The organism is Streptomyces glaucosporus (assembly GCF_039533345.1).
In the GTDB taxonomy this organism is placed as follows: domain Bacteria; phylum Actinomycetota; class Actinomycetes; order Streptomycetales; family Streptomycetaceae; genus Streptomyces; species Streptomyces glaucosporus.
In genome coordinates this window covers 1-55949 of the sequence record NZ_BAAATJ010000031.1, presented here as the reverse complement: position 1 = coordinate 55949, position 55949 = coordinate 1, and the positions used below count along the sequence as shown (strand labels likewise).

The 55949-nt window shown below is 74.1% G+C and carries 48 protein-coding genes (1 of these 48 running past the window's edge); 20 read left to right on the top strand and 28 right to left on the bottom strand.

The window, feature by feature from the left end; all coding sequences use genetic code 11:
• From ABD358_RS24890 to ABD358_RS24840, 11 genes are all read right to left on the bottom strand, one after another.
• Positions 1–637 carry the 5' portion of a type II toxin-antitoxin system HipA family toxin gene (locus tag ABD358_RS24890; protein ID WP_344633382.1) on the bottom strand. It extends 632 nt beyond the left edge of the window, so 637 of the gene's 1269 nt are visible here — the first part of the coding sequence; its start codon is at positions 635–637; the stop codon falls past the left edge of the window.
• 39 nt (positions 638–676) lie between these two features.
• The gene (locus ABD358_RS24885) at positions 677–2392 is read right to left on the bottom strand and encodes a DUF262 domain-containing protein (RefSeq protein WP_344633381.1); all 1716 of its coding nucleotides are present in this window, start codon (positions 2390–2392) and stop codon (positions 677–679) included.
• A gap of 164 nt (positions 2393–2556) precedes the next feature.
• On the bottom strand, positions 2557–3510 hold the full coding sequence (locus ABD358_RS24880; RefSeq protein ID WP_344633380.1) for an ABC transporter substrate-binding protein: 954 nt from the start codon (positions 3508–3510) through the stop codon (positions 2557–2559).
• A 71-nt stretch (positions 3511–3581) separates the two neighbouring features.
• Positions 3582–5687 carry an ABC transporter permease subunit gene (locus ABD358_RS24875; protein WP_344633379.1) on the bottom strand — a complete coding sequence of 702 codons (2106 nt, stop codon included), beginning with the start codon at positions 5685–5687 and terminating at the stop codon, positions 3582–3584.
• The gene (locus tag ABD358_RS24870; protein ID WP_344633378.1) at positions 5684–6808 is read right to left on the bottom strand and encodes a quaternary amine ABC transporter ATP-binding protein; all 1125 of its coding nucleotides are present in this window, start codon (positions 6806–6808) and stop codon (positions 5684–5686) included. The genes ABD358_RS24875 and ABD358_RS24870 overlap by 4 nt, the downstream gene beginning before the upstream one ends.
• Entirely contained in the window at positions 6805–8409 is a 1605-nt protein-coding gene (locus ABD358_RS24865) for a GMC family oxidoreductase (protein ID WP_344633377.1), read from the bottom strand. The genes ABD358_RS24870 and ABD358_RS24865 overlap by 4 nt, the downstream gene beginning before the upstream one ends.
• Before the next feature lie 130 nt (positions 8410–8539).
• A complete protein-coding gene (locus tag ABD358_RS24860) occupies positions 8540–10024 on the bottom strand; it encodes an aldehyde dehydrogenase family protein (protein ID WP_425576413.1) in 1485 nt (494 codons plus the stop codon).
• A 360-nt stretch (positions 10025–10384) separates the two neighbouring features.
• Positions 10385–11374, bottom strand: coding sequence for a malate dehydrogenase (locus ABD358_RS24855; RefSeq protein WP_344633375.1), 990 nt, complete (start codon positions 11372–11374; stop codon positions 10385–10387).
• Between the two features lie 263 nt (positions 11375–11637).
• Positions 11638–12024 carry a hypothetical protein gene (locus tag ABD358_RS24850; RefSeq protein WP_344633374.1) on the bottom strand — a complete coding sequence of 129 codons (387 nt, stop codon included), beginning with the start codon at positions 12022–12024 and terminating at the stop codon, positions 11638–11640.
• A gap of 354 nt (positions 12025–12378) precedes the next feature.
• Entirely contained in the window at positions 12379–12816 is a 438-nt protein-coding gene (locus tag ABD358_RS24845; RefSeq protein ID WP_344633373.1) for a DUF3017 domain-containing protein, read from the bottom strand.
• Complete coding sequence (locus tag ABD358_RS24840; RefSeq protein ID WP_344633372.1) at positions 12806–13675, bottom strand: bifunctional methylenetetrahydrofolate dehydrogenase/methenyltetrahydrofolate cyclohydrolase; 870 nt, start codon at positions 13673–13675, stop codon at positions 12806–12808. Before ABD358_RS24840 ends, ABD358_RS24845 begins: the two co-directional genes overlap by 11 nt.
• Positions 13676–14088: 413 nt before the next feature.
• Between ABD358_RS24840 and ABD358_RS24835 the strand changes: the two genes are divergently transcribed.
• A complete protein-coding gene (locus tag ABD358_RS24835) occupies positions 14089–14847 on the top strand; it encodes an RDD family protein (RefSeq protein ID WP_344633371.1) in 759 nt (252 codons plus the stop codon).
• Positions 14848–14963: 116 nt separating this feature from the next.
• Positions 14964–15539 carry a hypothetical protein gene (locus ABD358_RS24830; protein WP_344633370.1) on the top strand — a complete coding sequence of 192 codons (576 nt, stop codon included), beginning with the start codon at positions 14964–14966 and terminating at the stop codon, positions 15537–15539.
• A 177-nt stretch (positions 15540–15716) separates the two neighbouring features.
• On the opposite strand, the gene purH is transcribed toward ABD358_RS24830, so the two are convergent.
• Positions 15717–17285: a bifunctional phosphoribosylaminoimidazolecarboxamide formyltransferase/IMP cyclohydrolase gene (purH, locus tag ABD358_RS24825; protein ID WP_344633369.1), complete on the bottom strand. Its 1569-nt coding sequence runs from the start codon at positions 17283–17285 to the stop codon at positions 15717–15719.
• Positions 17278–17931: a phosphoribosylglycinamide formyltransferase gene (gene purN, locus ABD358_RS24820; RefSeq protein WP_425576411.1), complete on the bottom strand. Its 654-nt coding sequence runs from the start codon at positions 17929–17931 to the stop codon at positions 17278–17280. Before purN ends, purH begins: the two co-directional genes overlap by 8 nt.
• Positions 17932–18194: 263 nt before the next feature.
• Between purN and ABD358_RS24815 the strand changes: the two genes are divergently transcribed.
• Positions 18195–19112 (top strand): hypothetical protein, encoded by a 918-nt coding sequence (locus ABD358_RS24815; RefSeq protein ID WP_344633367.1) that lies wholly within the window; start codon positions 18195–18197, stop codon positions 19110–19112.
• 114 nt (positions 19113–19226) lie between these two features.
• Here ABD358_RS24815 and ABD358_RS24810 read toward each other — a convergent pair whose 3' ends face one another.
• Positions 19227–20540, bottom strand: a complete 1314-nt coding sequence (locus ABD358_RS24810) for a cell division protein PerM (protein ID WP_344633366.1) — start codon at positions 20538–20540, stop codon at positions 19227–19229.
• 163 nt (positions 20541–20703) lie between these two features.
• On the opposite strand from ABD358_RS24810, the gene ABD358_RS24805 reads away from it, so the two are divergent.
• Positions 20704–21630, top strand: coding sequence for an RNA polymerase sigma factor (locus tag ABD358_RS24805; protein WP_344633365.1), 927 nt, complete (start codon positions 20704–20706; stop codon positions 21628–21630).
• 70 nt (positions 21631–21700) lie between these two features.
• On the opposite strand, the gene sucD is transcribed toward ABD358_RS24805, so the two are convergent.
• The 5 genes from sucD to ABD358_RS24780 form a co-directional block, all read right to left on the bottom strand.
• Positions 21701–22585, bottom strand: a complete 885-nt coding sequence (gene sucD, locus ABD358_RS24800) for a succinate--CoA ligase subunit alpha (protein ID WP_344633364.1) — start codon at positions 22583–22585, stop codon at positions 21701–21703.
• Positions 22586–22611: 26 nt separating this feature from the next.
• Positions 22612–23784, bottom strand: coding sequence for an ADP-forming succinate--CoA ligase subunit beta (sucC, locus tag ABD358_RS24795; protein ID WP_344633363.1), 1173 nt, complete (start codon positions 23782–23784; stop codon positions 22612–22614).
• Positions 23785–24153: 369 nt separating this feature from the next.
• On the bottom strand, positions 24154–25368 hold the full coding sequence (locus ABD358_RS24790; protein ID WP_344633362.1) for a VWA domain-containing protein: 1215 nt from the start codon (positions 25366–25368) through the stop codon (positions 24154–24156).
• Entirely contained in the window at positions 25365–27800 is a 2436-nt protein-coding gene (locus ABD358_RS24785; RefSeq protein ID WP_344633361.1) for a DUF5682 family protein, read from the bottom strand. Before ABD358_RS24785 ends, ABD358_RS24790 begins: the two co-directional genes overlap by 4 nt.
• On the bottom strand, positions 27797–28897 hold the full coding sequence (locus ABD358_RS24780) for an ATP-binding protein (RefSeq protein ID WP_344633360.1): 1101 nt from the start codon (positions 28895–28897) through the stop codon (positions 27797–27799). The genes ABD358_RS24785 and ABD358_RS24780 overlap by 4 nt, the downstream gene beginning before the upstream one ends.
• 233 nt (positions 28898–29130) lie before the next feature.
• Between ABD358_RS24780 and ABD358_RS24775 the strand changes: the two genes are divergently transcribed.
• Entirely contained in the window at positions 29131–30525 is a 1395-nt protein-coding gene (locus ABD358_RS24775; RefSeq protein ID WP_344633359.1) for an SWIM zinc finger family protein, read from the top strand.
• Entirely contained in the window at positions 30522–32156 is a 1635-nt protein-coding gene (locus ABD358_RS24770; RefSeq protein WP_344633358.1) for a DUF5691 domain-containing protein, read from the top strand. Before ABD358_RS24775 ends, ABD358_RS24770 begins: the two co-directional genes overlap by 4 nt.
• Here ABD358_RS24770 and icmB read toward each other — a convergent pair.
• On the bottom strand, positions 32126–32542 hold the full coding sequence (gene icmB, locus ABD358_RS24765; RefSeq protein ID WP_344633357.1) for a coenzyme B12-dependent isobutyryl CoA mutase small subunit: 417 nt from the start codon (positions 32540–32542) through the stop codon (positions 32126–32128). The genes ABD358_RS24770 and icmB overlap by 31 nt on opposite strands.
• Positions 32543–32967: 425 nt before the next feature.
• Between icmB and ABD358_RS24760 the strand changes: the two genes are divergently transcribed.
• Both ABD358_RS24760 and ABD358_RS24755 read left to right on the top strand, forming a co-directional pair.
• Complete coding sequence (locus ABD358_RS24760; RefSeq protein ID WP_344633356.1) at positions 32968–33870, top strand: esterase/lipase family protein; 903 nt, start codon at positions 32968–32970, stop codon at positions 33868–33870.
• A gap of 285 nt (positions 33871–34155) precedes the next feature.
• Entirely contained in the window at positions 34156–35565 is a 1410-nt protein-coding gene (locus ABD358_RS24755) for a M23 family metallopeptidase (protein ID WP_344633355.1), read from the top strand.
• A gap of 128 nt (positions 35566–35693) precedes the next feature.
• Here the strand turns inward: ABD358_RS24755 and pcrA are convergent, their stop codons facing one another.
• The gene (gene pcrA, locus ABD358_RS24750) at positions 35694–38174 is read right to left on the bottom strand and encodes a DNA helicase PcrA (protein ID WP_344633354.1); all 2481 of its coding nucleotides are present in this window, start codon (positions 38172–38174) and stop codon (positions 35694–35696) included.
• A 61-nt stretch (positions 38175–38235) separates the two neighbouring features.
• Between pcrA and ABD358_RS24745 the strand changes: the two genes are divergently transcribed.
• The gene (locus tag ABD358_RS24745) at positions 38236–38832 is read left to right on the top strand and encodes a DUF1707 SHOCT-like domain-containing protein (RefSeq protein WP_344633353.1); all 597 of its coding nucleotides are present in this window, start codon (positions 38236–38238) and stop codon (positions 38830–38832) included.
• Between the two features lie 386 nt (positions 38833–39218).
• Here ABD358_RS24745 and ABD358_RS24740 read toward each other — a convergent pair whose 3' ends face one another.
• Positions 39219–39572 carry a hypothetical protein gene (locus tag ABD358_RS24740; protein WP_344633352.1) on the bottom strand — a complete coding sequence of 118 codons (354 nt, stop codon included), beginning with the start codon at positions 39570–39572 and terminating at the stop codon, positions 39219–39221.
• Positions 39573–39686: 114 nt separating this feature from the next.
• Between ABD358_RS24740 and ABD358_RS24735 the strand changes: the two genes are divergently transcribed.
• The 3 genes from ABD358_RS24735 (at position 39687) to ABD358_RS24725 (ending at position 41998) form a co-directional block, all read left to right on the top strand.
• The gene (locus ABD358_RS24735; protein WP_344633351.1) at positions 39687–39935 is read left to right on the top strand and encodes a helix-turn-helix transcriptional regulator; all 249 of its coding nucleotides are present in this window, start codon (positions 39687–39689) and stop codon (positions 39933–39935) included.
• Complete coding sequence (locus ABD358_RS24730; RefSeq protein ID WP_344633350.1) at positions 39932–40435, top strand: hypothetical protein; 504 nt, start codon at positions 39932–39934, stop codon at positions 40433–40435. Before ABD358_RS24735 ends, ABD358_RS24730 begins: the two co-directional genes overlap by 4 nt.
• A 204-nt stretch (positions 40436–40639) precedes the next feature.
• The gene (locus ABD358_RS24725; RefSeq protein WP_344633349.1) at positions 40640–41998 is read left to right on the top strand and encodes a hypothetical protein; all 1359 of its coding nucleotides are present in this window, start codon (positions 40640–40642) and stop codon (positions 41996–41998) included.
• A gap of 139 nt (positions 41999–42137) precedes the next feature.
• Here ABD358_RS24725 and ABD358_RS24720 read toward each other — a convergent pair whose 3' ends face one another.
• Entirely contained in the window at positions 42138–42968 is an 831-nt protein-coding gene (locus ABD358_RS24720; RefSeq protein ID WP_344633348.1) for a pectate lyase, read from the bottom strand.
• Positions 42969–43213: 245 nt separating this feature from the next.
• Between ABD358_RS24720 and ABD358_RS24715 the strand changes: the two genes are divergently transcribed.
• Positions 43214–43738: a SigE family RNA polymerase sigma factor gene (locus ABD358_RS24715; protein WP_344633401.1), complete on the top strand. Its 525-nt coding sequence runs from the start codon at positions 43214–43216 to the stop codon at positions 43736–43738.
• Positions 43738–44475, top strand: a complete 738-nt coding sequence (locus ABD358_RS24710; RefSeq protein WP_344633347.1) for a hypothetical protein — start codon at positions 43738–43740, stop codon at positions 44473–44475. Before ABD358_RS24715 ends, ABD358_RS24710 begins: the two co-directional genes overlap by 1 nt.
• A gap of 88 nt (positions 44476–44563) precedes the next feature.
• Here ABD358_RS24710 and ABD358_RS24705 read toward each other — a convergent pair whose 3' ends face one another.
• Positions 44564–45928 carry a PspC domain-containing protein gene (locus tag ABD358_RS24705; protein WP_344633346.1) on the bottom strand — a complete coding sequence of 455 codons (1365 nt, stop codon included), beginning with the start codon at positions 45926–45928 and terminating at the stop codon, positions 44564–44566.
• Positions 45929–46059: 131 nt separating this feature from the next.
• Between ABD358_RS24705 and ABD358_RS24700 the strand changes: the two genes are divergently transcribed.
• From ABD358_RS24700 to ABD358_RS24690, 3 genes are all read left to right on the top strand, one after another.
• Positions 46060–47316 (top strand): ATP-binding protein, encoded by a 1257-nt coding sequence (locus ABD358_RS24700; protein ID WP_344633345.1) that lies wholly within the window; start codon positions 46060–46062, stop codon positions 47314–47316.
• Positions 47313–47987, top strand: a complete 675-nt coding sequence (locus tag ABD358_RS24695; protein ID WP_344633344.1) for a LuxR C-terminal-related transcriptional regulator — start codon at positions 47313–47315, stop codon at positions 47985–47987. The genes ABD358_RS24700 and ABD358_RS24695 overlap by 4 nt, the downstream gene beginning before the upstream one ends.
• 119 nt (positions 47988–48106) lie before the next feature.
• A complete protein-coding gene (locus ABD358_RS24690) occupies positions 48107–49141 on the top strand; it encodes a zinc-binding alcohol dehydrogenase family protein (RefSeq protein ID WP_344633343.1) in 1035 nt (344 codons plus the stop codon).
• 61 nt (positions 49142–49202) lie between these two features.
• Here the strand turns inward: ABD358_RS24690 and ABD358_RS24685 are convergent, their stop codons facing one another.
• A complete protein-coding gene (locus ABD358_RS24685; protein ID WP_344633342.1) occupies positions 49203–49811 on the bottom strand; it encodes a Uma2 family endonuclease in 609 nt (202 codons plus the stop codon).
• Between the two features lie 156 nt (positions 49812–49967).
• On the opposite strand from ABD358_RS24685, the gene ABD358_RS24680 reads away from it, so the two are divergent.
• Together ABD358_RS24680 and ABD358_RS24675 are read left to right on the top strand one after the other, a co-directional pair.
• Positions 49968–51020, top strand: coding sequence for an RNA polymerase subunit sigma-70 (locus tag ABD358_RS24680; RefSeq protein ID WP_344633341.1), 1053 nt, complete (start codon positions 49968–49970; stop codon positions 51018–51020).
• A gap of 108 nt (positions 51021–51128) precedes the next feature.
• The gene (locus ABD358_RS24675) at positions 51129–51632 is read left to right on the top strand and encodes a hypothetical protein (RefSeq protein WP_344633340.1); all 504 of its coding nucleotides are present in this window, start codon (positions 51129–51131) and stop codon (positions 51630–51632) included.
• Between the two features lie 15 nt (positions 51633–51647).
• Here ABD358_RS24675 and ABD358_RS24670 read toward each other — a convergent pair whose 3' ends face one another.
• Both ABD358_RS24670 and guaA read right to left on the bottom strand, forming a co-directional pair.
• On the bottom strand, positions 51648–52247 hold the full coding sequence (locus ABD358_RS24670; RefSeq protein ID WP_344633339.1) for a Uma2 family endonuclease: 600 nt from the start codon (positions 52245–52247) through the stop codon (positions 51648–51650).
• A 126-nt stretch (positions 52248–52373) separates the two neighbouring features.
• On the bottom strand, positions 52374–53978 hold the full coding sequence (gene guaA / locus ABD358_RS24665) for a glutamine-hydrolyzing GMP synthase (RefSeq protein ID WP_344633338.1): 1605 nt from the start codon (positions 53976–53978) through the stop codon (positions 52374–52376).
• A 316-nt stretch (positions 53979–54294) separates the two neighbouring features.
• Here guaA and ABD358_RS24660 point away from each other — a divergent pair, with 316 nt between their 5' ends.
• A complete protein-coding gene (locus tag ABD358_RS24660) occupies positions 54295–54573 on the top strand; it encodes a chorismate mutase (RefSeq protein ID WP_344633337.1) in 279 nt (92 codons plus the stop codon).
• Between the two features lie 296 nt (positions 54574–54869).
• Here ABD358_RS24660 and ABD358_RS24655 read toward each other — a convergent pair.
• On the bottom strand, positions 54870–55949 hold a 1080-nt coding region (locus ABD358_RS24655; RefSeq protein ID WP_344633336.1), incomplete at its 5' end, for a GMC oxidoreductase.

Genomic DNA, 55949 nt, shown 5'->3' with positions numbered 1-55949 from the left:
CGTCGCGGTGCAGCAGTCGCACGTCGGGTACGTCCAGGCCCACATCCCCGGCCAAGGACATCATGGTGAACTCGTTGCGGGGCACGTCCGGATGCCGGTAGTCGGGGAACTTCACCAGCCAGTCGCCGTACTCGCCTGCCGCGGGTACGGTGAGCCGGTCGCCGCGGGCCAGCATCGAGAACTTCAGGGCGACGCCGGCCAGGGAGAAGCGCCACGGCGAATCGGAGGGGAATCCGTGGGATCCCCCCGGCCGCATGCCCGACTCCAGGCCTTCAGGCCATTCCCAGCCGTCGTCCGGTCCTTCGGCGGGCAACACCTGAACGGCCCCCGGCAGGTCGTGCCCGACCTGCGCGAGGAGTTCCATCTCCCGGTCCAGCGAGACTCCCCGGTCGTCGGCGATCCATTCGCGCAGCGGGCCTTCCGGCAGGAGGTTGGAGAACCATCGGGGAAGGCGCAGAGCCGATGCGTACGGGGCGCGCAGATTCTCTTCGAACCGAAGACCGAGAACAGGCCGTGAGGGGTCCTCCAGGCATGAGTCGTTCATGACGAAACGGGTGTGGTCGCCCCTCTGGCAGAGCGTTCCGATCCGGCGTCCGTGCAGGAGAACGGCGTAGTACTTCTCCTTGAGGGCGTTCATCCCCGGTGTTTCCCTGTTCTGTGTGAGCGGTGTGCCGGATCAGAGCGAGTGGTCGTCACCGCCCTCCAGCTCGTCGAGGTTGTCGAAGTCGAGCGTCTCCAGCGACGGTGTGTCCTCGTAGTCCCATTCCGCCATGCGATCGAGGAAGTCCGACAGTTGCCCCGCGATCAGCTCCTGCCTGATGTGCAGGAAGCCCTCGCGATCGCCGTCGGCCAGGAGCCCGGTCGCCTCGCGGTTCATGACGTGCGAGGCGAGGACGGCGTCCCAGGTCCGGTCGTCGAGGTCGATGGGCTGGCGCATCAGCATCACCGGGATCTCCGACACCGGATCGGTGGCCGTGGGAAGGAAGATCCGGTTGCCCGCGTACAGCTGCTGCTGAGCGGTCAGCCCCCGCGGAAAGATCACGTGTGCCGCCGTGGCCGCCGTCTTCTGGTCTCCGAGCAGTGTCGAGAGGTCCTGGGCGTCGTACGGCTCGCCCGTCATGAGGGAACGCGGGCGCAGCGACCACCACGCGCTGAGGATTATCTTCGCCGCCGCCTCGTTGGTGCGGAACCGCTCGACGGTCGGGAGGGAGCGGGGAGCCTCGGCCATGGTGTCCATCAGGCCCCTGACCGAACCGTGCTCGTCCCCCTTGCGGATCCGGGCACACAGCACTCGGCTGACCTGCGTGAAACTCCCCTTGAACACGGCCGGGCCCGACACCGCCACCCTCCAGTACAGGCGCCGCAGCAGGCGCAGTGTGTTGGCCTCGGGCGCGGGGAAGTGCGCGAAGAAGCGGGTCAGTACGACGAGGAGTGCCCGGTAGGCGAGCAGGGAGAGATGCGGGACGCCGGCCTCGTTCTGCAGGAAGGAGATCGCACGGACAAGCGCCTCCTCGCCCTCGGCGTACGCGGTGTCCTGGTCCTCGTTCTCGAACTCCGGCGCCGTCCGGCGGCCGGCGGACGTGAACTCGTTGCGGATGTCCCGGGCGGGGTCCGGCCCTCGCCGGGCCAGGATGGAAGCGAGGATGGTGTCCGTGTCTATGGTGCCGAACCCGGTCCGCGACGCCAGCCTGTCCGCGATGCGGGACAGGTTCAGACGCTCTTCCGCACCGTCCTCCGGCCCCGCGTACAGGGCGGAGAAGATCTCGGCGCGGTTGAGCCGCTTCCCGTAGTTGTTCATCCGGTCGAAGATGTCGGTCAGGACGTCGAGGTCGTCCTGCCGGACGAGGTAGGCGGGCACCTTGTACTGCCGGAGCGCCGTCGCGACCCGGTCCGCCTCGTCGAAGAGGTGCAGAACGGCCTCGCCCTCGGTGCGGAACCAGGCGAGGAGCCTCTTCAGGTCGAAGAGGATGGGCAGGGCGACGTGCTGCGGCTCGCGCGTCTTCGGCTGCGAGATGAACTTCCGCTCCGCGAGGTCGTAGTAGACGGCGAACGGGTCGTGCAGGTGCCCCTCGGGATGGAGGGCGTTGGCGAGGCTGGTGATGCGCTGCTGGCCGTCGACCACCCAGAACGCCTCCTCGTAGGCCGGGGCGTCGATCCGGAGGGAGCCGAGCGTGAAGGAGCGCTCGGGTGTGCGGCGGACCCAGAGGAGCAGGTTCCCGATCGGGTAGCCCTTGACGATGCTGTCGAACAGCCTCAGCACGTCCTTGGTCGTCCAGCGGAAATCACGCTGGAAGTGGGGGACGTGCACCTTTCCGCTCCAGGCCTGTGCAACGAGATCGCCCAGTTCGTACGTCGTCGCGCTGGGCTGGGTCTCCAGGCCTGCGGTTCCCATGGTCATCGTCCCTCCCGGTCGAGCACTGCGGCCAATTCTGTCGGTTCGCCGGAGACAGGCAATCCCATTCCGGCCCCCGGTTCCCTCCACCGGGCCGGCCGGGAACACCGCGGGCCCGGAACGCGTGCGCGTTCCGGGCCCGCGGACTCACGGCGTGGGCCGGGTCACTTCGGGAGCCACTTCTCCCAGGTGTCCCTGTTCTCCTCCACCCACTTCGCCGCCGCGGCCTCCGACGACATGCCGTCGCCGGCGATCCACTTGGCGACCTGGTTCTGCTGCTCGGTAGACCAGCGGAACCTCTTGATGAACTCCGCGGCGTCGCCGCCCTTCTCGGCGAAGTCGGCGTTGAGGTACTTCTGCAGCGGCAGTTCGGGATAGGCGCAGGCGACCTTCTCCGGGTCGGCGTCGCAGCCCTCGGTGTACTCGGGCAGCTCGACCTCGACCATCTCGACCTCGGCGTTCAGCCACTGCGGCGTCCACCAGTACGTCAGGAACGGCTTCTTCTCCTTGACGTACTTCCTGATCTGGGTGATCTGGGCGGCCTCGCTGCCCGCGTAGACGGTCTTCAGGTCCAGGCCGAGGTTCTCGATGATCGCGTCGTCGTGGGTGGTGTACGAGGGCGAGCCCTCCAGGATCTGGCCCTTGCCGTCGCTCTCGGTGGTCCTCAGCTCGTCGGCGTACTTGTTCAGGTTCTTCCAGTGGGTGACGTCGGGGTGCTCGTCGGCGAAGTACTTCGGGACGAACCAGCCGATGTGGCCGACCACGCCGAGGTCGCCGCCGGGGACGACGGTCTTCTTCTCCTCGACGTAGAGCTCCTCCTTCTTGGAGACGCCGCCCCAGTCCTCCAGGAGGGCGTCGACCTTGCCGCTGCCGAGGGCGTCCCAGGCGACCGGCTCGTCCATCTGGATGATCTTGACCCTGGTGTCGAGCTCCTTCTCCAGGACGTGCTTGGCGACGGCGGCGTTGGCCTCGGCGCCCACCCAGGAGGGGACGGCGATGGTGACGATGCCGTCGCTCGCGGAGATGTTGGTGTCGGCGGCTCCGCAGGCGCCGAGGAGCGCCGTGGCGAGGGCGCTCGCCCCGGCGGCCAGGGTGGTGCGGACGTGTCTGGTGTTCATGTCGGGTGTCCTTCCGCGGTGTCGTCCGTGGTGCCGGTTCCGGCGGGGACCGGGGTCCCCGCCGGGGCCCGTCACCGGCCGCCGGGCCGCCGGGCCGCGGCGGGCTGCGTGATCCGGTCCAGGACGACGCCGAGGCAGACGATGGCCGCGCCGGCGGTGAGGCCGACGCCGAGTTCGCTCTTCTGGAGGCCGTAGACGACGTCGTAGCCGAGCGCGCCGCCGCCCACCAGGCCGCCGATGACGACGATGGCCAGGACGAGGACGAGGCCCTGGTTGACGGCCAGGAGCAGGGCGGGCCGGGCCAGCGGGAGCTGGACCTGCCACAGCTGCTGGAGCGGGGAGGCGCCCATGGAGCGGGCCGCCTCCAGGGCGCCGGGGTCGATCTGCCGGACGCCCTGGACGGTGATGCGGACGACGGCGGGCAGCGCGTAGACGACGGCCGCGATGATGGCCGCGGTGCGGCTGGCGTTGAACAGCGCCACCACCGGGATCAGGTAGATGAACTGCGGCATCGTCTGCATCACGTCGAGCACCGGGCGGATCGCCCGCTCCACCCGGGCCGCGCGGGCGGCCAGGACGCCGATGGCGAAGCCCGGCGGGAGGGTGAGGGCCAGCGCGGCGAGCACCTGGGAGAGGGTGTCGAGCGAGCCGGACCACAGCCCCATCACGCCGACCGCCGCCAGCGCGGCGGTGGCGGTCAGGGCGGTGCGCCAGGTGCCGGCCGCCAGCGCGAGGGCCGCGACGGCCAGGAGCAGCAGCCACCAGGGAGTGCCCTGGAGCCCGTCGCGCAGCGGGTTGAGGACCCAGCGGGCGAAGTTCTCGGACCAGGCGATGGTGCCGCCGACGACGGGGATGCCCGAGCCGAGGTGCTCGGTGACCCAGGTGACGGCGGTGTTGACGGGGACGGACACGCTGACGGTCCAGCTCCCCGGCCAGTCCCTGCCGACGGCGGCGCCGGCCGCCGCGGCGGCGGCGACCGCGGCGAGGGCGCCGGCCCGGACGGACCAGGCGCGTCCCCGGCCCGCGGGGCCGGACGGGGACGTGTCGTCCAGCCGTGCTCCGGCGGCGGCGGTCGTGCGGTCCAGCCAGACCGCGATCAGCACGATGGCGACGCCGGGGGCGAGCGCCTGGCCGACGTCCACCCTGGACAGGGCCGTGAAGACCTCGTCGCCCAGGCCGCCCGCGCCGATCACCGAGGCGAGGACGGTCATCGACAGGCACATCATGATCGTCTGGTTGAGGCCCAGCAGCATCTGCCTGCGGGCCAGGGGCAGCCGGGCCGTCCACAGCCGCTGCCAGGGGTTCGCGCCCAGCGAGGTGGACGCCTCCAGCACGGCCGGGTCGGCCTCGCGCAGGCCGAGCGAGGTGAGCCGGGCCATGGGCGGGGCCGCGTAGATGACGGTGGCGATCAGGGCCGAGGGGGCGCCGATGCCGAAGAGGAGGACGAACGGCAGCAGGTAGGCGAACGCCGGCATCACCTGCATGGTGTCGAACACCGGGCGCAGCAGCTTCTCGCAGCGGTCGGAGACGCCGGCGAGCAGGCCGAGGAGGGCGCCGAGGACGGCGGAGGCGGCGACCGCGACGACCATCAGCGCCAGGGTGTCCATGGCGGGCTCCCACATGCCCAGCAGGCCGATCGCCGCGAAGGCGCCCAGGGCGGTGGCGGCGGTGCGCAGGGCGCGACGGCCGAGGTCCGCGCCGCCCGCGTACCAGGCGGCGGTCACGGCGGCGGCGGTCACGCCCAGCCAGCCGAGCCCGTCGAGGAAGGCGAACACGCCGTCGACGGCGTACTGGGTGTTGTTGCTGATGTGCAGCAGGAAGTAGAGGAACAGCCAGTGGGATTCGCGGTTGTCGACGATCCAGCCGTTCAGCGCGTCCAGCGGCGCCCGCACGTCGTAGGTCAGGGCGGTGGGCCAGCTTCCGCTGCCCCACAGGGTGGCGGCCGCGGGGACCGCGACGGCGGCGAGGAGGGCGAGGACGAGGAGTTTCCGCCCGGTGGTCCGTCCGCCGACGCGGTCGGCGAGGCGGCGCGGGGCGCCCGGCGGCGCCGGGGGTTTCTTCCGCCGGCCCGCCTCGGCGGACGCGGCCCGTTCCTCCGGGGTGTCCGGGGACTCCGGGGTGTCCGGGGTGCCCGGGGACTTCGGGGTCGTGGAGGGGGTGGGCGCGACGGCCGTCATCCGGCCACCACCTCCCGGCCGCCGGTGCCGGCCCCTCCGGCATCGGGGTCCAGTCCGGCGACGACGGCCAGCAGCCGGGCGTGGTCGACGACGCCGAGGAGGCGGCCGTCCCGTACGACGCGGGCGTGTCCGCCGCTGCGCGCCACGGCCTCGATGGCGTCGGCGACGACGGTGCCGGGGGCGAGGGCGACCCCGGTGTCGGCCTCGCCGGCCAGCGCCGGGCGCATGGCGCGGCGGACGGTGACGACCTGTTCGCGGGGCACGTCGCGGACGAAGTCGCGGACGTAGTCGTCGGCCGGTTCGGCGACGATCTCCTCGGGGGTGCCGAGCTGGACGATCTCGCCGTCGCGCATCAGCGCGATGCGGTCGCCGACGCGCAGCGCCTCGGTCAGGTCGTGGGTGATGAAGACCATCGTGCGGCCCTCCTCGCGGTGGAGGCGGATGACCTCCTCCTGCATGTCGCGGCGGATCAGCGGGTCCAGGGCGCTGAACGGCTCGTCGAACAGCAGCACTTCGGGGTCGACGGCGAGGGCGCGGGCCAGGCCGACGCGCTGCTGCTGGCCGCCGGAGAGCTGGCCGGGGCGGCGGCCGGCGAGTCCGGCGAGGCCGACCTTCTCGATCATCTCGGCGGCGCGGGCGCGGCGTTCGGCCTTCCCCACGCCCTGGATCTCCAGCCCGTAGGCGACGTTGTCGAGCACACTGCGGTGGGGCAGCAGCCCGAAGTGCTGGAAGACCATGGCGGCGCGGCGGCGGCGCAGTTCGCGCAGCCGGCCCCGGTCCATGGCGAGGACGTCCTCGCCGTCGATGCGGAGGGTGCCGCTGGTGGGTTCGACGAGCCGGGTCAGGCAGCGCACGAGGGTGGACTTGCCGGAGCCGGACAGGCCCATGACGACGAACACCTCGCCGCGGGCGACGTCGAAGGAGACGTCGCGGACGGCGGCGGTGCAGCCGGTCCGCTCGCGGACCTCGGCGGCGGACAGCCCGGTCAGGGACTCGTCGCCGGGGACGCGGTCGGCCCCGGGGCCGAAGACCTTCCACAGGCCGCGGACGGAGAACACCCGGCCGGTGGTCGTCCCGGTGGTCGTTCCGGTGGTCGTCTCGGTGGTCGTCGCGGCGGTCATGCGGCACCTCCCGGTGTCGTGGCGGGGGCTTCGGATTCCGGTGCGGCCCCGGGCTCCGGCCGGTCGTCGCGGAGCAGGTCGGCGGCCTTCTCCCCGACCATGAGCACGCCGATCATGGGGTTGACGGCGGTGATGGTGGGGAACACCGACGCGTCGGCGATGCGGACGCCGTCCAGGCCGCGGATGCGCAGGCTCGGGTCGACGACGGCCAGTTCGTCGTCGGCCGCGCCCATCCGGCAGGTGCCGGCGGGGTGGTAGACGGTGTGCGCGACCTTGCGGGCGTACTCGCTCAGTTCCTCGTCGGAGGTGATGTCCGGCCCCGGGCAGACCTCGCGCTTGAGCCAGGACGCCAGCGGCTCGGTCGCGGCGATCTCCCGGGCGATGCGGATGCCGTCGACGAGGGTGCGGGCGTCGTAGTCCTCCTCGTCGGTGAAGTACCGGAAGTCCAGGGCCGGTTTGACGGACGGGTCGGCGCTGGTGAGGTAGAGCCGGCCGCGGCTGCGGGGCTTGGGGATGTTGGGGGTCATCGACACGCCGTGGGCGGGCTTCTCGTACCCCAGCCGCTCGGGGTTGTCGGTGAAGGGGATCTGGTAGAAGTGGAACATCAGGTCCGGGCCGGGCGAGTTCGGGTCCCGCCGGACGAACAGGCCCGCGTCGGAGTCCATCGCCGAGTTCTCGGGTATCGGCCCGTCGGTCTCCCAGACGATGACGGACTCGGGGTGGTCGAGCAGGTTCTCGCCGACGCCCGGCAGGTCGTGGACGACGGGGATGCCCAGCGCCTCCAGGTCGCCGGCCGGTCCGACGCCGGAGAGCAGCAGCAGTCTGGGGGTGTCCACGGCGCCCGCGCACAGCACCACCTCGCGGCCGGCGCGGATCAGCGTCTCCTCCCCGTCCGCGGTGCGGACGTGGACGCCGGTGACGCGGCGGCCGTCGTCGCCGCCGAACTCCAGGCGGTACGCCCAGGTCTCCAGCCACAGGTGGAGGTTGGGGCGGTCGCCGGCCTCCATGTGGGGGTGGAGGTAGGCGACGGACGCCGAGGAGCGCTTGTTGGTCTCCGGGTGGTAGGCGAGGTCGAAGAAGCCGACGCCCTCGTGGAACGGTTTGGCGTTGAAGCCCTCCACGCGCGGCACGCCGAGCGCGGCCTGGGCGGCGTCGACGAAGTCGCGGGCGATGGCGTTCCGGTCCTTCTCGTCGACGGGGACGATGTTGTTGCGCAGCCGGTGGTAGTAGGGCTCCATCGCGATGGCGTTCCAGCCCTTGGCGCCGGCGGCCTCCCACTCCTCCCAGTCCGACGGCAGCGGCTTGAAGGAGATCAGGGTGTTGTGCGAGGAGCAGCCGCCGAGCACGCGGGCGCGGCTGTGCCGGATGTGGGAGTTGCCGCGCGGCTGCTCGGTGGTGGGGTAGTCGTAGTCGAGGTCGCCGCCGAGCAGGCCGAGCCAGCGGCGCAGGGTCAGCACGTCCTCCCGGTCGATGTCGGAGGGGCCGCCCTCGATGACGGCGACGGTGGTGTCGGGGTCCTCGGCGAGCCGGGAGGCGATCACCGATCCGGCCGTACCGCCGCCGATCACGACGTAGTCGTAGGTGTGGGCATGGCTGGTCATGGGTGTTGCTCCAGTAGGGGGTGCGGACGGGGCGCCTGGTGTCGTCCCCCGTCCGCGTTCCGGTGTGTCAGGAATGTCAGGGGGTGTCAGGGGGTCCCGGGGGTGTGGAGGGTCGGGGACGCGGGCGCGTTCAGCCGGCGAACCAGCGGACCGGGGCGGGCCGCAGGTTCTCGTAGACGTGCTTGGCCTCGCGGTACTCGTCGAGCCCCGTGGGGCCGAGCTCCCGTCCGACGCCGGACTTTCCGAACCCTCCCCATTCGGCCTGCGGGAGGTACGGGTGGTAGTCGTTGATCCACACGGTGCCGTGGCGCAGCCGGGCGGCCACCCGGCGGGCGCGGGCGGTGTCGGCGGAGAAGACGGCGCCCGCCAGGCCGTACTCGGTGTCGTTGGCCAGGGCCACGGCCTCGTCCTCGGTGCGGAAGGTCTCCACGGTCAGGATCGGGCCGAAGGTCTCCTCGCGGACCACCCGCATCTCGCGGGTGCAGCGGTCGAGCACGGTGGGCTCGTAGAAGTAGCCGGTGGACGGGCGCGTCTCCGACGGCTCGGGCCGCTTTCCGCCGCAGCGCAGCACCGCGCCCTCGGCCAGCGCGGACGCCACGTACGCCTCGGTCTTGTCGAGCTGCTGCTGGGAGACCAGCGGGCCGCACTCGACGCCGGGCTCGGTGCCGCGGCCCAGCCGGATGAGGCGGGCGCGGCGGGCCAGTTCGGTGACGAAGCGGTCGTGGACCGACTCCTCCAGGATGAGGCGGCTGCCGGCCGAGCAGACCTGGCCGCTGTGGATGAACGCGGCGTTGAGGGCCTGGTCGACGGCGGTGTCGAAGCCCTCGTCGGTGGCGCAGGCGTCGGCGAAGACGACGTTGGGGTTCTTGCCGCCCAGTTCCAGGGCGACCTTCTTCACGGTCGCGGCCGCCGCGGCGGCGACCTTGGTGCCGCTGGCCAGGCCGCCGGTGAAGGAGACGAGGTCCACGCCGGGGTGGGAGGACATCCGGGCGCCGACCGGGTCGCCGGGGCCGGTGACGAGGTTGGCCGTGCCCGCCGGGAGCCCCGCCTCGGCCAGCAGCCGCAGCAGGTGGACCGTGGACAGCGGGGTGATCTCGCTGGGCTTGACGACGAGGGTGTTGCCCGCGGCGAGCGCCGGGGCGATCTTCCAGCTCGCCTGGAGGAGGGGGTAGTTCCAGGGGGTGATCAGGGCGCAGACCCCGACCGGTTCGTGGACGACGACGCTGTGGACGTCCGCGCTGCCCGCGTCGACCACGCGTCCGCCCGAGGTGTTCACCGCCAGGTCGGCGAAGTAGCGGAAGGCGGCGGTGACGTCGTCGACGTCGGTGCGGCCCTCCTCCAGGGTCTTGCCGGTGTCGCGGGACTCGGTGAGCGCGATCTCCTCGCGGTCCCGCTGGAGGAGGTCGGCGACGCGGCGCAGCAGCGCCGCCCGCTCGGCGGTGGGGGTGCGGGGCCAGTCGCCGGTGTCGAAGGCGCGGCGGGCGGCCTCGACGGCGGCGTCGGTGTCCTCGGCGCCGCCCTCGGAGACGACCGCGAGCACCGTCGCGTCGGCCGGATCGAGGATCTCCCTGGTGGCGCCTGATGCGGCCGGGCGCCAGCGGCCGTCGATGTACATCGTCTCGGTTGCCGACACGGTGTGCACTGCCTTCCTCACGGGGTGTTTCCGGTGTCCGGCCGGAGCCGAACGAGACCGAGCCCTGCCCCGGTGGCCGGAATCCATGCCTGGGAATCCCCGACAAGTGGGGCTCCTCACAAATGGATGCATGATCTACCGGGTGGTATGTAAAGGAATCCAATGTGATGTCGGCAATTAACGGTCATAGCGGGCGATACGGCCCATGTTCGCCGATGCGTGTACGGGCCCGTCCGGGCGGTCGCCGGGCACACGGAAGAGGCCCCCGGCGGGGAGCCGGGGGCCTCGGGGCCGTGCGAGCCGTGCGGACCGGCGGTTTCCGGCCGGTCCGTTCGGAGCCTGTCAGATGAGGCCGAGACCGCGGACGGCCTCGCGCTCCTCCTCCAGCTCCTTGACGGAGGCGTCGATGCGCGTCCGCGAGAACTCGTTGATCTCCAGACCCTGGACGATCTCGTACTTGCCGTCCTTGCAGACGACCGGGAAGGAGGAGATCAGACCCTCCGGGACGCCGTAGGAGCCGTCCGAGGGAACGGCCATGGAGGTCCAGTCGCCCTCCGGGGTGCCGTTGACCCAGGTGTGGATGTGGTCGATGGCGGCGTTGGCCGCGGAGGCGGCCGAGGAGGCGCCGCGGGCCTCGATGATGGCGGCGCCGCGCTTGGCGACGGTCGGGATGAACTCCTCCGCCAGCCACTTCTCGTCGTTGACGGTCTCGGCGGCGTTCTTGCCGGCGATCTCGGCGTGGAAGATGTCCGGGTACTGGGTCGCGGAGTGGTTGCCCCAGATGGTGAGCTTGCGGATCTCGTCCACCGGGGCGCCGGTCTTCTTCGCGAGCTGCGACAGCGCCCGGTTGTGGTCCAGGCGGGTCATCGCGGTGAACCGCTCGGCCGGTACGTCGGGCGCGGCGGCCTGGGCGATCAGGGCGTTGGTGTTGGCCGGGTTGCCGACGACCAGGACCTTGACGTCGTCCGCGGCGTGGTCGTTGATGGCCTTGCCCTGCGGCTTGAAGATGCCGCCGTTGGCCTCCAGCAGGTCACCGCGCTCCATGCCCTTGGTGCGCGGACGGGCGCCGACGAGCAGGGCGACGTTGGCCCCGTCGAACGCCTTGTTCGGGTCGTCGGTGATCTCGATGCCCTTCAGCAGCGGGAAGGCGCAGTCGTCCAGCTCCATGGCGGTGCCCTCGGCGGCCTTCAGCCCCTGCGGGATCTCCAGGAGGCGCAGCGCGACCGGCACGTCCGCGCCGAGGAGGTGACCGGAGGCGATGCGGAACAGCAGCGCGTAGCCGATCTGGCCGGCGGCGCCGGTGACGGTGACATTGACGGGAGTGCGGGTCATGGCGGTCTCCGTAGTACCTGACAGTGGCGGCTGGGTCTCCAATCAATGTATCTCTACATCAAGAGACCTGGCGTCAGGCTATCCGACGGAGCGGGCACGGAAGCAGCCGCCCGCTCCGGGGGGAGAAGCGGGCGGCTGCCGGGGGGTTACCGCACCCGTGGGGGGTTGTGGAATGCGTCTGCCCCGGATTTCCGTCTCCATGCCGGTCGTTCTCGGCCGTCTTCCGGCATCTTCCGGTCACCGTCCCGAACCGGCCACGTCCGTCACCCGGCTGACGGGGCCTCGGAGACCGCCGTGGCAGCCGAAGGGGCGTACGCCCCGCCGAAGCCGCCCGCACCGTCGGCGGTCTCCTCCGCCGCGGTCTCCGCGGCGTGCGGGGAGGCCGGCCGGATCGTGGGGAACTCGCCGTTCTCCCGCTGGGAGAGGACGTACACGGCCAGGACCACCAGCACCAGCACGCTGACGGCTCCCGCGGCGAGCGCCGCGGCCGGGCTCCGTCCCCCGGTCTCCGGCGGGGCCGCGCGGTGCCGCCCGCCGGACGCCCGGCCGGCGGGCTGGGGGGAGGGCGGGGAGGCAGGTGGGGAGGCGTGCGGGGAGGCGGGCCGTCCGGGTTCCGCGGCCCGGGCGTCCCGCGGCACGCGCAGCGCCATGGTCCGCTCCCCGGTCCCCTCGGCCTGACCGGCCTGCCCGGTTCCGGCGGCTCCCGCCGCCCCGGCGGTCCCCCCGGTCCCGCCGGGCCGCGTCCCGGCGCGGTCCCGGGATCGTCCGTCCGGTTCCCACAGCGGCATTTGCCCCCCTCGTGCACCCGTGCTCGCCCGTCCGGTCCCGTGCCGTCCGGCTCCGGGCCCGCGCGCCGACCGTGCCCGCGGTGATGCGGAGGACCGGGACGGCGGTTCCCGGCCGGGTGCGCGGAAGCGAATCCGGGACATTGTCCCACCCGGCCCCGTACATGCGAGCGGCCCGTACCCCACCGGGGGGAACGGGCCGCCGCGGGCCGGTGAAGACTAGCGGATCGTGAAGTGAACGATCCGCTCCAGGAAGGGGAGCTCCAGCCAGGGATTCGGCTGCGCCATCATCCCCAGCAGCACGATCACCGTGCCCAGGACGCCGTACGTCACCACGTCCGTGAAGCGGGAGCGCACCGCCAGGATCCCCACCGAGGGCACCGTCCAGCGCAGCACGGCGCCGGCGAGCAGGGTCGCGCCGATGACCAGGACGCCCGCGCGGAAGCTGCCGAGCGTCACCAGCAGACCGGTGACCATCCCGGCCAGCAGGCACAGGATCGGCCACTGCCGCGCCGGGGCGGGGGCGTCGCCGGGGGCCGCCCGCCCGCCGCCCTCGGGAGGAGCGGTGTCACGGGTGAACACGGGGAACCGGCGCGAGCGGCGCGGCGTCCCGTCCGTCTCCTCCCCCGGCCCGGTCCTCCCGGTGTCAGCCGACACTGCCCGCCTCCGCGGCGCGTTCGGCGGCCTGGACGACGTTCGCCAGCAGCATCGCCCGCGTCATCGGGCCGACGCCGCCCGGGTTCGGGGAGAGCCACCCCGCGACCTCGGCGACGTCCGGGTGGACATCGCCGACGATCTTCCCCGTCGCGTCCCGGCTGACGCCCACGTCCAGCACGGCGGCGCCCGGCTTGACGTGCTCGGGCAGGATCAGGTGCGGCGACCCGGCCGCCGCCACCACGATGTCCGCCTCGCGCAGCCTGGCGCCCAGGTCGCGGGTGCCGGTGTGGCAGAGGGTCACCGTCGCGTTCTCGGTGCGGCGGGTCAGCAGCAGGCCGATGGAGCGGCCGACGGTGATCCCGCGGCCGACGACGGCCACGTTCGCCCCGTTGATCTCCACGTTGTGGCGGCGGAGCAGCTCGATGATGCCGTTCGGGGTGCACGGCAGCGGCGCCGGCTCGTTCAGCACCAGGCGGCCGAGGTTCGTCGGGTGCAGCCCGTCGGCGTCCTTGGCCGGGTCCATCAGCTCCAGGACGCGGTTGGTGTCCACCCCGCGCGGCAGCGGGAGCTGCACGATGTAGCCGGTGCACGCCGGGTCGTCGTTGAGTTCGCGGACGACCGCCTCGATGTCCTCCTGGCTCGCGGTGCCGGGCAGTTCGCGCTGGATGGAGGCGATGCCGACCTGGGCGCAGTCGCGGTGCTTGCCCGCCACGTACTTCTGGCTGCCGACGTCGTCCCCGACCAGCAGGGTGCCCAGGCCGGGCTGGACGCCTCGGGCCTTGAGGGCCTCGACACGGGCGGCGAGTTCGGACTTGATCGCGGCTGCGGTGGCCTTGCCATCGAGAATCTGGGCGGTCATGGCCCCCATCCTCCCGGATGCGGGCGCCCCGCCTCCAATCGCCTCCGCTCCGGCGAGGGCGCGTGTACGGTGCGTGACCGGGGCGTCGCGGATCCGGAGGGGGACGGCGCCCCGGCCGTCCCGGGAAGGCGTCCCGCGCCTCCCGGGAGACGGGGAGCGGCGCGGGCGTCCCCGGTGCGTTGCGGATTCGCCACAGTCCCCGATCTTGGCTGGACAGCGTCACCCCCGTTCACCAGCATGGACGGCGGCGCCGCGCCCGCAGGGAGGCCGAGGGCACGGCGCACGGGGGGATGCTCACGCACGACCTGCTCCCACGCGGCACGTCCGCGGGGCGGCTCGGTGTCCCCCGCACGTCCTCCGGACACCTCGGCCCCGAACCGTCCCCACATCCGTCCGCTCGGAGGAGACCACTCATGAGCTACCCACCGCCGCCCGGCGGTCAGCCGCCGAACCCCTACGGCCAGCAGCCCCCGCAGCAGCCCGGCTACGGCTACCCCCAGCAGGGCGTTCCGCCGCAGGGCGTCCCCCCGCAGGGGTACGGGTACCCGCAGCAGGGCGCGCCGCAGCCCGGCGGCTACCCCCCGCCGCCCGGCACGGTCCAGGCCAACAACGGCTACATCAACATCGCCCACCTGGGCACCGTCCGGATCGCCACGATGGGGCAGCGGTTCCTGGCCCGCCTCATCGACGGCGCGATCATCGGCGCGATCTACGCGATCATCCTCATCGCCGGTGTGGGCAGCGCGCTCGGCCTCAGCGCCGAGGCCGGCTCGAACATCGAGGACTGCGGCGCCTACACGGACCCGGGCTACGACGCCTGCGTCGACCGGAGCATCCAGGACGCGGCCGACAGCTTCGCCGCGACGATGAGCGCCCTGTTCACGGCCATCCTGCTGATCGCGCTGGTCACCCTCGTCTACGAGTGGCTGATGGTGGCCGTCAAGGGCGCGACCTTCGGCAAGATGGCGCTCGGCCTGAAGATCGTCAAGGAGGCCGACGGCCGGGCCCCCGGCGTCGGCGGCGGCTTCATCCGCTACATCATCCCCGTGCTCGGCGGATTCCTCTGCGGCATCGGCCAGCTCCTGGTCTACCTGTCCCCGTTCTTCGACAACTCGGGCAAATTGCAGGGATGGCACGACCGGGCAGCGGGCACTGTGGTCATCAAGAAGTAGCGCGGCCCGCCAGACGGGCGCCGCGCTCGGGCGCGGGCACGAGGGCCGCTCCGCGGGGGACCGCGGCGCGGCCCTTCGCGTCGGGCCCGCCGCAACGACCGCCCGGAGGAACCGCCATGAGCAGCTCCGACCCGAACACCCCGAACGACCCGTACCGGAAGAGCCCGTACGGCGAGCCCTCGCCCCAGCAGCCCGGCCAGCCCCCGCCCCAGGACCGGGAGCAGCCCCGCGGCCACCCGCAGGCCCCGCCGTCCGGCCCGTACGACCCCTACGGCGGACCGGGGGGCGCGCCGCCCGGAGCGGCGCCGAGCAAGGTCAACACGTCCCGGATGATCTTCTTCGTCGCCGCCGGGATCCAGGCCCTCTTCTCCCTGCTGGCCATCGTCACCTTCGCCGCGGCGCAGAACCGGCTGGAGGACGTCTACGGCGACCTGGGCATCGGCACCGGCATCTACTACACGCTCTTCACCCTGTTCCTGATCCACGCCATCGCCGGCCTCGTGCTGGCCGCGAAGATGCCGCGGGGCGGCAACGGCCTGCGGGTGGGGGCCATCGTCTGGTCGGCCCTCCTGATCCTGGTCGGCCTGGCCACGCTCCCGCTGGGGTTCCTGTGGATCGTCCTCGGCATCGTCTGCATCGTGCTGCTGTCCTCCACCGAGTCGGCGGCGTGGTTCAACCGCCTGCGGACCTGAACCGCACGGCACGGCCCCTCCCGGGCCGCGGAGGCGCGGGGGACGGGACGCGGACGGCGAAGGCCGCGCCCCACCGGGCGGTCCGGTGGGGCGCGGCCTTCCGGCGCGTCCGGTCCCGGGCGGCCCCCGGTGGGGCGGGAACCGCCCGGAACCGGTGGGACCCGGGAACCTGCGGGATCAGTGGAAGAAGTGCCGCGTCCCGGTGAGGTACATCGTCACGCCCGCCGCCTTCGCCGCCTCGATCACCTGCTCGTCGCGGACCGAGCCGCCCGGCTGGACGACGGCCCGCACCCCGGCGGCCGTCAGGACCTCCAGGCCGTCGGGGAAGGGGAAGAAGGCGTCGGAGGCCGCGTACGAGCCGCGGGCCCGCTCCTCGCCGGCGCGCTGGACGGCGAGCCTCGCGGAGTCCACGCGGTTGACCTGGCCCATGCCGACGCCGACGGTGGCGCCGTCCTTGGCCAGCAGGATCGCGTTGGACTTCACCGCACGGCAGGCGCGCCAGGCGAACGCCAGCTCGGCCAGCTCCTCCTCGCCCAGGGCCTCGCCCGCGGCCAGGGTCCAGGTCGCCGGGTCGTCGCCGGCGGCCTGGAGGCGGTCGGCGACCTGGAGCAGCGCGCCGCCGTCGATCGGCTTGTGCTCCACCGCCGCGGCCGGCGCCTCGGGGCAGCGCAGCACGCGGATGTTCTTCTTCCGGGTCAGCACCTCCAGCGCGCCGTCCTCGTAGCCGGGGGCGACGACGACCTCGGTGAAGATCTCGGCGACCTGCTCGGCCATCGCCACCGACACCGGGCGGTTGACGGCGATCACGCCGCCGAAGGCCGACAGCGGGTCGCAGGCGTGGGCCTTGCGGTGGGCCTCGGCGACGTCCGCGCCGACGGCGATGCCGCAGGGGTTGGCGTGCTTGATGATCGCCACGCACGGCTCGGCGTGGTCGTACGCGGCCCGGCGCGCGGCCTCGGTGTCCGTGTAGTTGTTGTAGGACATCTCCTTGCCGTGCAGCTGCTCGGCGTCGGCGAGGCCGCCGCTGCCGTCGCTGTAGAGGGCGGCGGGCTGGTGCGGGTTCTCCCCGTAGCGCAGCACGCTGCGGCGCTCGTAGGCGGCGCCGAGGAACTCGGGGAAGCCGGAGTCGTCGGCCGGGGCGTACTCGCCCGCGAACCAGGAGGCGACCGCCACGTCGTACGCGGCGGTGTGGGCGAACGCCTCGGCGGCCAGCCGCTTGCGGGCCGCGAGGTCGAAGCCGCCGTTCTCGACCGCCTTCAGCACCTCGCCGTAGCGGCCGGGGTTGACGACGACGGCGACGGACGGGTGGTTCTTGGCGGCGGCGCGGACCATCGACGGGCCGCCGATGTCGATCTGCTCCACGCACTCGTCCGGGGAGGCGCCGGAGGCGACGGTCTCCCGGAAGGGGTAGAGGTTGACGACGACGAGGTCGAAGGGCTCCACGTCCAGCTCTTCGAGCTGCCGCCGGTGGTCCTCCAGCCGCAGGTCGGCGAGGATGCCCGCGTGGACGCGCGGGTGGAGCGTCTTCACCCGTCCGTCCAGGCACTCGGGGAACCCCGTCAGCTCCTCCACCGGGGTGACGGCCACGCCCGCCGCGGCGATCCGCGCGGCCGTGGAGCCGGTCGAGACGATCTTCACGCCCGCCGCGTCCAGCCCGCGGGCCAGCTCCTCCAGACCCGTCTTGTCGTAGACGCTGACCAGCGCACGGCGGACCGGGCGCCTGGTGCCCTCAGACCCTTCAGTCATGACCGAGAATGACCTTTCTTCCCTCGATGCGGTAGCCGTGGCGGGCGAGCCGTCCCACGGTGTCGACGAGCAGCCGTCGCTCGACTTCCTTGATGCGCTCGTGGAGCGCGGATTCGTCGTCCGTCTCCCGCACCTCGACCACGCCCTGGGCGATGATCGGGCCGGTGTCGACGCCGTCGTCGACGAAGTGGACGGTGCACCCGGTGACCTTCACGCCGTACGCGAGCGCGTCGCGGACGCCGTGGGCGCCGGGAAAGCTGGGGAGCAGGGCGGGGTGGGTGTTGACGAAGCGACCGCCGAACCGGGACAGGAACTCCTTGCCCACGATCTTCATGAAGCCCGCGGAGACCACCAGGTCGGGTTCGTACGCCGCGGTGGCCTCGGCCAGCGCGCGGTCCCAGGCGTCCCGGGTGTCGTGGTCCCCCACCCGGCGGACGAAGGTCGGCAGCCCGGCGCGCTCGGCGCGTTCCAGTCCGGCGATGCCGTCGCGGTCGGCGCCCACGGCGACGATCCGGGCGCCGTAGGCGTCCGGCCCCCGCTCGGCGATCGCGTCGAGCAGTGCCTGGAGGTTCGTTCCCGAACCGGACACCAGCACCACGAGGCGGGCCGGGGAGTGGGATGCGGGCGAGTGGGAAGCGGAAGCCACGACGAGGCTCTTTCTCGGATGCGGGCTCGGATGCGGGCGGTGCGTCTTTGTGCGGTCGTACGAGTTCATGGGGCGACGGTTTCCGGGGAACCCTACGAAGCGTCCGACCGTCAGCAACGATACCGGCACACCGGACGCCCCCCTCGGGACGGGGGGACGACCGCCAGGTAGCGTCTGGACCACGCATCCGTGATACGGCGGGAGGCGGAGCCGGGGCGTCCGCATCGCGCCGGGACGACACCAAAGGGGAAGACGCAGACCACATGACGGACCGACGCCGCCGCGCGGCTCCCGCAACCCCGACCGGCATCCCGGCCGGCTTTCCGGTCGGCATCCCGGCAGGTCCCGCCCCGGCCCCGCTCCGGCAGCGGCGGTCCCCCTCCGCCGCCCCCGCCGGGGCCCTTCCCGGCCTGGCCGTGCGGGACTCCCGCGGCTCCGCGGACGACAACCCCTTCGCCCCGCCGCCCGAAGGCCGCCCGGAGCAGCCGTGGCGTCCCCGCCTGCCGGACGGCTCCGGTTCCGCCGCCGCGGGCGAGGAGGGCGACGGCGACCGGGACCGGTCCGGGAACTCCTCGCCCGACTGGGGCGGCCGGTGGAGCAGCCGCCAGCCGCACCGCGACGGCGGCGGCTTCGGCGGGAGCGGCCCGGAGGGGCCCGGCGCCCGGGACGGCGGGCCGGGCGGAATGCGCTGGGACCCGACGGACCCGGTCCAGCGACGGGCGCGGTACGCCCTCCTCGCCGGCATGTGGGCCTTCTTCTTCGCCCTCTTCGGCTTCCCGTGGGTGGCGACCCCGCTGGGCGCCCTGGCCGTGTACTGGGGCATCGGATCGCTCCGCGCCAAGCCCGGCGCGGAGGCCGGCACGCAGCCGGGCGGCGCCCGGGCCGCGGCCACGGCCGAGGACGTGGCCGGCACGGCCCGGCAGGACGCCCCGGGAGCCGGCGCCGCCGCGCCCGGAGCGCACGGGCGCGGGTACCGGCCGCCCACGAGCGCGGCGATCAGCGGACTGATCACGGGGCTCGTCGCGCTGGGGGTCATCGGGGCGCAGTTCTCGGTCCAGATCGTCTACCGCGACTACTTCGTCTGCGTGGAGGACGCCCTCACCAGCGCCTCGCGCGACGCCTGCGAGCGGCACCTCCCCGAGAACCTGCGTCCCCTCTTCGGCGAGTCCGGGACCGAGTGACGCCCCCGGAGGAGCCCCGGCCGCGACGTCCCGCGGCCGGGGCTCCTCCACGCGGGCCCGTGCGGGGCCCGGCGGGCGCCGCACGGGCCCCGCACGGGCGCCGTACCGGGGGCGTCACGGCCGGGGGGACGGCCTCAGCCGCCAGGCGCGCAGCACCAGGGCCCCCGGCACGCCCAGGCCGGCGGTCCAGCCCAGCGCGGCCGCCCCGGTCGGCAGCGGCCCCGGACCGACGTGGGCCAGCGCCCCCGTTCCCAGCGGCCCGCCCGCCCAGGCGGCCAGCAGCGCCATGGCCGTCCCGCAGCCGCAGGCCGCCAGCCAGGCCACACAGGCGGTGGGCCACCGGCCCAGTACGCACCGGTCCCGCTCGGGCACGGCCGCGCACGCCGCGCCCCACGCCGTGACCAGTCCGGCCGCCAGCGGCACCGCGCTCGCCAGCGTCCAGGTCAGGAGGGTGCCCCGCCCCTCGGCGGGGAGAGCCGCCAGCAGCGGGAAGTCCGGCAGACGCGGCAGGCCGGACACGGCGGCCGGCGTCACCGTGCTGCCCCCGCCCAGCGTGAAACCGGGGCCGAGGCACCAGGAGGCCCCCCAGACCGCCGCGTTCGGCACCAGGGCCAGGGAGAGCAGCAGGACCGCCGCGTACCCCGACCAGGCGGAGGCGAGCGGCGGGAAGGCCGACCGCTGGCCGGTGGCCACGTGCCACAGCAGGGCGCCCGCCGTCAGCAGTGCGCCCCCGGCGCACAGCACGGCGGTCGCCGCGGCGGCGCAGCGCAGTGCGGCGGACGCCCCGGCCCGGGTGAGCGCCGGGCGCACGACCTCCGGCGCACGGGCCCGCGCACGCCGCACCCGGGCGGGCAGGACCACGGGACGGCCGAGCCCGGTCCAGCATCCGGCCGCGGCCGCGGCGGCCGTCACGGGGAGTACGCGCAGCGCGGCGCCGAGCGGGTCGACCCGGATCGGGCCGGAGGCGGCGTAGCCGGTGACGACCGCCGCGACCAGCAGGTATCCGGCGCAGGTCCAGCCCGCGGCCCGCCACGGCCGCTCCCCGTCCGCCCCGCCGCTCACCGCGCCCCGGACCGTGCGGTGGAGCAGCCACAGCGGCAGGGCGCACAGCAGCAGGGGGACGAGCCCGACCGGCGCGGGGGCGCCGCCGAGGGTTTCGGTGCGGATCAGCGGGGCACCGTGTGCCATCAGCCACAGGCCGGCGGCGGTGTGGAGGGCCCCGCCGGGCCCTCCGTCGGGGTAGGGCGAGGTGATCCACAGCAGCAGGACGACGACGGTGATCCCCGCCAGGCCCAGGCCGGCGGCCGTCGATCCGTCGAGCAGGCGGTCCCGGGGCGGGACGGACGGAGGGCGGGACAGGGCGGGGAGCGGAGGAGGCTGCGGAGGCTGCGCGGGGGGTGTCACGCCGTGGCGGGTCGCGGGATGCACGGCCGACATGCTGCCAACAACACCCTGTTCGCGCCGGTAGCAGGGAAACGGCCGATGTGTCGCACACAATACGTTATGGACTTTTTCACACAGGGCACCCGTACGACGTCCGTACGGCATCCGTACGGACGTTTCGAGTGAGGATCCACGGAAGGCGAGCCGCGTGACCGAGACAGTCTCCATCCCTGCTCCCGGCCACAGTCCCGACCCCGTACCCGAACCCCCGTCCCTCCCCGACCCCTCGGCGGCGGACGGGCCGGCGGAGGCGTTCGACCTCCTCTACGAGCGGCACGTGACACCGCTGCTGCGGCAGGCGTTCCTCCTCACCGGCGACTGGCGGACGGCCGAGCGATCCGTGCGGCACGCCTTCCGTCTGGCGTGGGAGCGGTGGCCCGAGGTCGCCGTGGACCGCGACCCGGCGGGCTGGGTGCGGGCGGCGGCGCACGAGTACGCGCTCGCGCCCTGGCACCGGTTCCTCCCCCGCCGCACGCCCCGGGGCGGCGCCCAGGACGTCCGGGACAGCACCCGGGACGTCCGGGACAACGCCCTGGACGGCGTCCGGGCCGTCGTCCAGGACGCCCAGGACGCCGTCCAGGAGGAGGACCGGGAACTGCTGGAGGCACTGCTGGAGCTGCCGCCCTCCTACCGCCGGACGCTCCTCCTGCACGACGGGCTCGGGCTCGAACTGCCGGAGACGGCCGCCGAGTGCGAGGCGAGCACCGCGGCCACCGCCGGACGGCTGATGCACGCGCGCGAGGCCCTGGCCCAGTACGTGCCCGAGCTGAGCCGTGTCGCGCCCGGGCCCCGCAGGGAGATGATCCGCTCGCTGCTGGAGGGCCTGGCGGCCGCCCGGCCCGTGCCCGGGATGCCGCCCGCCCGCGCGGTGCGCGAGGGCAGCGAGTACCTGGCGCGGTGCCGAACGGGCGCGGCGCTCGCTCTGACCGGGCTGGTGGCGGCGGCCACGGTGCTCACGGCGGTCACGGGCCCCGAGGGGTACACGCCGCGGCAGGAGGCGCCGGCCGTCTCCGTCCACACCCCGGACCGGGGAGCGGCGGAGGACCCCGGGGCGGACGGCCGGACGGGCGGCTGACGGCGGCGGGGACGGCCGCGGGCCCGCGCCCCCCGAGAGGCGCGGGCCCGCGTCACACGGCGGCGCGGCGTCAGCCGGCGAGCACCTCGCGCGCCAGGCGGGCGGTCTCGGACGGGGTCTTGCCGACCTTCACGCCCGCGGCCTCCAGGGCCTCCTTCTTCGCCTGGGCGGTGCCGGAGGAACCGGAGACGATGGCGCCGGCGTGGCCCATGGTCTTGCCCTCCGGGGCGGTGAAGCCCGCGACGTAGCCGACGACCGGCTTGGTGACGTTGGCCTTGATGTACTCCGCGGCCCGCTCCTCGGCGTCGCCGCCGATCTCGCCGATCATCACGATCAGGTCGGTGTCGGGGTCGGCCTCGAACGCGGCGAGGGCGTCGATGTGGGTGGTGCCGATGATCGGGTCACCGCCGATGCCCACGCAGGTGGAGAAGCCGATGTCGCGCAGCTCGTACATCATCTGGTACGTCAGCGTGCCGGACTTCGAGACCAGGCCGATGCGGCCCGGCTTGGTGATGTCGGCCGGGATGATGCCCGCGTTGGACTGGCCGGGGGTGATCAGGCCGGGGCAGTTCGGGCCGATGATGCGGGTCTTGTTGCCCTTGGCGCACGCGTACGCCCAGAACTCCGCGGTGTCGTGGACCGCGATGCCCTCGGTGATCACCACGGCGAGCGGGATCTCGGCGTCGATCGCCTCGATGACCGCGTCCTTGGTGAACTTCTCCGGGACGAAGACGACGGTGACGTCGGCGCCGGTGGCCTCCATGGCCTCCTTGACCGTGCCGAACACCGGTACCTCGGTGCCGTCGAAGTCGACGCTCGTGCCCGCCTTGCGCGGGTTCACACCGCCGACGATGTTGGTGCCGGAGGCCAGCATGCGACGGGTGTGCTTCTGGCCCTCGGAGCCGGTCATCCCCTGGACGATGACCTTGCTTTCCTTGGTGAGGAAGATAGCCATGGTGTGTTCGGTGTCCTCGTCCCTCGTTACTTCGCGGCCAGCTCGGCGGCGCGCTCGGCAGCGCCGTCCATGGTGTCCACCTGCTGCACCAGCGGGTGGTCGGCGTCGTTCAGGATCTTGCGACCCAGCTCCGCGTTGTTGCCGTCGAGGCGCACCACCAGCGGCTTGGTGACCTCCTCGCCCTTGGACTTCAGCAGCTCCAGGGCCTGGACGATGCCGTTGGCGACGGCGTCGCAGGCGGTGATGCCGCCGAAGACGTTGACGAACACGGACTTCACGTCCGGGTCGCCGAGGATGATCTCCAGACCGTTGGCCATCACCTCGGCGGAGGCGCCGCCGCCGATGTCGAGGAAGTTGGCGGGCTTGACGCCGCCGTGGTTCTCACCGGCGTAGGCCACGACGTCCAGGGTGCTCATGACGAGGCCCGCGCCGTTGCCGATGATGCCGACCTCGCCGTCGAGCTTGACGTAGTTCAGGCCCTTGGCCTTGGCGGCGGCCTCCAGCGGGTTGGCCGCGGCCTTGTCCTCCAGCGCGGCGTGGTCCGGCTGGCGGAACTCGGCGTTGGCGTCCAGGGACACCTTGCCGTCCAGCGCGAGGATCTTGCCGTCGCCGGTCTTGACCAGCGGGTTCACCTCGACGAGGAGGGCGTCCTCCTTGACGAAGACCGTCCACAGCTTCTGCAGGACCTCGGTCACCTGGCCGGCGACCTCGGCCGGGAACTTCGCGGCCTCGACGATCTCGCGGGCCTTGGCCTCGGTCAGGCCCTCGGAGGCGTCCACCGGGATCTTGGCCAGGGCCTCGGGCTTGGTGGCCGCGACCTCCTCGATGTCCATGCCGCCCTCGACGGACGCCATGGCGAGGAAGGTGCGGTTGGCGCGGTCCAGCAGGAAGGAGACGTAGTACTCCTCCGCGATGTCCGCGGTCTGGGCCAGCATCACCTTGTGGACGGTGTGGCCCTTGATGTCCATGCCCAGGATCTGGCGGGCCTTCTCGACCGCGTCCTCCGGGTCGGACGCCAGCTTCACACCGCCGGCCTTGCCCCGACCGCCGGTCTTGACCTGCGCTTTGACGACCGCGCGACCGCCGAGTCGCTCGGCCACCTCACGCGCCGCCTCGGGCGTGTCGATGACTTCACCGGCCAGCACCGGCACGTCATGCTTGGCGAAGAGATCCCTCGCCTGGTACTCGAACAGGTCCACGCGCGTCCGTCCCTAGTAGTGGTATCGCGGTTCGTTGTCAGCGTGTGGGCGTGCCGCGTGGCCGCGACGTCTGCGGAGGCGCGCGGCATGTCCGTCTTGCAGGTTAGTCCCGTCGGTGTGTCCGGCATAAATCCCGGCTCACACCAACGCGGTGACAACGGTCACAGGCGGGTGACCTCTCACCGAGGGGGGCCAAACCCTGTGAGGAGGGAATCCGCCGATCGCCGGGGTTGTCCGCGGCCTCGGCGGCGGGGAGGACCGGCCCCGCCCCGGGCGCCCCGGAGCGCCGGCGGGGCCTCCGCCCCCGGCCGGGGTCCGGGGCCGCCGGGCCGGGGCGTCCGGCCCGGCTGGCCGGTCCTCCGGAGCGGGTCAGCTCTCCGGAACGGGCAGGGGCCTCTTCTCGATCGCCGCCGCCATCACCTCCGGGAAGTGGTCGGGGGTGCAGGCGAAGGCCGGGGCGCCGAGCGCGGCCAGGGCCGCCGCGTGCTCGCGGTCGTAGGCGGGGGCGCCCTCGTCGGAGAGCGCCAGCAGCGCGACGAACTGGACGCCGGCGCTCTTCATCGCGGCGACCCGTTTGAGCATCTCGTCGCGTATGCCGCCCTCGTAGAGGTCGCTGATGAGGACGACGACGGTCTCGGCCGGCCGGGTGATCCTCGACTGGCAGTAGGCGAGCGCCCGGTTGATGTCGGTGCCGCCGCCGAGCTGGGTGCCGAACAGCACGTCCACCGGGTCGTCGAGCTGGTCGGTGAGGTCGACGACGGACGTGTCGAAGACGACCAGCCGGGTGGAGATCGACCGCATCGAGGCCAGCACCGCCCCGAAGACCGAGGCGTAGACGACCGACGCGGCCATGGAGCCGGACTGGTCGATGCAGAGGACGACGTCCTTCCTGACCCCCCGGGAGGCCCGGCCGTGGCCGACGAGCCGCTCGGGCACGACCGTCCGGTGCTCGGGCAGGTAGTTCTTCAGGTTGGCCCGGATGGTGCGGTCCCAGTCGATGTCCCGGTGGCGGGGGCGGTAAGTCCTCGTGGACCGGTCCAGGGCGCCCGTCAGGGTCGATCTGGTTCTGGCCGCGAGTCTGCGCTCCAGGTCCTCCACCACCTTGCGGACGACCGCGTGGGCGGTCTCCCGGCTGGTCTCGGGCATCGCCTTGTTGAGCGAGAGCAGCGTCCCGACCAGGTGGACGTCCGGCTCCACCGCCTCCAGCGTCTCCGGCTCCAGCAGCAGCGCCGACAGGCCCAGCCGGTCGATGGCGTCCCGCTGCATCACCTGGACGACGGAGGAGGGGAAGTAGGTGCGGATGTCGCCCAGCCAGCGGGCCACACCGGGCGCGGACGCGCCCAGACCCGCGGAACGCCGTCCCGAGGGCGTGCTCCGGCCGCTCCCCCCGCCTCCGTAGAGGGCTGCGAGGGCACGGTCCATCGCCGCGTCCCGCCCGGTCAGCGGACAGCCGGTGCCGTCGGCCTCGTCCCCGCCGAGGACCAGCCGCCAGCGCCGCAGCCGCTCGTCCGCCGCACTCCCGCCCACCGCGTCCGGTGCATCCGCCGTATCCGGTGTGTCCTGTGCCGTGGTGGGGTCGCTCATCGTGCGGTCACCGCCTTCCGTGCCGTTCCGGCCCGTCCCGTCATGCCGTCCGCCGCGCCGGACGCCGCTGTTTTGTCCGATGCCGCTCCGGTCCCCGCCGTGCCGGAAGCCGCCGTGCCGGCCCTGTCCGTCCCCAGGAGCAGCCGCAGGGTCGGCAGCACGGCGTCGGCGCGCTCCCGGTCGAGCCCCGCCCCGAAGCCGGGGACGCTCTCCCACTCCCCCGCGTCCTGCCCGCCCGGCCCCGCCGGGCCGCGCCGGACCAGTTCGCCGACCGTGCGCCGCACCCCCGGCTCGTACGCGGCGAACGTCCGGCGCAGCAGCGGCAGGACGTCCGTGAACGACTCCCCCGGTATCCCCGCCAGCCAGGCGTCCACCAGCCCCAGCAGCCGCTCGTCGTGGACGAGGAGCATGCCGCCGCCCGCCAGGAACCCCTCGACCCAGGCCGCCGCGTCCCCGGGGTCGGTGCCCGGGGAGAGGGCCAGTCCCATCAGCCGGGCCGCCTCGTCGTCCCCGAGCTGCCCGTCGTCCAGCAGCAGCCGGGCGCAGCGGCCCCGCACCAGCCCGGGCACGCGGTCGCGTCCGGCGAGGGTGCGCAGCACCGCCCGCCAGCGGGTCAGCAGGTCGCCGTGCTCCAGCAGGACGATCGCCCGGTGCGCCGCGTCCACGTGGCCGCGCATCTCGGCCGACCCGTCGGCGTCCAGGCCCGCGCAGGCGGGCGGCAGTCCCACGCACACCCGCTCGGCCAGCCCCTCGGCCACCTCGCGCAGCGCGGCGGCGTCCGTGCCTCGGACGTCCCCGTAGCGGACGGAGCGCACCAGCGCAGGCAGGGCCTGGGCGAGATGGCCGACGTCGGCGTCGAGGGCGGCACGGTCGGCGAGGGCGCGCATCACCACGGGCAGGGCGTCGCCGAGCCCGGCGAGCAGGCACCGCTCGGCCAGCTCGGTGACCTCGGCCAGCGTCCCCGCGTCGCGGGCCAGCGACTCGGCCCTGGCGGTGGCCGCCGAGGCCACGGTGGTGCCCCACGCCCCGGCCTCGGCGATCCGCACCGACAGCTCGGGCCGCCAGCACAGCCGCCAGGTCTCCCGGAAGGTGCCGGTGCCGCCCGTGCGGCCGCGGGCCGGCTCGCCCCAGTCGACGCCGAGCAGCCGCAGGCGGTGCAGCAGCCGGCTGCGGGCGGCGTCGGTCTCCCCGCGCAGGTCGAGTTCCAGGTCCCGCTCGCTCGCCTCGGGCTTCAGGCGCAGCGACTTCTGAACGCGGGTCAGGTCCCGCCGGAGGGGGACGGCCGGTGTCTCCTCGGGCACCTCGCCGAGGACGTCGCCGACGACCAGCCGGTCGTGGACGAGGGCGAGCGGAACGTCCGATCCCTCGCACATCACGGCCCGCACCGCGTCGAGGGTCTCGCCCAGCCCGGGCAGCGGGCGCCCGCGCAGGGCGGCGAGGGTGTCCGCCAGCCGGACCGCCTCGATGACGTGCGCCGACGACACGGCGACGTCCTCCTCGCGCAGCAGCCGGGCGACCCTGGTCATCCACCGCTCCACGGGCCGGTCCGGCGAGGAGAACAGGTGCCCGTACCAGCCGGGCGAGGTGATCCCGGCGCCGTAGCCGCTGTGCCGAGCGAGCCTCTCGTGGGTCCAGGGCACCCAGGTGATCCCGGTCTTCGCCTTCGGCAGCCCCTTGAGGAGCCGCCGGTCGGCGGTGACGGCCGACTTCGCGGTGAGCGCGGGCACGTGCCAGGCCCCGCAGACCACGGCCACGCCCTCGTCGCCGAACTCCCTGCGGGCCTCCCTCAGCCGCAGCCGCATGTGGGCCTCGCGCACCGCGTCGCGCCGGTGGCCCGCGTCGCCGGGGGCGCCGCCGTGCGCCTCGCGCAGGGCGGCCATGGCGTCGGCGAGGACGGCGAAGGGCGCGCAGGGGTCGGCGGAGAGTCCGCCGCGGTGCTCCACCACGTCCTCCCACCAGCGTTCGGGGTCGTCGTGGCCGGCCGTCTCGGCGAGCACCCGGAGCGGGTCGAGGCGCACCCCGCCGGTCCCGGACCTCTCCCCGCCGTCGTCGCCGTCGCCGCCGTCCCCGTCGCCGCCGTCCCCGTCGCCGGTCTCCAGCAGCAGCGAGTGGGCGGCGGGCAGGTCGAAGAACCGCACCGGCACCCCGCGGGCCAGCGCCCAGCGGACGGCGACCCACTCCGGGGAGAACTCCGCCAGCGGCCAGAAGGCCGCCCGGCCCGGCTCGTCCACCACGTGGGCCAGCAGCGCGACCGGCGGGCGCATCTCCTCGTGCGCCGCCAGCTCCACCACGGCGTCGGCCTCCGGCGGCCCCTCCACGAGCAGCACCTTCGGCTCGCGGGCCTCCAGGGCGGCCAGCACCGCCCGCGCCGATCCGGGGCCGTGGTGGCGCACGCCCAGCAGCAGCGGGCCCGCGCCGTCCGCGGCCGTCACGCGCTCACCTCGCGGCAGGCGCGGTAGAAGTCCTTCCACCCCTCGCGCTCGCGGACGACCGCCTCCAGGTACTCCTGCCAGACCACACGGTCGGTGGCCGGGTCGCGGACGACGGCGCCGAGGAGGCCCGCGGCCACGTCGCCCGCGCGCAGCACCCCGTCCCCGAAGTGGGCGGCCAGGGCCAGGCCCCCGGTGACCACCGAGATGGCCTCGGCCGTCGACAGGGTGCCCGAGGGCGACTTGAGCTTGGTGCGGCCGTCGACGGTGACCCCGTTCCGCAGCTCGCGGAAGACCGTGACGACGCGGCGGATCTCGTCGATGCCGTCGGGGACGGCCGGCAGGTCCAGCGAGCGGCCGATCTGCTCCACGCGCCGCGCCACGATGTCCACCTCGGCCTCGGGTGTCTCGGGCAGCGGCAGCACCACCGTGTTGAAGCGGCGGCGCAGGGCGCTGGAGAGCTCGTTGACGCCCTTGTCCCGGTCGTTGGCGGTGGCGATCAGGTTGAAGCCGCGGACGGCCTGGACCTCCTCGCCCAGCTCCGGCACCGGCAGGGTCTTCTCCGACAGGATGGTGATCAGGGTGTCCTGCACGTCGGCCGGGATGCGGGTCAGCTCCTCGACGCGGGCGATCATGCCGTCGGCCATGGCCCGCATGACGGGACTGGGCACCAGGGCCTCGCGGCTGGGGCCGTGCGCCAGGAGCTGCGCGTAGTTCCAGCCGTAGCGGATGGCCTCCTCGGGCGTCCCGGCCGTGCCCTGCACCAGCAGCGTGGAGTCGCCGCTGACGGCCGCCGCCAGGTGTTCGGAGACCCAGGTCTTGGCGGTGCCGGGCACCCCGAGCAGCAGCAGGGCCCGGTCGGTGGCCAGGGTGGTGACGGCCACCTCGACGATGCGGCGCGGGCCGACGTACTTGGGGCTGATCACCGTGCCGTCCGGCAGCGTGCCGCCGAGCAGATAGGTGGCCACGGCCCACGGGGACAGCCTCCACCGCTCCGGGCGCGGCCGGTCGTCCACGGCGGCGAGGGCTTCCAGCTCCTCGGCGAAGGCGTCCTCGGCGTGGGGCCGCAGAGCGGCCGGTGCGCTGTTGGTGGCGGTCACGTTCTCCCCCTCGAAGGCGGCTGATCCGTTTCGCCCATCACCTTGCACGCGGCCACTGACAATCCGTTCCGGAACGGAGTCGGCGCAGGCCGCAGCGGTGCAGGGGGGATTGTCAGTGGCGGCTCGTACGGTCGATCACATGCTGCATCGCACAGAGAGCGACCCTCTGGTTCCGTTCTGTGACAACTACGGCGACGACAACCACGCGTCCGTGTGGGAAGGGCGGAGGACACATGAGCACGGGGGAATCCCGCTGGACGGCGGAGCAGGTGCTGGCGCTCGCGCCTGACGCCGCGTCGCGGAAGGCGGCGGCCGGGCTGGCCGCGCCCGGCCCCTGGTCCGGTGCCGGAGCGGGGGACGGCGCGGTGTGGGGGCTGTGCAGGGGCAGCGGGAGCAGGCCGTACCAGACCGTGGTGGACCTCGCGGGCGGCGTCCCGGGATACCGGTGCAGCTGCCCCAGCCGGAAGTTCCCCTGCAAGCACGCCCTGGGGCTGCTCCTGCTGTGGTCGGGCGGCGCCGGGGCGGTGCCGGACGCGCCGCGGTCCGTCCCGGAGTGGGCCCGGTCCTGGCTGGACGGGCGCCGGGAACGGGAGGAGGGACGGCCCGGGAAGGCGGCCGCCGCCCGCGACGAGGAGCGGGCGGCGGGCGCCGCCGACCCGGAGGCGGCACGCCGCCGGGCCGAACGCCGGGCCGCGCGGATCGCGGCGGGCGCCACCGAGCTGGAGCAGCGTCTGGAGGACCTGCTGCGCGGCGGGCTGGCGGGCTCCGAGCAGTCGGGGTACGCCGTCTGGGACGAGATGGCCAGGCGCATGGTGGACGCCCAGGCTCCGGGTCTGGCCTCGCGGGTGCGGGAGCTGGGCGCGGTCCCCGGCTCCGGCGCGGGGTGGCCGTCCCGGCTGCTGGAGGAGTGCGCTCTGCTCCACCTGCTCGACCGGGGGTTCCTGGGCATCGACGGGCTGCCGGAGCCGCTGGCCGCGACGGTGCGGGCCCGGGTGGGGCTCACGGTGGAGACGGCCGAGCTCCTGGCCGACCGCGACGCGGTGGTGCGCGACCACTGGCTGGTGCTGGGCCGGCACGACCGGGAGGAGGGCAGGCTGACGACCCGCCGGATATGGCTGTACGGGCTGCGCACCGGACGGCCGGCGCTGGTGCTGTCCTTCGGCGCGGCCGGGCGGGCGCCGGAGCCGGCGCCGCCGGTCGGCTCCTCGCTGGACGCCGACCTCGTCTACTACCCGGGCGCGCAGGCGCTGCGCGCCGCCCTCGGGAAGCGCCACGCGGCGCCGGTGCCGGGCGGCGTGCCGCCCGGGGTGGGGATCCACGACGCGGCGGCCGCCTACGGGGCGGCGCTGTGCGGCGATCCCTGGCTGGAGGGCTGGCCGGTCGTCCTGGCCGGCGTGGTGCCCGTACCGGTCGGCGAGGGCTGGCAGCTGGCCGAGGGCGACTCGGCGCTGCCGGTGACCCCGGCGGAGGGGACGCGTGCCCGGATGTGGCAGCTCGCCGCCGTGTCGGGCGGCAGGCCGGTCACGGTCTTCGGCGAGTACGGACCCCGGGGCTTCACCCCGTACACGACCTGGTCGGACACGGCGATACCGCTCGCCGTGACGGATGCCGGAGGAGGTGCCGCATGAACTGGGGCGATCTGGTGGGTGCCGCTCTGCTGGGCGCGGAGCGGCGCACCCCGCCCGGCGGATCGGTCGCGGCGCTGCTGGACGCCGCCGCGGTGGAGACGGTGCGGCGCCGGGCCGGGCTGCGGCCCGCCGCCGCGGCGCCCCGGCCGGAACCCGCCCCGGAGGATCCGCGTCCGCCGCTGCCGGCCGCTGCGGCCCGGCGGCTGGCGCTGCTGCTCGCCGACCGCCCCGGCGCGGGCGGCGGACGCCGGGGCACCGCGCCCGACCTCGCCGAGCTGCTCCCCCAGTGGCTGGCCGCCGCCAACGCCCGCGGCTACCGCGCCCCGGCCGAGCAGCTCCCGGCCCTGCTGGACGCGGCCCGCGCGCGCACCGACCTGCGGGCGGGGGTCCTGGCGCTGGGCGGACCCCGGGCGCTGTGGCTGGCCCGGCTCAACCCGGACTGGAGGTTCGCGCTGCGCGGCAGGTCCGGGCCCGGCTCGGGGGCGCCGGCGGACGTGGCGGCCGGCGCCTCGCCCGACGGGGCCGCCGTCCGGCGGCTGTGGGAGGAGGGGTTGTTCGCCGAGCGGTCCGCGCTGCTGGTGTCGCTGCGGCGCCGCGATCCCGCGGCGGCGCGGGAGCTGCTGGCGAGCACCTGGCGGACGGAGCGGGCCGAGGACCGGCTGATGTTCCTCGACTCGCTGCGCGAGGGCCTGTCGCCGGACGACGAGGCGTTCCTGGAGCAGGCGCTGACCGACCGCAGCCGCACCGTCCGGGCCACCGCCGCCGAGCTGCTGTCGGCGCTGCCCGGCTCCGCGCTCGCGGCGCGGATGGCGGTCCGGGCCCGCGCCTGCGTCGCCCTGGACCGCACCAGCCGGTCCGGCCGGCTGGTGGTCGAGGCGCCGTACGAGTGCGACGCGGGGATGCAGCGCGACGCTGTGGCGCCCAAGCCGCCGTCCGGCCGGGGCGAGCGGTCGTGGTGGCTGACCCAGGTGGTGGAGGCCGCGCCGCTCGACGGCTGGCCCGGGCACCTGGGGGGCCGCACGCCGGAGCAGATCGTGGCGCTTCCGGTGGCCGACGACTGGCGGCCGGACCTCCACGCCGCCTGGGCGCAGGCGGCCGTGCGCCAGCGGAACGCGGTGTGGGCGCGGGCCCTGCTGGGCAAGCCGTCCGCTTCGGTGACGGCGGCCCCCGGCGATCCGGCGAAGCTGCTGGCCGTGCTGCCCCCGGAGGAACGGGCGGGATGGGCGGCGGAGTTCATCGCGGCCCACGGCCTGTCCGAGGCGTTCCGGGTGCTGGGGGTCTGCACGGTCCCCTGGCCCGAGCCCCTGGGGCGCGCGGTGGTGGACGCGCTGGAGATCGCCCGGGACGCGGGCAGCTACCCGTGGAGCTTCAGCGGGGTGATGGGCCTGGCCGAGCGCTGTCTGGACCCGGCCCAGGCCGACCGTCTCGCCCCGCTGGCCGCCGTGCCGGACGAGCCCGAGGACGGCTCACCGGGAGCGGGCGGCTACTGGGCGGAGGCGTTCCAGCGGCTGGTGGCCACGCTCCGCCTCCGCGCCGCGATGCTCGCGGAACTCGACCCGGAACGGGACGGCGGGGCGCGAAACGGCGGTGCTCCCGCGTCTCAGGCCGCCACCGAGCCCGAACCGATGTGAGAGCGCACCCACTCGACCACGTCGCCGGTGGGGGCTCCGGGGGTGAAGATCTCGGCGACGCCCTGCGCCTTGAGCGCGGGGATGTCGTCGTCGGGGATGATGCCGCCGCCGAAGACCTTGATGTCCTCGGCGTCGCGCTCGCGCAGCAGCTCCAGCACCTTGGCGAAGAGCGTGTTGTGCGCGCCGGAGAGGATGGACAGGCCGATCGCGTCGGCGTCCTCCTGGATCGCGGTGTCCACGATCTGCTCGGGCGTCTGGTGGAGGCCGGTGTAGATGACCTCCATGCCGGCGTCGCGCAGCGCCCGCGCGATCACCTTCGCCCCGCGGTCGTGGCCGTCGAGCCCCGGCTTGGCGATCACTACGCGGATCGGACCCGACACACCCATCACTGCCTCCCAAAACGCCTGCGTCCCGGTCTGCCCGTCTGGCCTTCCCAGCGAGCGGCTGTTCAGTGAACGAACGTTATCGCCAGCATCCCCCGCCCGGCAGTTTCGCGGCACGGAGCGAGGGGGAAATCACACACAGGGCAATTGTGTCCCTTCCCGCCGGGTCCGCTCCGTCGAGCGCCACGTCCAGGCATCGCGGCGCGACTTCGCGCACGTCCCGGCCGATCGGGGAGCCACAGCGAGACCGCCGCACCACGGTGCCGTCAGCCGCACGGCACCGTGGTCGCGGTATGCCCCGGTCCGCTCCGTTCCGTCCGGTGCGCCACCGCGATCGGAGCGACCCGTACACGATCCGCATCAGGGCCGCTCGCGAGGGCACACGCATTGATATGTCCGTTGTGCACCGCTAGGGGAGGTCATCGGCCATGAGGGTGACGAAGGCACTGCCCTTTGTATCCGGCTCCTTTCCCGGCGCCCTGCCGCTGTCGCTGATCCCCCTCGCGCCGCGCGGACTGCGGGCCGCCGTCCTGGAGGCCGCTTTCCTGGCCGGGCGCACCCTCCTCTACCCCGTCGGCATCTCGCAGGAGCGGTACACGCCCGCGCCGGTGACCCGGGAGAAGGAGGGGACGGGCTGCCGGAAGCCGCCGGACGGGGACGCCGGGGACCGGGAAGCACAGGAGCGTCCGCCCGTGCTGCTGCTCCACGGCTTCATCGACAACCGCTCGGCGTTCACGCTGCTGCGCCGCTCCCTGGCGCGCAACGGCTGGCGGAACGTCCACGCCCTGAACTACTCCCCGCTGACCTGCGACATCCGCCGCGCCGCCGAGCGGCTGGCGGAGTGCGTCGACGAGATCCGCAAGGCCACCGGCCGGCACCGCATCGACATCGTCGGCCACAGCATGGGCGGCCTGATCGCCCGTTACTACGTCCAGCGCATGGGCGGCGACACCCGGGTCCGCACCCTGGTGACCCTGGGCACCCCGCACTCCGGAACCCGCGTGGCGCCGCTGATGTCGGCCCATCCGATCGTGCGTCAGCTCCGCCCCGGTTCCGATGTGATCAAGGAGCTGGCCGCTCCGGCCCCGCACTGCCGCACCCGTTTCGTGGCCTTCTGGAGTGATCTGGACCAGCTCATGGTCCCGGTCGAGACCGCCCGGATCGACCATCCCGACCTCGACGCCTGCAACATCCGGATCCACGGCCTGGGACATCTGGCGCTCTCCGCCCACTGGGAAGTGGCCGCCGCCGTCCGGGCCGAGCTGACCGCCGGAACGCGGCCGGCGCGGCCGGCGCGGCCGGACGGGAGGCGGTCCGCCGGAGCCGCCTGAGGGACGGCGGGGCCGGGAGCGGACGGCGCGGGCGGACGGCGGGAGCGGCCGCAGGACGAGAGCGAGGGCGCGGGCGCGGCAGCCGGACGGCGGCTTCCCCGCCGCCCATCGGTCGAACACATTTCGAACATCGGACCGGGTACCGGCCCGTAGTCCTCCGAAAGACGACCGAATGCCCGTTTCTCCGCTGCCCGAAACCTTCCGAAGATTGTCGCCGTCGCATACCGCCGGGTACAGTCGCCGCACTGCTCCGCCCCTGTCTCCGAGGCGAAAGAGAAGTTGGTGGTGAACGACCGTCACCTGTCGGGAGTCTCGACCCCCGCCGATCCCACTGCCGACTCCTCGTACGGTCCCTACGGCTCGCCCTACGAGCAGGCTCCGTACGACGCCCACGGGCAGCAGGACACCTCGTACGGATACGTCACCGGTACCTTCGCCCCCTACGGAAACGCCTACGGCGCCGATCCCCTCTTCGGACCGCTGCCGGGCGGCGAGCCTCCGGCCGCCGTCCCCCACGCCGCCCCGGGAGGCCCCGCGGACCAGGCCTGGGGGGACGACACCGGGCAGCACCCCGTCCACGACGGCTACGCCGACACCTGGACGCACGTCCCGGCCCAGCCCGCGGGCTCGCCCGGCGAGACCTGGGGCGGCGACACCGGACAGCAGCCCGTCTACGGCGCCTACACCGGCTGGGACGACTCCGGCGCCCACCCCGTGGCGGAGCCCGGCCTCCAGGGCGAACATCCCGGCCACTCCGGGGACGGCGCCTCCGGCCACGAGGCGGCGGACGCCGGGGACCCGGCCGACGCCTACGCCCCCGACGCCTACGCCGCCGACGACACCCAGACCTTCGAGCCGCTCCCCGAGCGGCCCGACGGCCCGGAGGGCCCCGAGGCCCCCGAGGGCCCGTGGTCGGCCGGGCACCCGGAGACGTCCGAACGGCCCGCGCGCCCGGCGGGCTCGCGCCGCCGCCGCTCCGCCCGGCCGAAGCGGTCGGCGCTGCTGACCGTCGCCGTGCCCTCCGTCTGCGTCATGGGGGTCGCGGCCGTGGCCGCCGCCTCCGTCAGCGACGTCGGCGACGAGGGGGAGACGACCACCCAGGCCGCCGCCGACACCTCCGCCATCAAGGCCACCGCGGCCAACAGCAAGCTCGACACCCAGCTCGCCGGGCTCTCCAGCGAGGCCGAGAGCTTCGCCGACCGGGCCAGCCGCACCCAGGAGCGCATCGTCCTCAAGGAGCGCCAGGAGGCCGAGCGCAAGCGCAAGGCCGCCGAGGCGGCGCGCAAGGAGGCGATGCGCCCCAAGTTCGCGCTGCCGGTGTCCCAGCCCGGACTCAGCGCCTACTACGGGCAGGCGGGTCTCAACTGGGTGTCCCTCCACACGGGCATCGACTTCCCCGTCAGCTACGGCACTCCGGTCATGGCCGCGACCGACGGCACGGTCCGGACCCAGTGGCACAGCGCCTACGGCAACATGGCCATCGTGACCGCGCCCGACGGGACGGAGACCTGGTACTGCCACCTGAGCAGCACCCGGATTCGCTCGGGCTCCGTCAAGGCCGGCGACGTCATCGCCTACTCCGGCAACTCCGGCAAGTCCACCGGGCCGCACCTGCACTTCGAGGTGCGACCGGGGGGCGGGTCGGCCATCGACCCCCTGGCCTGGCTCCGCTCCAAGGGCCTGGACCCGACCTGATCCGCCCGCTCTGATCCGCCCGGCCTGGCCCGGCCGGCCCTGCCGTCCCGGCTCCGCGGGCCCCGGGGAGCGAGGGACCGGCGGACGGCGGCGGCCCGGTGGCCCGGGCCGCCGCCGTCCGCGAGCCCTCAGACCTTCTCGACCGGCGCGTACCTCAGCAGCAGCCGCTTCGGCTTCTCGTCGCCGAAGTCGATCGTCGCCTCGGCGCTGTCCCCGCTGCCCTTCACGGCCAGGACCCTGCCCAGCCCGAAGGTGTCGTGGGTGACCCGGTCCCCGACCTCCAGCGACACCACGGGGCGGTCCTTCGCCCGGCGGGTGGCGAAGCCGCTCGGCCCGCCCCGCCGGGCCGCCGGCGACCGCGACCCCGACGACGAGAAGGACGACGACAGGGACGACGACAGGGAGGCCGCCGCGGGCGGCGCCCCCGCCGAGCCCGTGCGCCGCCACCGCACGTACTGCTCCGGGATCTCCTCCAGGAACCGGGAGGGCGGGTTGTAGGAGGGCTGACCCCAGGCGCTGCGCATCGACGAGCGGGTGAGGTAGAGCCTCTCGCGGGCCCGGGTGATGCCCACGTACGCCAGCCGCCGCTCCTCCTCCAGCTCCTTGGTGTTGCCCAGGGTCCGCAGGTGCGGGAAGACGCCGTCCTCCATGCCGGTCAGGAAGACGACCGGGAACTCCAGACCCTTGGCCGTGTGCAGCGTCATCAGCGTGACGACGCCCGCGCCGTCGGGGTCCTCGTCGGGGATCTGGTCGGAGTCGGCGACCAGGGCGACCTGCTCCAGGAACTCGGCGAGCGTGCCGGGGTCCTCGCCCCGCTCCTGCTCGAACTCCAGCGCCACGGCGGCCAGCTCCTGGAGGTTCTCCACGCGCGTCTCGTCCTGCGGGTCGGTGGACGCCTGCAGCTCGGCGAGGTAGCCGGTGCGCTCCAGGACGGCCTCCAGGACGGTGGCCGGCCCGGCCCCGGACTCCACGATCGTCCGCAGCTCCTCCAGCAGCGCGTTGAAGCGCTTGACGGCGTTCACCGAGCGGGCCGCCATGCCGTACGCCTCGTCGACCCGGCGCAGCGCCTGCGGGAAGGTGATCTTCTCGCGCAGCGCCAGCGCCTCGATCATCGCCTCGGCCCGCTCCCCGATGCCGCGCTTGGGCACGTTGAGGATGCGGCGCAGCGGCACGGAGTCCTCGGGGTTGGCCAGCACCCGCAGGTACGCCAGGACGTCGCGGACCTCCTTGCGCTCGTAGAAGCGGACGCCGCCCACCACCCGGTACGGCAGCCCGACGCGGATGAAGACCTCCTCGAAGACGCGGGACTGCGCGTTGGTGCGGTAGAAGACCGCGACGTCGCCGGCCTTCGCCGTTCCCTCGTCCGTGAGCCGGTCGATCTCCTCGGCGACGAACTGCGCCTCGTCGTGCTCGGTGTCGGCGACGTAGCCGGTGATGGGGGCGCCCGCGCCGGCTTCCGTCCACAGGTTCTTCGGGCGGCGGTTCTCGTTCCGCTCGATGACGGCGTTGGCGGCGGAGAGGATGGTCTGCGTGGAGCGGTAGTTCTGCTCCAGCAGGACGGTGGTGGCGTCCGGGTAGTCCTCCTCGAACTGGAGGATGTTGCGGATGGTGGCGCCGCGGAACGCGTAGATCGACTGGTCGGCGTCGCCCACCACGCACAGCTCGGCGCGTCCCGCGCCTTCCGCTTCCGCGTCGCCGTCCACCCCGACCAGTTCCCTGATCAGGGTGTACTGGGCGTGGTTGGTGTCCTGGTACTCGTCGACCAGGACGTGGCGGAAGCGGCGGCGGTAGTGCTCGGCGACGTCCGGGAACGCCTGGAGCAGGTGCACCGTCGTCATGATCAGGTCGTCGAAGTCCAGGGCGTTGGCCTCGCGCAGCCGCGCCTGGTACATCGCGTACGCCTGGGCGAGGGTCTTCTCGAACCCGTCGCTCGCCTGCGCCGCGAAGTCCTCCTCGTCGATCAGCTCGTTCTTCAGGTTGGAGATCTTGGCGCTGAACGACTTGGGCGGGAAGCGCTTGGGGTCGAGTTCCAGGTCGCGGCAGACGAGCGCCATCAGGCGCCGGGAGTCGGCGGCGTCGTAGATCGAGAAGCTGGAGGTGAAGCCGAGCTTCTTGCTCTCGCGGCGCAGGATGCGCACGCACGCGCTGTGGAAGGTCGAGACCCACATCGACTGCGCGCGGGGTCCGACCAGTTCCGCCACGCGCTCCTTCATCTCGCCCGCGGCCTTGTTGGTGAAGGTGATCGCGAGGATCTGCCCGGGGTGCACGCCCCGCGCGCCCAGCAGGTAGGCGATGCGGTGGGTGAGCACCCGGGTCTTGCCGGAGCCGGCGCCCGCGACGATCAGCAGGGGCGAGCCGGTGTGCACCACGGCCGCGCGCTGCTGCTCGTTCAGCCCCTCCAGCAGCGCCGCCGGGTCGACGACGGGCCGGGCCGCGCCGTCCCGGTAGTAGGCGTCGCGCGCCCCGCCGCCGGCGAAGGCGCCCGCGAAGAGGTCGTCCGGGACGTCCTCCTCCGGGGGCACGGACTCGTCGTCCGGCGGAGGCGGCGGCTCCTCGTCCCCGGAGGGTTCGAGGTCGGCCAGGAAACTGTCGTCGAAGAGGCTGCTCATCGTCGTACGAGTCTAGGCCGCCCCGTCCCCCGGAGGACGGCCCGCTCATAAGATGACCGGCATGACGGATGCCCCCGACCCCCGTTCCCGCCCCGAGCTGCGCGCCGGGCACGCCGACCGCGACGCGGTGGTCGAGCGGCTGCGCGAGGCCGCCGGCGACGGCCGGATCGACCTGGAGGAGCTGGAGGAGCGGATCGAGAGGGCCCTCTCCGCCAGGACGTACGGCGAACTGGCGGTCCTGACCGCGGACCTGCCCGGTCCGGAGGCGCCGGTCCCGTCGGCGGAGCCGGAGGAGGAACTCGTCCTCAGGACGGTCGCCGGGGAGATCCGTCAGGACGGCCACTGGGTGGTGCCCCGGCGGATCGTCGCCAAGAGCGGCATGGGACACATCCGGATCGACTTCACGCAGGCGGAGTGCCGGCACCGCGAGGTGTGGCTGGAGGTCGACGCGGGGATCGGCGAGATCAGGGTCGTCGTGCCGGAGGGCTGGTCGGCCCGCACCCACGATCTGAGCGTCGGGTTCGGCACCGTGCGGAACCGGGCCTCCGCCCCGCCCGCGCCCGGTATGCCGGTCCTGCGGATCACGGGCAGTTCCAAGGCGGGGACGGTCGTGGTGCGCCATCCCTTCCGCTGGCCCGGACGCCGCTCCCGCGACTGATCCGGCCGCACCCGGCCGGTTCCGGCCCACGGGCCGGAGCCCGGGATCCGTCCCCCACCGGGGCGGGGCGGCCGGTGCGCCGCGGCGGCCCGTGGGCGGGCCGCCGGGACTCCGCCGCCAAGGCGCGCGGCCCGCTCCGGGTCCACGGTCCGCGGTCCGCGGTCCGCGCCTGCGCGAACGTCTCCCGCGCGAACGTCTCCGGGGACGGCCCGCTTCCCGTGTCCGCGGACGACCCGGCCGTCCTCGGCCGTCTCAGGTGGGTCCTGCGCCCGGCTCCGCGTGAAGGAGCCGGTTCGAACCCCGGGGCGCCCGCCGGAACACGGTGTCCCCGGCCGCGGGTGCGGCCGGGGACACCGTGTTCCGGCGGGCGCCGTCCTCGGAACCGCTCAGGTCCACATGGTGGCGATGAAGATGTTGGCGATGGTGAGCAGGCCGATGGTGCCGAAGAGCGGTGCGGGCACCTTCTCCTCGTCCCGCTTGACGTAGACCAGGGCGAGGATCACCACCAGGACGGCCAGCTTCACGCCGATCTTGATGTGGTTGACCGTCTGGCCGTCGGCCTCGTTCAGCCCCACCAGGGCCACTCCGGTCACCAGCATGGTGAGGGCGCCGTGCAGCATGGCCGGGACGATGCGGGCCTCGCCGGCGCCCATCGCCTTCATCTGGGTCATGAAGCCGCCGAGCAGGGCGCCGATGCCGACGATGTGCAGGCCGACGAAGAAATGGGTGAGTGCCTCCATGGGGCGCGAGCGTAGCCGGGCGCGCCCTCGCACCCGGCAGGGAGGGTTCGCCTCCCGCCGCTTCCCCCTCCTCCTCTGTTGCCATCGTGCTTCCGGCTGTAGTACTTCTTATACATGAGCGAGCAGGTGCACAACAGGTTGTCCGTGGTGCGCGCGGAGCGGAAGGTCTCCCGCCGGCAACTGGCGGACGCGGTCGGCGCCCACTACCAGACCATCGGCTACATCGAGCGCGGCGAGTACAACCCGAGCCTGTACCTGGCCCTGCGGATCGCCGCCTTCTTCGACCTGCCGGTGGAGGCGCTGTTCTCACTGGAGCCGTTCAGCCCGCTCACCGACGAGGTCTACGGGAGGAAGAGAGCATGAAGGCCACGACGCGCTACGACCGGCGCATGCTGCGGCTGATGAACGACCCGCGCCACCAGGGCGTGCACGCCACCCGTGCGCGGCGCCGGGGCCTCGTCGCCGCGCACGTCGCCCTGACGGCCGCCTGGCTGGCGGCCCTGCTGTCCGTGGCCGACCACGGCTGGACGGCGGCCGCCGCGCTCGCCGCGGTGACCCTGGCGTGGTGCGTGGTCACCGGGATGCTCAACCTCGCCACCCGCGGTCTGCTGGAACTGCGCACCCGGGTGCTGGACGAGCGGCAGCTCGCCGAGCGCGGACGGGCCTTCGCCATCGCGCACCGGGCGTTCCTGGCCCTCCAGCTCGCCACCCTGCTCTGGGTGTTCCTCGCGTACCGCGGGGACGGGCAGGTCTCCGCCCGCGTCCTGGCCGGCACGGTCGTCGTCCTGCTGGCGACGCACTGGCTGCTCCCGCTGTGGTCCGCCGCCCTGATCGCGCGGGACGCCCCGGCCGAGGACGACTGACACGGAACCGGCGTACCCCGGCAGGCGCCGCCGCGGTTCACTCGTCCGGGTAACGGACCCGCACGGCACCCGCCGCACCGCCACCGGCGATCGGCCCCCGGCTGCCGGAACCGCGCGCCGGGCCGCCTCCCCGTAGGGCACAATTCCCTCCCACTGCCGATGCGTTGGCGGCTCGGGGAGAGCCGGGGAGAGGTGGGTCGATCTGTGGCCGCGGACACGGCACGGGACGGTACGGCGGACACACCGCCGGCGGGCGGCTCCAAGGGGACGACAGGCGGTTCCGCACGGCCGGCCGGGCCGGCGGAGGGCGCCGCGGCGGCCGGGCACGGCGGGAGCTGCGCCTGCCCCGCCTGCCCGCACGGGGTGCGGGAGAGCCGCCGGCGCGCGCTCGCCGAGTTCCGGCGGCGGCGCGACGAACTCGCGGCCGGCACCGGTGTGCCCGCCGCGCTCGCCCACTCCCCGGGGGCGTCCCGCCAGTGGGTCTCCGACGAACTGGCCCAGGCGGCGCAGGCCCTCGCCGACCGCACCCGTGCCGAGGGCGACCTCTGGCTGGGCGGGCTGTGGCGGCGCACCGTGGCCGCCGTCTGGGGCGCGGTCGCCGTGCTGCTGGCCGGCCAGGCGCTCACCGCGGCGTCCGGCGCGGGCTGGACGGCCGCGCGGACGGCCGGACTGCTCGCCGCGCTGGTGGCCGCGGGACTGCTCTCCGCTGCGGCCCGGCTGCACCGGGCGCGCGGCGGGGTGCTGGCGCCGGTCGTCGGCGAGGACAACCGGCTGTCGACCTCCCGCACGGTCGCCGCCGCCTGGGTGCTGCTGGTCTGCTACGCCGTGCTGGTCCTCGCCCTGGAGCTGGCGTTCGCCTCCGGCGCGGAGGAGCGGCGCCGCCTGCTCGCGGGCCTCGACCTCCAGCGCGGCGCCGGGCTGCTGACCGTCCTCGCCCTGTCCTGCGCGGTGGCCGTCGTGGTGCGGCGGACCGTGGCGCTGCGGGTGCGGGCGCAGCGGCTGCAGAAGGTGCGCGCCGACCGGCCGCGCGCCGCCGACCTGCTCACCGACGACAGCGGCCGCGGGGCCTTCACGGACGTGCAGTACGTGCTGGTGAGTTCGGTCGCGGTGGTCTTCGCCGCGGTGCGGCTGGGCCGCCGCCCCGACCAGTTGCCGGACCTGCCGTGGGGGCTGGCGCTGCTGGTGGTGGTCTCGGCCCTGACGTATCTGGCCGGGAAGTACGCCGAGGGCGGCCGTCCCGTCATCCTGTCGGTCGTCCGCTCCCGCGAGGCGGGGGACCTGGACGCGCCGATCCGCACCGGCGACGACATCGAGATCCGCGGATCCGGTTTCGTGCCGCCGGGCGCGGAGGGACCGGACCGGCTGGCGCGGACGACCGTGCGCATGGGGGCCGTCCACGTCCACGTGCCGCTGGTCCCGGTCGCCGGCGGGTTCGCCAACCCCACCGACACCGTGCTCGTCGTGCCCGTGCCGGTGGACGTCGAGCCCGGCCGGGTGGAGGTGCAGGTGATCACCGCGGCGGGCGTCGAGACCGGCCGCTACCCCATCGACGTCCTGGACTGAGCGGCCGGGGAGCGCCGGGAACGAACGGGCCGGGCCTCCGGCGGGGGGACGGCCGGAGGCCCGGTGGGGTGAGGGGACACCCCGTCACCGCCGCCCGGGGGCGCCGGCGACGACTCGCTCGCGGGTCACCCGCCGCGGGTCACTTGTAGGTGATGTCGGACCCGGAGTACAGGCAGTTCTTGCCGTCCGGGCCGGTGCTGATCTTGGTCGGCTCCTTGCCGGTGTTGTTGCCCTTGTAGACCTCGCAGGGCTTGATCTTCTTCTTGGAGTCGCCGACGATCGTGACGTTCCGCAGGGTGGCGGTGTCCCCGTAGTTGCCGTTGATGCCGACCAGGGACTTGCCGGGCGCGGTGACCGTCACGCCGTCGATCACGACGTGGCGCGTGTACTGCTTCTTGCAGTTGCCGCAGGCGCGCACCAGCTTGCCGAAGTCGGACACGGCGAAGTTCTTCACCGTCAGGGTGCCGGCGCCGTTGAACTGGAGGACCTTGTCGTCCGCCTTGCGGGCTCCGCCGCCGGTGACGGTGTACTTCGCGGAGGAGGAGGTGCCCTTGAAGGTGGCGGCGTCCTCGCCGACGTCCTCCCACCACACGTTCTCCAGCGTGCAGCTGCCCAGGCAGTGCACGCCGTCGGCGGCGGGGGCGCCGATGATGACGTTCTTCAGGACGGCGCCGTCCTTCAGGACGAAGATCGGGTCCTGGCCCTCGTCCTGCCCGTCGCCGCCCAGCTCGCCGCTGCCGTAGAAGCGCTTCATGCCACCGTCGCGGGTGCCCGAGACCTCGATGGTGGAGGAGACCGGCTGGGACCCCTTGGCGGTCGGCCACGTGACGGCCGCGCCCGCCGACGAGGTCAGCACGGCGCCGGTGGTGACCGCCGCCCCCGTCGCGGCGGCGGCGATCAGCGCGCCGACGGTGCGGCGGCGGGTGAACCGCCTCCGGTGGGAGCCGCGCTGATGGGTTCTCTGACTCATAAAGGGTCTCGTCTTTCGTGGGGTTGTACTTGCGCCCCTTGGTCGCCGCCCGCGCGCGAAAGGTTGCCGCCGGTCCGGAATTTTTTTTCCGCGTCCGCCTCCCGGCGGTCCCGCGGTCCCGCGGGAGCGCTCCCGCGCGCATTCCCCCGGAACAACTCCCGCACCACTTACGCAACAAAGTTGCGCAAGCGGTTACCATGCCATCGCCCCACGGCGGGGACGAGCACATCACACGGAGGCTCGCCATGGTCCTGGACGACGCGTCCGCCGAGTTCCACGAGTTCTTCGAGCGCCACCACGCCGAACTCGCGCGTCTGGCGCACCTGCTGACCGGGGAGACGGACGCCGCCGACGACCTGGCCGCCGACGCGCTGGTGGAGATCTGGCACCGCTGGGACCGGGTCCGCGGCGCCGACCATCCGGTCGCCTACGCCCGCGGCGTCGTCGCCAACATGGCCCGCTCCCGCATCCGCAGCGCGGTGCGCGAGAGACGCCGCCTCGACCTGTTCCGGCTCCACCGCTCCGAGCGGGTCCACGACCCGGACGTCGCGGCCGTCATGGACGTCCGGACGGCCCTGGCCCGCCTGCCCTTCCGCAAGCGCGCCTGCGTCGTGCTGCGCTACGCCTTCGACCTGTCCGAGAAGGACACCGCGCGCACCCTGGGCGTATCGGTGGGTACGGTCAAGAGCCAGACCTCCAAGGGCGTGGCGGAGCTGCGCCGGATGCTGGGCACACGGACCGCCGGCGAACTGACGGGGAGGAGGCGCTGATGGACGACCGCCTGCACGGCCTGCTGCGGGAGGCCGCCGAGGCCCACCGGCCGGACAGCGCGCGCATGTACGCGCGCGTGCGGCACGGCATGGCCACCGGAGCGGAGGGGGGCCGCGCCCGCCGGCGGACGTCCGGCCCGTCCTGGTCCTGGCCCCGGACCGCCCTGGCCGCGCTCGCCTCGACCGCGCTGCTCCTCGGCGGCGCCCACGCCGTCACCTCCCTGGGGCCCGACGACGGGACGGCCGACGAGGTGGCCACCGCGCCGCTCCCCCCGGACCCCGGTCCGACCGCGGGCGCGTCGCCGCCGGGCGGCGGGCCGTCCACCGGCGGGGAGCGCGTCGAGAACGGTCCGCTGTGGGCCCGGGGCTCCGTCGACCCCCACAGCCACGACTACTGGGCGCAGAGCAACATCGCCCTCGGCACCCGCGCGACCCTCACCGCGTTCGAGCTGGAGGTGCGGATCGCCCAGACCGGCGGCGTGCGGAGCACCGGGCACTGGAGGACCCTGCCCGCCTCCCACTTCACCGTCACCACGCGCGAGGAGGACGGCTCGCTGGTCTACCGCTGGACGCTGAAGGAGGGGCGGACCCTTCCGCCCGGGGAGCACGTCTTCGCCGTCCAGTACGACCACGCGGCCGGCACCCGCGACACCGGGCGCGACACCTACACCGCGACCGGCACGGCGCCGGACGGCGAGCACACGCTCCGCGGCTCCTTCCGGAGCCCGGCCGGGTGATCCCCGGGCCGCCCCAGCGGCGGGCCGGCGCCTCCGGCCGCCTGCGCCGGGCACGGCGGCAGGCGGGCCGGCCGGAAGGCGCGGCGCCTCACCGCGCCTCCTCCCGGTCCCGCGGGTGCCGCACGACCACGGCCTGCCCCACGCCGACGCGCAGGCGCAACTCCAGCGTGCCGTCGGACGCGCCCCCGCCGGCCGGGGGCAGGGTCCGCCGGCCGCTCAGCCCGAATCCGCCCTCCTGCCCCGTGCCGGCGCCTCCGCCCGGACGCTCGTGCAGCCGGTAGCCGCCGGCCCCCACCTCGACGGTCACCTCGACCTCGACGTCGCCGGGCACCACGACCACCGCCTCGCCGGCGCCCACCTCGACGGCCGTGCGGACGGTGCTCCCCTCCCCGAACTCCACCGCGGACAGGTCGAGCGTGGCCGACCCGCTACCCAGGGTGTACCGCTCGCCGATCCGGTCGGCCGCCGCCGGGCGCCAGTGCGCCTCGGTCCAGTCGGTGGTGATGTCCCTGGGCAGCGCCAGGGCGCCGGCCAGCAGCACGCCCGTGCACACGATCGCGGCGACCGTGCCGCCGCCCACCCGTCCGCGGAGGGCGCCGGCGGCCGTGCCCAGTCCGAGGACGCCCAGCGCGCAGCCGAGGCCGACGGCCAGGGCCGGTCCCAGCGGCTGCGACGGCCAGGCCGCGGCCGCGCCGGCCGCGGCGGCGACCACCGCGAGGAGGAGGACCGGGCCGCCGGCGGACGCCCGCCCGCGCCGCGCGGCGGACGGTTCCGGAGCCGGGGCGTCCGCCGGACGGGCTCCCGGGTGCGGCCCCGGGTCCGCCGGGACGGACGGGGCGTCCTCCGGCCCCCACAGGTAGCCGGTGTCGTACGGCGTTCCGTCCTGCCCGTCCTTGGTGAGCGGGCCGCGCCACCACGACGGCCCGGACGGGGCCGGCGGGGCCTTCGTCTCGGGGGGCGCCTCGGCGACGACCTGGGCCGTCACCGGGTCCACCGGCCTGCCCCCGGCCTCCTCGGCCGTCGCCCGGCTCCGCTGCCGCGACCAGTGCGCGGTGCCGGCCAGGGCCCCGGTGAGCACCAGGGAGAACGTCTGCGTGCCGTCGTCGCCGCGCCCCAGCGAGACCAGGAAGAGCCCGCAGCCGACGAGCGCGCACAGCACGGCGCTCAGCCCGGTGCCCTCCACCCGGCCCGACAGCAGCCGCCGCGCCTCGTTCTCGTCCTCGCCCTCCAGCGGGAGGAGCAGCCAGGCGAAGCCGTAGAGGAACAGGCCGAATCCGCCGACGACCGACAGCACGGCCAGCGGCACCCGGAAGATCACCGGGTCGAGGTCGCAGTGGCGGCCCAGGCCGCCGCACACCCCGGCGACGGCCTTGTTCCGGCGGCTGCGGACGAGCCGCCGTCCGGCCTCCGGCTCCGGCGCGGACTCGCCGCCGGGCGGCTGGGCGTCTTTCATGGGCTCCATGGTGACGTCCCGGTGGCCCGGCGGGCATCGGGGGGCGACCCGGAGGTGTCCCTGAGTTCTCGGGGGCGGATCAGGGACCGCCCCTGATGTTCCGGGCCGCGCGTCCGTGTGACGATCGGAGCATGACCGCCGCCGCCCCTCCTCCTGCCGTCGAGTCCCCGCCGCTGCGGAGGCTCTACCGCAGCGCCGAGGGACGGCTGCTCGGCGGGGTCGCGCGGGGGCTCGCCGGACACCTGGGATTGCCGGTGTCCTGGGTGCGGATCGTCTTCATCGCCCTGTTCATGATCAACGGCCTGGGCATCCTGCTGTACGCCGCCTTCTGGTTCGTGGTGCCGCTGGGCACGGGCGGGGTCGAGGCCGTCCCCAGGACGGGCCCCGACGGGAGGCGGCACGTCCGCAGGCCCGACAAGGGCCAGGTCATGCCCCTGCTGGCCCTGTGCGTCGCGGCCGTGGTCCTGGGCGTCAACCTCCAGTTCGGCGCGGCCAACCCCTATGTGTGGCCCCTGCTCGTCGCCGGTGTCGGCGTCGCCGTCGTCTGGCGGCAGGCGGACAACTCCCGCCGCGCCCGCTGGGCGGAGATCAGCCGGCGCAGGCGGCTGCTGCCCATCGCGCGCGGCGCGGCCGGGGCGCTGCTGGTCTGCCTGGGGATCACCGGGTTCGCCGTCACCCAGGGCCTGGGGCCGCATCTGGGCACGGTCCTCCAGGCGTCGCTGGCGGTCCTGGTCGGCATCGCGCTGCTGGCCGGCCCGTACCTGGTCCGCCTGGTGCAGGACCTGTCGGAGGAGCGGCTGATGCGCATCCGCGCGCAGGAGCGCGCCGAGGTGGCCGCGCACGTCCACGACTCCGTCCTCCACACCCTCACCCTGATCCAGCGCAACGCCGACAACCCCCGCGAGGTGGCCCGCCTCGCCCGCGCCCAGGAGCGCGAGCTGCGGGCCTGGCTCTACCGGCCGACCGGCACCGGCAGGGACGAGGGGGACGAGCCGGACACCCTCGCCGAGGCCGTGCGGAGGACGGCGGCCGAGGTGGAGGACCACCACGGGGTGCCCGTGGAGGTGGTCTGCGTCGGCGACTGCCCGCTGGACGAGAGGCTGGGGGCGCAGCTCCAGGCGGCCAGGGAGGCGATGGTCAACGCCGCCAAGTACGGTGGCGACGGCGGTCCGGTGCAGGTCTTCGCCGAGGTCGAGGGCCGTACGGTGTTCGTCTCCGTACGGGACCACGGCCCCGGTTTCGACCTGGACTCGGTGCCCGCCGACCGGATGGGCGTGCGGGAGTCCATCATCGGCCGGATGCGCCGCAACGGCGGCACGGCCGTCCTGCGCACGGCGCCGGGCGGCGGCACGGTGGTGGAGCTGGAGACGGAGAGGGCGGAAGCATGAGCGAGGAACAGCGCCGGGCCCGGGTGGTCCTGGTCGACGACCACCGGATGTTCCGCACGGGTGTCCAGGCGGAGATCGGGAACACCGCGGAGACGGGGGTGGAGGTCGTCGGCGAGGCCGCCGACGTGGACCAGGCGGTCTCCGTCATCGCGGCCACCCGGCCCGACGTCGTCCTGCTGGACGTCCACCTGCCCGGCGGCGGCGGGGTGGAGGTGCTGCGGCGCAGCGCCGCGCTGATGTCCGATCCCGAGCGTCCGGTGCGCTTCCTGGCCCTGTCCGTCTCGGACGCGGCCGAGGACGTCATCGGCGTCATCCGCGGCGGCGCCCGCGGCTACGTCACCAAGACGATCACCGGCGCCGACCTGATCGACGCGGTCTTCCGCGTGGCCGAGGGCGACGCGGTGTTCTCCCCCCGCCTGGCGGGCTTCGTCCTGGACGCCTTCGCCTCCACCGACGCCCCGCCGGTGGACGAGGACCTGGACCGCCTCACCCAGCGCGAGCGCGAGGTGCTGCGCCTGATCGCCCGCGGCTACGCGTACAAGGAGATCGCCAAGCAGCTGTTCATCTCGGTGAAGACGGTCGAGAGCCACGTCTCGGCGGTGCTGCGCAAGCTCCAGCTCTCCAACCGCCACGAGCTCACCCGCTGGGCCACCGCGCGCCGCCTGGTGTGATGCGCTGCCGTCCCGCCTTCCCGTTCGGAGTACCGGGCGCGCGCCTGTGACCTGCGCGGTCTCCTTCGGGTACCCGTCGCCGTTGCGGGCGGCCGGGGCGGTCGGCCTAGCGTTCGGGTATGAGCGAGAACACCACGGCGCCCACCGCGGCGCCCACCACCACCCGTGCCGTCGCCGCCCTGGCCCCCGGTCCCGTGGACGCGGAGACGTCCTTCGCCGAGATCGACCTCGATCTCGGCGCGCCCGGCCCCCACGACCTGCTCGTCGAGGTCCGCGCCGTCTCCGTCAACCCGGTGGACTTCAAGGTCCGCTCCTCCTTCGACGCCTCCGAGGCGCCCAAAGTGCTGGGCTTCGACGCCGCCGGGGTGGTGGTGGCCGCCGGCCCGGAGGTGACCGCCTTCTCCCCCGGCGACGAGGTCTACTACGCGGGTTCCATCGCCCGCCCCGGCGCCAACGCCCGCCACCACCTGGTCGACGAGCGGATCACCGGGCACAAGCCCGTGAGCCTGGACTTCGCCCAGGCTGCGGCCGTCCCCCTCACCACCATCACGGCCTGGGAGACCCTCTTCGAGAAGCTGCGTCTGACCCGGGAGAGCACCGGCACCCTGCTGGTGATGGCCGCCGCGGGCGGTGTCGGCTCCATGGTGGTCCAGCTCGCCCGGCAGCTCACCGGGGTCACGGTGATCGCCGCGGCGGGCCGGACGGAGTCCGCCGAGTGGGCGCGGTCGATGGGCGCCCACCACGTGGTGGACCGCCGCCGGCTGCGCGAGGAGGTGCGCGCGCTGGTCCCGCGCGGCGTGGACTACGTCTTCTCGCCGTTCTCCGCGGGGATGGTGGAGACGTACGCCGAGCTGATGGCCGTCCACGGACAGGTCGTGGCGATCGACGAGCCGGAGGGCCTGGACACCCTGCCGCTGAAGGCCAGGAGCCAGACCTGGCACTGGGAGCTGATGTTCACCCGGCCGCTGTTCGCCCCGGAGAGCACCGCCCAGCGCGAACTGCTCGACGAGGTGGCCCGGCTGTTCGACGCGGGCACGCTGAAGTCCACGCTCACCCGGCGGCTCGCCCCGATCACCCCGGAGAACCTGCGCGAGGCGCACCGGGCGGTGGAGGGTTTCGGCATGATCGGCAAGATCGCCGTCGCGGCGGAGTGACACCGGGGCGGCGCGGGAGCGGCGCGGGAGGGGCACCCAGGCGGTGCCCGCCCGCGCCGCCCTACATCCGGTCGACGGCGGTGAGGTCGATGTCGACGGCGAACGGGGCCGTGAGCGTCAGCCGGTCGCGGTGGACGCCCGTCTCCACGTACGCGCCGGTGTCCGGGTCGAGTTCGTGGACGTGGACGACCGGGCGGTGGCGCGTTCCCTCCTCCACCAGCCAGAAGTGCGGGATGCCCGCCCGGGCGTAGAGCTGCGGTTTGCGCTCGCGGTCGCGGATCGCCGAGTCGGGGGAGACCGTCTCGGCGACCAGGACGACGTTCCGGGCCGCGCAGCGGTCCGTGTCCAGGCCGCCCGCGGCCTCCGCGCGGACCACGAACACGTCCGGTTCGGGCGCCTGGCCGGGCCCGAGCACGACGATCGTCTCCCGCCGCACCCGCAGGTGCGCGGGGCAGGTGCGGCGGAGTCCGTCCTCCAGGAGTGTGTTGACCCGTGAGTGGTGGATGCTCTGCCGGGCGCGGAAGACGAGGCCGCCGTCGATGAGCTGGGTGTGGGACGGGAGTTCGGGCAGGCGGAAGAGGTCGTCGACCGTGAAGCCGCGGTACGGGGGCCGCAGCCACTCGGGGAACGGTTCGTCGTCGATGCCGTTCACGCTGTCCAGATCGTCCATGTCGCCATCGTGATCACGTTCCATCGGACGGCTCACCGGAAATGTCCGTTCCGCCACCCTCACGGGCGAACAACAGCAAGGGAATTGACGGGGTGGCGTACTACCGTCGTGCTCCGCGCGCCGTGTGCGTCGTTCGGGAGGGGTGGGATGGGCGGGATGGGCGGTACGGGGGGTTCGGTGGAGGAGCGCGTCGCGGAGGCGGTCCGGGCCGGGGACGAGGCGGTGTTCGCCGGACTCGCCGACGCCTGCCGGCACGAACTGCGGGTGCACTGCTACCGGATGCTCGGTTCCTTCACCGACGCCGAGGACCTGGTGCAGGAGACCCTGCTGCGCGCGTGGCGCGGACGGGAGGGATTCGCCGGCCGGTCCTCGTTCCGCGCCTGGCTGTACGGAATCGCCACCCACGCCTGCCTGGACGCCCTGGACCGTCCGGCCCGCAGGCGGGAGATCGCGGTGGCGGTGGACTCCTCCGGGGGCTCGGCGGACTCCGCTCCGGCCGAGGTCCCCTGGCTGCAGCCCTGCCCGGACGCGCTGCTGGACCTGGCGGCACCGGCCGACGGCGAACCGGAGGCGGCGGCGATCGCCCGGGAGACCGTCGAGCTGGCCTTCCTCGCCGCGATCCAGCATCTTCCGCCGCGGCAGCGGGCGGTGCTGATCCTGCGGGACGTCGCCGGCTGGTCCGCGCGGGAGACGTCCGGGGCGCTGGAGATGAGCGTGGCCTCGGTGAAGAGCGCGCTCCAGCGGGCCCGTGCGACGCTGCGGGAGAAGCTGCCCGAGCGGCGCGCGGAGTGGCGGGCCGCCACCGGCCCCGGCGAGGAGGAGCGCGCCCTGCTCCGGCGGTACGTCGACGCCTCCCGGCGGGCGGACCTGTCGGAGCTGGCCGCGCTGCTGCGCGAGGACGCCCGGCAGACCATGCCGCCCGACCGCCTGGTGTTCGACGGCCGGGCGGCGATCCTCGACATGTGGCGGCCCGTCCTGGAGGGCGACCGGGCCTGGGGCGAGTGGCACTCCGTCCCGTTCGCGGCGAACCGGCAGCCCGCGGTGGCCAACTACGTCCGCCGCCCCGGCGAGGAGGTGTACACCGCGGTCAACATCGACGTCCTGTGCGTCGTGGGCGGCCTGATCGCCGAGATCACCACGTTCGGCCCGGAGACGCTGCCCGCCGCCGGACTGCGTCTCACCCTGCCCCCCGGAGACGCTCTCATGTGACGCACGCCACACGAGGTGGCCGATTCCTTTCTCCGGCGCCGCCCGTCATACGAGCGACACCGCGGCAATACCGGCGAACGGTGACAGAAGACCGGAAAGGGAACGGGCATGGCGGAGAACACCGGAAACACCGAGAACACCGGAAACACGGGGAGCACCGGGAGCACCCAGGACACCGGTCCCACGCAGGCCCCGCGCCCCGACGAGCGGGTCAGGGCGCTGGACCGGCTGGTCGGCACCTGGCGGGTGACCGGCGGCGCGGAGGGCACCGTCGCCTACCGGTGGATGGAGGGCGGCTTCTTCCTGGTCCAGGACGTCGAGCTGGAGCAGTACGGGCAGCGCGTCACCGGTTTCGAGGTGATCGGCCGGGAGAAGCCCTTCGGCGCCGAGCGGCCGGGCGAGGACATCCGCTCCCGCTTCTACGACAGCCGGGGCAACACCTTCGACTACGTCTACGAACTCGACGGCGACACCCTGACCATCTGGGCCGGCGAGAAGGGCTCGCCCGCGTACTTCCGGGGCACCTTCGACGCGGCCGGCGACACCCTGTCCGGCGCGTGGGTCTACCCGGGCGGCGGGGGCTACGACTCGGTCATGACCCGGATCGGGTGACCCGCGCGGCGGCCCTCACATCCGGTCGACGGCGGTGAGGTCGATGCCGACATCGAAGGGGACGGTGAGCTTCAGCCGGTCGTGGCGGATGCCCGTGACCACGCAACTCCTGGTCGCGGAGTCCAGCTCGTGGACGTGGACGACGGGCAGGTCGTCCTCCCCGGTCATCTCGACGCGCCAAAAATGCTGGATGCCGGCCCGTGCGTACTCGTGGGGCTTGGTGTCGCGGTCCCCCTCCTCCGAATCCGGGGAGACCACCTCGACCGCGAGCACCACGTCCCCGGCCTCGTAGCGCGCCTGCCGGCGGCTCCGCACGGCCTCGGCCCGCAGCACGCACAGGTCCGGTTCGGGCGCGGTGCGGTCGGTGGGCACCACGGCCGTCTCCCGGCGCACCCGGCAGTGCTCGAGCACGGCCGTCCGCAGGCCGTTGACCAGCAGGTCGACGACCGTCGAGTGGAAATCCCGCTGCGGGCTCGCGAAGACCAGGCTCCCGTCGACCAGTCCGGTGTGCGGCGGGAGGTCCGGCAGGCTGAAGAAGTCGTCCACGGTGTAGCCGTCCTGTGGCGGGGCCGGCCACCGGCCGGTGGACGCACTGGGCGGCGGCTCGGCGGTCATGGTTCCTCCCGCGGGCGGGATTCTCGGCCGTACGCCCGGAGCGGCGAGCGGAAACGCCCGTGCCACCGCTCACAGGGGTGAGCGGTGGCACGGGCGTTGACCGATGGGGAGGGCCGGGTCAGGCGGTCACTCCCACTCGATGGTCCCCGGCGGCTTGCTGGTGACGTCCAGCACCACGCGGTTGACCTCGGGCACCTCGTTGGTGATGCGGGTCGAGATGCGGGCCAGGACGTCGTACGGCAGGCGCGACCAGTCGGCGGTCATCGCGTCCTCGGACGAGACGGGCCGCAGCACGATCGGGTGGCCGTAGGTGCGGCCGTCGCCCTGGACGCCGACGCTGCGGACGTCGGCGAGCAGCACCACCGGGCACTGCCAGATGTCGCGGTCCAGGCCGGCCGCGGTCAGCTCCTCACGGGCGATGGCGTCGGCCTCGCGGAGCAGGTCCAGCCGCTCCTTGGTGACCTCGCCGACGATCCGGATGCCCAGGCCCGGGCCGGGGAAGGGCTGGCGGTGGACGATCTCCTCCGGCAGGCCCAGTTCCTGGCCGACCATGCGGACCTCGTCCTTGAACAGCTTGCGCAGCGGCTCGACCAGCTTGAACGTCAGGTCCTCGGGAAGGCCGCCGACGTTGTGGTGGGACTTGATGTTGGCGGTGCCGGTGCCGCCCCCGGACTCCACCACGTCCGGGTAGAGGGTGCCCTGCACCAGGAACTCCACGGCGTCGTCGCCCCGGCCGGCCTCGGCGACGATCTCACTCGCGGCCTGCTCGAAGACGCGGATGAACTCCCGGCCGATGATCTTCCGCTTCTCCTCGGGGTCGGAGACCCCGGCCAGCGCGTCCAGGAAGCGCTTCTCGGCGTCCACGACCTTGAGCCGGACGCCGGTGGAGGCCACGAAGTCCTTCTCGACCTGCTCGGACTCGCCCTTGCGCATCAGCCCGTGGTCCACGTAGACGCAGGTCAGGCGGTCGCCGATGGCCTTCTGGACGAGGGCGGCGGCCACCGCGGAGTCCACGCCGCCCGACAGGCCGCAGATGGCGCGCTTGGTTCCGATCTGGGCGCGGATGGCGGCGACCTGCTCCTCGACCACGTTGGCGGCGGTCCAGGTCGGCTTCAGACCGGCGCCCCGGTAGAGGAAGTGCTCCAGGATCTGCTGGCCGTAGGTGGTGTGGGCCACCTCGGGGTGGTACTGCACGCCGTAGAGCTTGCGCTCGTCGTCCTCGAACGCCGCGACCGGCACCCCGTCGGTGGAGGCGGTGACGGTGAAGCCCTCGGGGGCCGCCGAGCAGGCGTCGCCGTGGGACATCCACACGGACTGCTCGGCGGGGGTGCCCTCGAAGAGGGTGGAACCGGGCCTGGTGACGGTCAGCGGCGTGCCGCCGTACTCGCGGCGGCCGGTGTTGTCCACGGTCCCGCCGAGCGTCTGGGCCATGAGCTGGAAGCCGTAGCACATGCCGAAGACGGGCACGCCGGCCTCGAACAGCGCGCGGTCGATGCCGGGCGCTCCCTCGGCGTACACGGACGAGGGGCCGCCGGAGAGGATGATCGCTTTCGGGTTCTTCGCGAGCATCTCGTCCACCGGCATGGTGGACGGCACGACCTCGCTGTAGACCCGGGCCTCGCGGACGCGGCGGGCGATGAGCTGGGCGTACTGCGCGCCGAAGTCCACGACCAGGACGGTGTCCGGGGCCTCGGGGGCTGCGGTGGGCTCGGCGGTGGGCTCTGATGCCACGGGGCTGGCTGCCTTTCGGCGTGGATCTGGCTGGGAAAATCCAGTCTACCGGGGGCGTGCACCCGAACGGCCGTCTCACCATCCGGTCCGGGTGGTCCGTCCCGGGACCGCGGGGGCATACTGGGCCGCATGTTCGCGCGGACCCAGTTCTGGTTTACCTATGGCACCGGCCCGGCCGGCCGCCATGGGTTCCGCTGCGTGAACGACTGACGACAAGCGACTTCCCAGGCGCCCCGGGCCGGCAAGGCCCGGGGCGCCTGTCGCGTTCCCGGACGCTGCCGGCCGGCGGGCCCGACTCCCAGAAGGGACGTACGACATGGCCACTCCGACCACGACCGGCACGGACGCCGCGCCCGAGGAGCGGATCGGACGGGACCGCGAGCGGATCGACGACCTGGACCGCCGGATCATCGCCCTGGTGCGGGAGCGCATGGAGGTCTCCGCCCGCGTCCAGCGGACGCGGATCGAGGCGGGCGGACGCCGGGTGAACCTCTCGCGCGAGATGGAGATCCTCACCCGCTACCGCGAGGGGCTGGGCAGGCCCGGCACCTCCCTGGCCATGACGCTGCTGGAGCTGTGCCGCGGACGCGTCTGACCCCTGCCGGCCGTCACGCTCGGTCATCACCCGTACGGCGCGTTACCGCCCCGGAGCCCCCTTCGTTGGACCGGACGACCCCAGAGCCACCCGGGCGCCCGGCGGCGGTGGGGGCACCGGAGCGATGAGACGCCGTCCTCCCTCGGGAGGTGAGGACCGGACGTTGTGGGACCTCGCTCCGGTGCGGTGACCGGACGGCAGGGGACAGCAGCCCGGTCACGACAGCGGTCGGTCCTCGGGACGCCGTGGACCGACCGCTCCGCGGCTCCGTCCCGTACACCCCGCGCGTCCCCGGCTCAGGCTCCCGCCGGTTCGGCCTCCGCGCCCGTCCCCGCACTCGTCTGCGCACCCGTCCCGTCCGGCTCGTCCGTCCCACGCCGCTCCGCGTTCTTCGGCGGCACGGCCGGGACCGGCAGCAGCGGCAGCCTCAGCGCGGCGAACGCGTCCTCGGGGACCACCGGGTTCCGGGGCGGTACGGCGGGCACGCGCACGTACCCGGCGCCCTGTTCGGGGCGGGGGTCGGCCTCGCCCTTGTTGGGCCACAGGGACATCGCCCGCTCGGCCTGGGCGGTGATGGTCAGGGACGGGTTGACGCCCAGGTTGGCGGAGACCGCCGAGCCGTCCACCACCGAGATGCCGGGGTGCCCGTAGAGCCGGTGGTAGGGGTCGATGACGCCCTCCTCGGCGGACGCGCCGATCGGGCAGCCGCCCAGGAAGTGCGCGGTCAGCGGGGTGCCCATCAGCTCGCCGACGTTCGTGCCCGGGAAGCCGTTGATCTCCTCGGCGACGAGCCGCGCGGCCTCGGCGCCCTCGGGGATGTGGTCGGGGTTGGGGGCGCCGTGTCCCTGCCGGGCCGTCAGCAGGCCCTTCCCCGGACCCCTGGGCTTGCGGTAGGTGGTCAGCGAGTTGTCCAGCGACTGCATCACCAGGCCGATGATCGTCCGCTCCGACCAGCGGTGGTTGGAGAGCGTCCGCAGGGCCAGGACCGGGTGGCGCAGGCACTGCGCGGCGAAGGCCAGCAGCCTGGGGGCGCGTCCGCCGTGCGGCACCTGGAGGACGGAGAGCACGCCCATCGCGTTGGAGCCCTTGCCGTACCGCACCGGCTCGATGTGGGTGTTCTCGTTCGGGTGGACGGAGGAGGTGATGGCGACGCCCTTGGTGAAGTCCAGCTCGGCGTCAGGCCCGTACTTCTTCCGGTAGCGGCGCCGGGTGGTCATCGATCCGACGAGGGCCTCGGAGTTGGTGCGGGTCAGCTCGCCCAGCCGGGAGGAGATCCGCGGCAGGACGCCCTCGTCGCGCATCCGGTGCAGCAGGGTCTGGGTGCCGTAGGTGCCGGCGGCGAGGACGACCTGCCCGCAGCGCAGCACCGTCCGCCT

What these genes read in the sequence shown, in the direction of transcription:
- ABD358_RS24885 (WP_344633381.1), bottom strand. Translation starts at nt 2,392, where the DNA reads ATGGGAACCGCAGGCCTGGAGACCCAGCCCAGCGCGACGACGTACGAA.
- ABD358_RS24880 (WP_344633380.1), bottom strand. Translation starts at nt 3,510, where the DNA reads ATGAACACCAGACACGTCCGCACCACCCTGGCCGCCGGGGCGAGCGCC.
- ABD358_RS24875 (WP_344633379.1), bottom strand. Translation starts at nt 5,687, where the DNA reads ATGACGGCCGTCGCGCCCACCCCCTCCACGACCCCGAAGTCCCCGGGC.
- ABD358_RS24870 (WP_344633378.1), bottom strand. Translation starts at nt 6,808, where the DNA reads ATGACCGCCGCGACGACCACCGAGACGACCACCGGAACGACCACCGGG.
- ABD358_RS24865 (WP_344633377.1), bottom strand. Translation starts at nt 8,409, where the DNA reads ATGACCAGCCATGCCCACACCTACGACTACGTCGTGATCGGCGGCGGT.
- ABD358_RS24860 (WP_425576413.1), bottom strand. Translation starts at nt 10,024, where the DNA reads ATGTACATCGACGGCCGCTGGCGCCCGGCCGCATCAGGCGCCACCAGG.
- ABD358_RS24855 (WP_344633375.1), bottom strand. Translation starts at nt 11,374, where the DNA reads ATGACCCGCACTCCCGTCAATGTCACCGTCACCGGCGCCGCCGGCCAG.
- ABD358_RS24850 (WP_344633374.1), bottom strand. Translation starts at nt 12,024, where the DNA reads ATGGCGCTGCGCGTGCCGCGGGACGCCCGGGCCGCGGAACCCGGACGG.
- ABD358_RS24840 (WP_344633372.1), bottom strand. Translation starts at nt 13,675, where the DNA reads ATGACCGCCCAGATTCTCGATGGCAAGGCCACCGCAGCCGCGATCAAG.
- ABD358_RS24835 (WP_344633371.1), top strand. Translation starts at nt 14,089, where the DNA reads ATGAGCTACCCACCGCCGCCCGGCGGTCAGCCGCCGAACCCCTACGGC.
- ABD358_RS24830 (WP_344633370.1), top strand. Translation starts at nt 14,964, where the DNA reads ATGAGCAGCTCCGACCCGAACACCCCGAACGACCCGTACCGGAAGAGC.
- purH (WP_344633369.1), bottom strand. Translation starts at nt 17,285, where the DNA reads ATGACTGAAGGGTCTGAGGGCACCAGGCGCCCGGTCCGCCGTGCGCTG.
- ABD358_RS24815 (WP_344633367.1), top strand. Translation starts at nt 18,195, where the DNA reads ATGACGGACCGACGCCGCCGCGCGGCTCCCGCAACCCCGACCGGCATC.
- sucD (WP_344633364.1), bottom strand. Translation starts at nt 22,585, where the DNA reads ATGGCTATCTTCCTCACCAAGGAAAGCAAGGTCATCGTCCAGGGGATG.
- ABD358_RS24790 (WP_344633362.1), bottom strand. Translation starts at nt 25,368, where the DNA reads ATGAGCGACCCCACCACGGCACAGGACACACCGGATACGGCGGATGCA.
- ABD358_RS24775 (WP_344633359.1), top strand. Translation starts at nt 29,131, where the DNA reads ATGAGCACGGGGGAATCCCGCTGGACGGCGGAGCAGGTGCTGGCGCTC.
- ABD358_RS24770 (WP_344633358.1), top strand. Translation starts at nt 30,522, where the DNA reads ATGAACTGGGGCGATCTGGTGGGTGCCGCTCTGCTGGGCGCGGAGCGG.
- icmB (WP_344633357.1), bottom strand. Translation starts at nt 32,542, where the DNA reads ATGGGTGTGTCGGGTCCGATCCGCGTAGTGATCGCCAAGCCGGGGCTC.
- ABD358_RS24760 (WP_344633356.1), top strand. Translation starts at nt 32,968, where the DNA reads ATGAGGGTGACGAAGGCACTGCCCTTTGTATCCGGCTCCTTTCCCGGC.
- pcrA (WP_344633354.1), bottom strand. Translation starts at nt 38,174, where the DNA reads ATGAGCAGCCTCTTCGACGACAGTTTCCTGGCCGACCTCGAACCCTCC.
- ABD358_RS24745 (WP_344633353.1), top strand. Translation starts at nt 38,236, where the DNA reads ATGACGGATGCCCCCGACCCCCGTTCCCGCCCCGAGCTGCGCGCCGGG.
- ABD358_RS24740 (WP_344633352.1), bottom strand. Translation starts at nt 39,572, where the DNA reads ATGGAGGCACTCACCCATTTCTTCGTCGGCCTGCACATCGTCGGCATC.
- ABD358_RS24735 (WP_344633351.1), top strand. Translation starts at nt 39,687, where the DNA reads ATGAGCGAGCAGGTGCACAACAGGTTGTCCGTGGTGCGCGCGGAGCGG.
- ABD358_RS24730 (WP_344633350.1), top strand. Translation starts at nt 39,932, where the DNA reads ATGAAGGCCACGACGCGCTACGACCGGCGCATGCTGCGGCTGATGAAC.
- ABD358_RS24720 (WP_344633348.1), bottom strand. Translation starts at nt 42,968, where the DNA reads ATGAGTCAGAGAACCCATCAGCGCGGCTCCCACCGGAGGCGGTTCACC.
- ABD358_RS24715 (WP_344633401.1), top strand. Translation starts at nt 43,214, where the DNA reads ATGGTCCTGGACGACGCGTCCGCCGAGTTCCACGAGTTCTTCGAGCGC.
- ABD358_RS24710 (WP_344633347.1), top strand. Translation starts at nt 43,738, where the DNA reads ATGGACGACCGCCTGCACGGCCTGCTGCGGGAGGCCGCCGAGGCCCAC.
- ABD358_RS24705 (WP_344633346.1), bottom strand. Translation starts at nt 45,928, where the DNA reads ATGAAAGACGCCCAGCCGCCCGGCGGCGAGTCCGCGCCGGAGCCGGAG.
- ABD358_RS24700 (WP_344633345.1), top strand. Translation starts at nt 46,060, where the DNA reads ATGACCGCCGCCGCCCCTCCTCCTGCCGTCGAGTCCCCGCCGCTGCGG.
- ABD358_RS24695 (WP_344633344.1), top strand. Translation starts at nt 47,313, where the DNA reads ATGAGCGAGGAACAGCGCCGGGCCCGGGTGGTCCTGGTCGACGACCAC.
- ABD358_RS24690 (WP_344633343.1), top strand. Translation starts at nt 48,107, where the DNA reads ATGAGCGAGAACACCACGGCGCCCACCGCGGCGCCCACCACCACCCGT.
- ABD358_RS24685 (WP_344633342.1), bottom strand. Translation starts at nt 49,811, where the DNA reads ATGGACGATCTGGACAGCGTGAACGGCATCGACGACGAACCGTTCCCC.
- ABD358_RS24680 (WP_344633341.1), top strand. Translation starts at nt 49,968, where the DNA reads ATGGGCGGTACGGGGGGTTCGGTGGAGGAGCGCGTCGCGGAGGCGGTC.
- ABD358_RS24675 (WP_344633340.1), top strand. Translation starts at nt 51,129, where the DNA reads ATGGCGGAGAACACCGGAAACACCGAGAACACCGGAAACACGGGGAGC.
- ABD358_RS24670 (WP_344633339.1), bottom strand. Translation starts at nt 52,247, where the DNA reads ATGACCGCCGAGCCGCCGCCCAGTGCGTCCACCGGCCGGTGGCCGGCC.
- ABD358_RS24660 (WP_344633337.1), top strand. Translation starts at nt 54,295, where the DNA reads ATGGCCACTCCGACCACGACCGGCACGGACGCCGCGCCCGAGGAGCGG.